Source organism: Microbacterium longlingense (assembly GCF_058349825.2).
Genome location: NZ_JBYRJA020000006.1, coordinates 168,334 through 224,447, shown reverse-complemented (window position 1 = coordinate 224,447; position 56,114 = coordinate 168,334). Strand labels below are relative to the sequence as shown.

Genomic DNA, 56,114 nt, shown 5'->3' with positions numbered 1-56,114 from the left:
GTACGCCGATCGCGAGCGGGCGGACACCCGACGCCGCGCAGCGCGCATCGAGGAGGAGAGCGAGCGTGCGGTGTATGTGGCCGGTGCCCTCGCCGCCGCGGTCGAACTCCCCGCATCCTCGGCCGTCGCCGTGAGCGGCGAGGCCGCGGGGAGCTTCGCCGAGGCGATCGTGCGCCGCTACGCCGATGCGCGCGTGCAGATCGTCGCTGCCCCCGGCGACCCCGACGCGCCGCGCGGTGCGGATGCCGACCGTGCGCCGTTGGCCGACCCGATCGATGCGCTGCTGCTGTCGGAGGGCATCCGCTCCCTGCCGGACACCGCTGCCGTTGCCGCTCTCCGCTGGGCGGCCGACAGCGTCGCGGACGGTGGGCAGGTGCTCCTGTTCACCCGACCGCTCGTCCCGGAGCTCGCCCATGACCACGACTACGAGAACGATCTGATCGAGCTCGCGCTGCACGGCGGTGCGCTGCGCACCGACGACGAGCATCGCGCGCTCTTCGCGGCCGCCGGGCTCCCCGACCCTGAGCGCACCACGATCGGCTGGGGCTTCTCGCTCTACACCGCGGCACGACCGGGGCGGTGACGCACCCATCACGGCGTGCCGCCTAGGCTCGAGGCATGACGCCTGCTGCCCTGCCCTTTGGATCCTGGCCGTCGCCGTTGCACGCGGCCGATCTCACCACGGCGGTGCCGCGCGTCGACGACGCGCGCTTCGTGGGCGACGAGGTGTGGTGGAGCGAGTCTGTTCCCGCCGAGGGCGGTCGGATGACCGTGCGCCGGACCACGCTCGCCGATGCCGCCTCAGACGCCGAGGTGCTGCCGAACCCGTGGAGTGCGCGCTCGCGTGTGCACGAGTACGGCGGCGGGTCGTGGGCCGCCTCCGACGACGGCGTGCTGTTCTTCGTGGAGGCATCCGATCAGCGCGTCTATGCACTGCGCGCCGGTGGTGCGCCGACGCCGCTCACCCCGGACACCGGGGGGCGTGTGCGCCACGGAGGGCTGCGCCTGCAGCAGGGGCGCCTGTTTGCCGTGACGGAGGAGGATGAGGACGGCACCACCTGGCACGGCCTCGTCGAGATCCCCGCCCCCGGCGACGGTGATGCGCACGTGATCGTGCGCGGGCGCGACTTCATCGCCCACCCTGCACTCTCCCCCGACGGCACCCGTATCGCCTGGGTGCAGTGGGACGAACGACGCATGCCGTGGGACGACGCCGGGCTGGTGGTCGCGGACCTCGACGGAGGCACGCCGGTCGACGTGCCAGGGCGCGCGGCGTTGCAGCCCGAGTGGATCGGAGCGGACGAGCTCCTGTTCGCCGAGGACTCCTCGGGGCGCTGGAATCTCTCCCGCGTGCGCATCGGCGGGACACCGGTGCGCGTCTCTCCCGCCGATGCCGACACCGGCGGGAGCCTCTGGGTGCTCGATCAGCGGTGGTACCGCCCGCTCGATGATGGACGGATCGTCGCCCTGCGCACCAACGGGTCCGACGCGATCGTGGTGATCGACGCCGACGGCGCAGAGCGCACGATCGAGGCGCCCATGAACGCACGGTTGAGCATCCCGGACTCCCGCGGCTCCCGTGTGCTGCTCACCGGGGGCGGAACCACCGTGACCGATGGCCTGTGGTGCATCGATGTGGACGGCGCGACCACGCGGATCCGTGGGGGCGAGCCGGCCGACCCGGCGTGGATGCCCGGGGCGCGGCCGGTGACATTCGACGGACCGCACGGTCCCGTGCACGCCTTCGACTACGCTCCCGCCCACCCGGACATCACCGGTCCGGCCGGGGAGCTGCCGCCCTACGTCGTGCTCGTGCATGGCGGACCCACCTCGCACACCGGCGGGCAGGCGTCGACCGCGATCGCCTATCTCACCAGCCGTGGCATCGGCGTGCTCGATGTGAACTACGGCGGCTCGACCGGGTACGGACGCGCCTACCGGGAGCGGTTGGACGGCCAGTGGGGCGTCGTCGACGTCGATGACGTGATCGCCGCAGCGCAGGGCCTCGCCGATGCCGGGGTGGCCGACGCCGAACGGATCGCGATCCGCGGCGGCTCTGCCGGCGGCTGGACCGTGCTGTGTTCCCTGGTGCGCGGCGGGGTGTTCCGCGCCGGAATCAGCCGCTTCGGTGTGAGCGACCTCCGCGCGCTTGCGAGCGACACCCACGCTTTCGAGAAGTACTACCTCGACGGCCTCGTCGGCCCGCTCCCCGAGGCCGAGGACGTGTACGTCCAGCGCTCACCCCTCACCCACACCGACCGTATCGACGTGCCGGTGCTCATTCTGCAGGGCGCGGACGACGCGGTGGTGCCGCCCGCGCAGTCCGAGGTGATCCGGGATGCACTGGCCGCCCGCGGCGTTCCCCATCGTTACCTGCTGTTCCCCGGTGAGGGCCACGGCTTCCGCCGCGCCGAGACGATCATCGCGGCCGCCGAGGCGGAGCTGGTGTTCCTCGGTGAGGCCTTCGGCTTCGATCCCGCGCTCTGACCGGGGCGGCCGGGAGGGAAGGCTCGGCACCCGTGGTCGACAGGGCTCCCGGTCACTCCCCCATGCGGTTGCGGGTGCGCATGGCCCGCTCGGCCTCGCGCTTGTCCTGACGCTCGCGGAGGGTCTGCCGCTTGTCGAACTCTCGCTTGCCCTTGGCGAGGGCGATCTCGACCTTCGCCCGGCCGTCGGAGAAGTACAGCCGCAGCGGCACCAGGGTGTACCCGCCGGCCGACACCGCGTGCGACAGCTTGAGGATCTCCTCCTTGTGGAGCAGCAGCTTGCGCACGCGCTTGGCGGAGTGGTTCGTCCAGTGACCCTGCGAGTACTCGGGGATGTGCACGGCGTCGAGGAACACCTCGCCGTCCTTGACGAACGCGTATCCGTCGGTCAGGTTGGCCCGCCCCTGGCGCAGCGACTTCACCTCGGTGCCGGTGAGCACCATCCCCGCCTCGTACGACTTCTCGACGTTGTAGTCGTGACGCGCGCGTCGGTTGGTCGCAATGACCTTCTCTCCGCGTTCCCTGGGCATGATGCTTCTCCTGATCCGTCACCACCCCGTGCGGGCGGCAGCCGATCAGTCTATCGCGTCAGGTGCGCAGCCAGCGACGGATCGCGAATCCGGCCGACAGCGCTGCCAGCACGACGCCCAGACCGATGATCACCGGGATCACGAAGAGCAGCGCGTCCTGCGTGGTGACCCAGGTGGTGACGAACGCCACACGGCTGCTCAGATACTCTTGCACGCCGAAATGCACCCCCGCGAGCACGGCACCGCTGGCCAGCGCGGACCCGATGACCGCGGCGAACACGCCCTCCAGCACGAACGGGAGCTGGATGAAACGGTTCGACGCACCGACGAGGCGCATGATGCCGATCTCCTTGCGCCGGGCATAGGCGGAGAGCCGGATCGTGGTGGCCACCAGGAGAACCGCCGCGATCAGCATCAGCACCGCGATGCCGACGGCGATGTATGTCGCCACCGTCAGTGCGGAGAAGAGCGGATCGAGATACTCCATCTGGTCCTTGACCTCTTCGACGCCCCGCACCCCCTGGAACGCCTCGGCGATCACGTCGGAACGGGTCTGGTCGCTCAGGTTGACCCAGAAGACCTCGCTCATCTGCTCAGGGGTGATGAGGCCCACGTAGTCGTCGCCCACCAGATCGAGCGTGTTCTGATACGCCTCCTCGCGGGTCTCGAACCGCAGGTCGGCGATCAGAGGCGACAGCGTCGGACCCTCCAGCTCCGCCCGGACGGCGTCCAGCTGCTCCTGACTCGCCGCGCCGTCGACGCAGGTCTCGACCGTGGAGATGTCCGAGCACATGTAGATCGCGATCTGCGCGCGGTCCTCCCAGAACTGCCGCATCTCCCCGATCTGCATCTGCATGAGCATTGCCGCACCCACGAAGGTCAACGAGACGAACGTGACCAGCACGACGGAGATCACCATCGAGATGTTGCGCCGCAGGCCGGTGAACGCCTCGGACAGAACAAGTCCCAGCCTCATGCGGTCGGCCCCACTCCGTCGTCGTCGCCGTCCAGGCCGAGGCGGTCGGCCACGCCGAGCTCGGCGACATCCACCTCGGGGAGAACGATCGGGTTCTTGCGCAGCTCGGTATCTGTCGCTCCTGCCGCGAAGGCAGCGGGTATCTCTTCCGGAGCCGGAACAGGAGCGGATGCCACGGCTTCGGCCTCCTGCTGCGCCAGCTCGACCTCCGAGCGTGCGGCCGTCGCAGCGGCGCCGCGGGTCTCCTCCGGCGCGACGCGCAGCATCGCCGAGGTGTCGCCGTAGCCGCCGCCGAGCTCGTCTCGCACCAGACGTCCGTCGCGCAGCTCGATCACACGCCGCTGCATGCGATTGACGAAGAATGCCTCGTGGGTGGCCATGACCACCGTGGTGCCCCCCGCGTTGATCCGTGCGAGGAGCTGCATGATGTCGGCCGACGTGGTGGGGTCGAGGTTTCCGGTCGGCTCGTCGGCGAGCAGCACCTGCGGCCGGTTGACCAGCGCCCTGGCGATCGCCACACGCTGCTGCTCGCCGCCGGAGAGCTCGCTGGGCAGGCGCTTCTCTTTGCCGTCCAGGCCCACCAGCGCCAGCACCTCCGGCACCGCCTGGTGGATGTAGCCGCGAGACGACCCGATCACCTGGAGGGCGAACGCGACGTTCTGGAAGACGGTCTTCGACGGCAGCAGCCGGAAGTCCTGGAAGACAGCGCCGATCTTGCGCCGGAAGTAGGGCACCTTGCGGTTCGACATCTTCCGCAGGTCGCGGCCGAGCACGTGGATCTGCCCGGCGGAGGGAACCTCCTGACGGAGGATCAGATGCAGGCACGACGACTTGCCCGAGCCCGAGGCGCCGACCAGGAAGACGAACTCGCCCGGCTGCACCTCGAAGTCGATGTCGTCCAGCGCAGGACGCGCGGCCCCGCGATAGCGCTTGGTGACGTTCTCGAACCGAATCATGGCCCGTCCAGCCTAAGCGGTCCGGTCCGTTCCGGCCTGAGCGCCACCCGGGTCTGGCTGCTATATCTGGCCCGGGTCTGGCTGCTATATCTGGAGGGTCGCGTGAAAGGACCCTCATGACCACGATGCCGCCCGAGTCAGACCCGCCCGCGGCATCCGCCGGCGATCCGGATGCCGCGTTCCCTCCCCCGCCGCCGCCGTTCGTCGCGCCGGAGGGCGGGGTCCCCGCGCAGGCAGCCGGGGCAGCCGGCTTCCCCGCCCCCGTCTCGCCGCCCGGAGCTGCGGACACCGTCGACCTCGATGCCCCGCCGGCCTACCCCCTCCCCGGGCTGAACGCCCCCGCTCTCTCGCCGCCGCCGGCGGAGCCGGCGTACACCGCGCCGACCATCCCCCTGCCGTCCGGCTTCGGCGACGACCAGCCGACCGTGCCCGTCATCCCCGGTCTCGGCGGCGGAGCAGCGCCGACTCCGCCGCCGTCGTTCCCCGTGCCGGGCTATGCCTCGCCGGGCTACCCGGCTCCCGGAGCCAGCGCACCGGCGTACCCGGCGCCGGGATACGCCGGGCCCGCCTCTGGCGCGCCGGTGTATGGCGCGCCGCCGTACGCGGCCGGCGCCGGATACCCCGGCCCATCGGCCCCGGTCGCCCCCGGCTACGCGCCCCCTCCGGTGACGCCGAGAGCGCCGCGCGGCATCAACATCGCCGGAATCGCCGGACTCGGCCTCGCCGTCATCGGCACGCTCGTCGCGATCTTCGCGCCGGGCATCGCCCTCGTTGTCCTCGGCGTGGCCGCGATCGTGTCGATCGTCGGCTTCTTCCTCCGCGGCACGGCGAAGTGGCCGTCGGTCGTGGGCCTGGTGGTCGCCTTCCTCGGCGGCATCCTGGCGGTCATCGTGCTCGGGATCACCTGGTTCGTCGGCGCGGTCTCCGAGTCACGGTCGCCCGCGCCGACCATCACATCCGTGCCCACGTCCGTGCCCGCCACGCCGGAGGCCGTTCCCTCCGAGACTCCGACCGACTACCACGGCGCCACCCCGACGCCGTCGGACCAGGGCACCGGAGCAGGAAGTCGCACATCGCCCTACCCGATCGGCACGACGGTCGAGAGCGAGGAATACCGCATCACCGTCGACAGCATCAACCTCGACGCCACCGACGATGTGGTCGCCGCGAGCATGTTCAACGAGCAGCCGCCTGCGGGGTACGTGTACGCGCTGATCCAGCTCACGATCGAGTACATCGGCGATGACCAGGGCCTGCCGATGTTCGTCACCATGGAGTACGTCTCCGCGGACGGCACCATCACCTCCAGCTACGACGCGATCGCCCCTGCTCCCATGATCCTGGAGATCCCGCTCCTCGGCCCCGGCGAGAAGGGCGTCGGCAACACGGTTGTCAGCGTGCCGGTGGACGATGACGGCGTCTTCCGGCTCACACCGGGCCTTTTCGAGGACCCCGTCTACGTCGTCCGCCCGTAGCGGCGAGGGCCGGGCTCCGCCACGCCGGCACCGGCGTGGCGGAGCCCGGCGGGCGAGGCACGAGGGGTGCCTCCTGTGTTGCGGACCCGCGCTCGGCGTCCCGGATGCTCAGCGCGCGGCGACAGCCTCGGCGAGCTGTTCGACGGCCCGCCGGAGGATCGGCCGCGGCGTGGCGAGGATGATGCGCGTGTGCCCCTGCCCTGCGGCACCGCACTGCGTGCCCTCGGTGAGGGCCACGCCCCCGCGTTCCCGCAGAAACCGCGCAGGCTCGTCACCGAGGTCATAGGCCCGCCAGTCCAGCCAGCCGATGTACGTGCCCTCCGGCGCCGTATACCCCACCCGGGGAAGATGCTCGTCGAGCAGCTCACGCAGGTAGTGGCGGCTGTCATCGAGATAGCCGATGACCTCATCGAGCCACGCGCGGCCCTCGCCGTAGGCCGCCGTGGTGGCCAGCACCCCGAGCGGGCTCGTGCCCTGTGCGGCCCGGTAGCCGATGCGCTCCCAGAGCACGGCGTCCGCATCGTTGGTGAGTACGATCTGAGCGCACTTCAGCGCCGGGAAGTTCCAGGCCTTCGACGCGGAGACGGCGGTGACGCTATGCGCGGCCGCCGCATCAGAGACCGACGCGTACGGGATGTGACGGCGCCCGGGGTAGACCAGCGGCGCATGGATCTCATCGGAGAACACGCGCGCTCCGCGGCGCTCGACGACCTCGCTCAGGGCGATCAGCTCATCACGATCGAACACGCGCCCGACCGGGTTGTACGGGTTGCAGAGGATGAAAAGACCGCCCCGCGGAGCGAGAGCAGCATCGATCGCGTCGAGATCAAGCACGAATCGCGTGCCATCGTGCGCGAGCGGAACCTCGACGATCTCCCGGCCATGCGCGGCAGGGAGCGTGAGGAACGGCATGTATGCCGGGGTCGGCACGATCAGCGGCGCCTCAGGGTCGGCGTAGAACGCCATCGTCGTGACCATGGCGCTGAGCACATCGGCCACCGGGTGGATGCGGGATGGACGGACGTCCCAGTCGTATGCGTCTCGCAACCAGTCGGCGGTGGCTCGCGAGAGTGCGGCGGAGGCCTGCGGCGCGCCGTAGCCGAACTGCGAGAGGTCCACCTCCCGCTGCAGCGCAGCGGTCACCTCCGGTGCGACACCGAAGTCCATCTCCGCCACGAAAGCGCCGATCTTGTCCGGAAACAGCGACCACTTCAAACCGCCGCGGGCGCGCAGGACCTCCTCGGTGATCGCGTCGAAGTCCTCTGGCACAGGATCAGTCCTCGTCCTTGCGCTTACGCCAGCGGATCCCCGCCGAGATGAAGCCGTCGAGGTCGCCGTCGAACACGGCGGCCGGGTTGCCGGACTCGTGGCCGGTGCGGAGGTCTTTCACGAGTTGCTGCCCGTACAGGAAGTACGAACGCATCTGGTCGCCCCAGCTCGCGGTGATGGTGCCCGCGAGCTCCTTCTTCTTCGCCGCCTCCTCTTCCTTCTGGAGCAGCAACAGGCGCGTCTGCAGCACGCGCATGGCGGCGGCGCGGTTCTGGATCTGCGACTTCTCGTTCTGCATCGACACCACGATGCCCGTCGGAAGGTGCGTCAGACGGACCGCAGAGTCGGTGGTGTTGACCGACTGCCCGCCGGGGCCGGACGAGCGGAACACGTCGACGCGGATGTCGTTCTCGGGGATGTCGACCTCGGTGGCCTCCTCCATGAGGGGGATCACCTCGACCGCGGCGAACGAGGTCTGCCGCTTGTCGGCCGAGCCGAACGGGCTGATGCGAGCGAGACGATGCGTGCCGGCCTCGACGGAGAGCGTGCCGAACGCGTACGGGGCGTCGATCTCGAACGTGGTCGACTTGATGCCTGCACCCTCGGCGTAGGAGGTGTCCATGACCTTGACCGGATATTTGTGCTGCTCCGCCCAGCGCAGATACATGCGCATGAGCATCTCGGCGAAGTCGGTCGCGTCGTCGCCTCCGGCGCCCGAGCGGATCGTGACGATCGCGGAGCGCTCGTCGTACTCACCGTCCAGAAGCGTCTGCACCTCCAGCTGGCCGATCGCATCGCTGAGGCTCTTCAGCTCGGTGCGCGCCTCGGCGGCGGAGTCTTCGTCCTCCATCTCGTTGGCGAGCTCGACGAGCACCTCGAGGTCGTCGAGTCGCCGGCCGATGCCCTCGACGCGGGCGAGCTCGGACTGGCGGTGGCTGAGCGCGCTCGTCACCTTCTGGGCGTTCTCGGTGTCGTCCCACAGATCGGGGGCGCCGGCCTCCTCGCTCAGGCGGGCGATGGCGGCGCGGAGGCCCTCGACATCGACCACCTCGCGGATGTCGGCGTAGGTCGAGCGGAGGGCCTGGATGTCGGCGGAGAGATCGAGTTCAAGCATGGCTCCCTCAGACTACCGCCGGCGCGGCTCTCGCCGAGCGGATACCGACATCCGGAGAAGCGAACACGACCGGTCTACGGTGGAGGGATGACGTCATCCGCCCGATCCGTACTCCTCCAGTTCGGGCCGATGGTGTATCTGCCCACCGTCATCTTCGCCCTCGGAGAGGGGGCCGTGCTGCCGATCGTCCCGGTGATCGCGACGAAGATGGGTGCCGACGTCGCCGGCGCCGCCCTCGTCTCTGCCGCGCTCGTGGTCGGGCAGCTGTGCGGCAACATCCCCGCCGGCTGGCTCGTGTCGCGCATCGGTGAGCGGTTCACGATGGTGATCGGCGGTGCGATCGCCCTCGCCGGCGCATTCGCCGCGATCTGGGCGCCGAGCGTGCCGGTGCTGACCGCGGCGATGTTCGTGATCGGTCTCGCAGCCGCCGCATTCTCACTCGCACGGCATGCGTTCATGACCTCGCGCGCGCCCATCGCCTACCGTGCACGCGCTCTGGCGCTGCTGGGCGGGAGCTGGCGCCTCGGCATGTTTCTCGGCCCGTTCGTGGCGGCCGGGCTCCTGGCGATATTCCGCGACGAGCATGCCGCCATCTGGCTGTTCGCGGTCATGCTGATGCTCGCCATGCTGCTGGTTCTCTTCGGGCCGGACCCGGAGCAGAGCACACCCCCGGCGCGCGGCTCCGCGGCGGCGCTGATCGTCGAGGACACCGGGGAGGCCGTGACAGGATCGATCCCTGCGCAGGAGCGCGTCGGGGTGTTCCGCACCATGTACCGCAACCGGCATGTGCTCTCGCGGCTGGGACTCGCGGCGGCCTCGATGTCGTCTGTGCGCTCGGCTCGGCAGGTCATTCTCCCCCTGTGGGGCGTGTCGATCGGCCTCGACCCGCACACGATCGCCCTGGTGGTCGGCATCTCCGGGTCGATCGACTTCGCACTCTTCTACGCGAGCGGCCAGGTGATGGACCGCTTCGGACGACTCTGGGCGGCGCTTCCCTCGATGCTGATGATGGGCGGCGGGCTCATTCTGCTCGCCGCCACGCACGACGGCGCGAGCGCCGTGCTCTGGTACGGCATGTGCGCCGCGGTGCTCGGGGTCGGCAACGGACTCTCGAGCGGCATTCTGATGACCCTGGGAGCGGACGCTGCGTCCCGGAGCGACCCCGCCGCCTTCCTCGGCTCGTGGCGCACCCTCACCGATGCCGGCGGCGCCGCGGCACCGCTGGTGATCTCCGCGGTCACCGCTGCGGTCTCGCTTCCCGCGGCCGCAGCGGTCATGGGCGCGGTCGGGGTCCTCGGGGCCGCCGGGTTCCTGCGGTGGATCCCGGCGTTCGTCCCGACGCCGCCCGGACGCGATGAGGCATGAGGACGCCGCGATGAGCCACCGGGCCACGAACGGCGCGACGAACCTCGACGAGCTGCGCGCCCTCCGCCGTGTGCGTGACCGGATCGACCGCGAGATCGCCCTGCCCCTGACGGTCGAGGAGCTCGCCCGCGGCGCGCATATGTCTGCCGGGCATCTCACCCGCCGGTTCGGAGCCGCCTACGGGGAGCCTCCCCACCGCTACCTCATGACCCGGCGGGTCGAGCGCGCGATGACGCTGTTGCGAGGCGGCCGGATGAGCGTGACCCAGGTCTGCTACGCCGTGGGGTTCGGGTCGCCGGGAACGTTCAGCACACGTTTCACCGAGCTCGTCGGCGAGTCGCCCAGCAGCTACCGGCGTCGAGCCGCCGGCGCGACGGACGGGGTGCCGGGCTGCCTCACCCGCTACGCGACCAAACCGATCAGGAATCGAGAAGTTCCGCCGGGCGCGCGCTCCTAACCTGGGGCCATGACGATCTCCGTTCACTCCACGTTCCTGCCGCACACCGACCCGGAAGCCTCGCTGGCCTTCTATCGAGACGTGCTCGGTTTCGAGGTGCGTCTCGACGTCGGCTACGAGGCGATGCGCTGGATCACGATCGGCGCTCCCGGCCAGGACTCGTCCGTCGTGCTGTATCCCCCGACCGCTGACCCGAACATCTCGGCGGCCGAGGGCGAGGTCATCACGGCGATGATCGCCAAGGGCACGTTCGCCAGCATCCTGCTCGCCACGCCCGACCTCGACGCGGCATTTGCCCGCGTGGTGGCCAGCGGCGCGGACATCGTGCAGGATCCGACCGACCAGGACTGGGGCGTGCGCGACTGCGCGTTCCGCGATCCGGCCGGCAACCTCATCCGCCTGCAGCTGCGCGCCTGACGGCCCGCCCACGCCCCAGAACCGCACCCCGCATAGAAGCAGCACAGAACCCGGGACGGTTCACCTGTTCAGGCGCAGAAAGAACCCGCCCACCAAGAAGGTTGGAGAGCGGGTCTTTCCTGGGTACGTGCGACCGCATGGAGCGGATCAGGCTTGGGCTGCTGAGTGTTCCTCGTTGCGGGAGTCCTTCAAAGGAGCTTCAATCAGAAGCCACAGCACTAGCCCTATGACCGGAAGAAAGATCTGAACAGCGCTCCACACGATCTTGCGCGAGGCAGTTACCGGCCTCCTATCAAGGAGTGTCCATGCGACGCCGCCTATCACTACGACGATGACAACCACTGTTGCCGCGGTTGCAAACAGGCCCCACCCAAACGGAAGGGTGATCTCCGAAGTCTCGCTAAGAGGATGTAGACCAAGCACGGTCGCCACCTACGTTAAGTTGCATCCAAACCTCCCACGACGCGACGGGAGAGCTTACCGTGGACCCCCAACGAGAGAATGCCGCGCTCGAGCCTTCCTGATAGCTCGACTCAATCTCGCTGGGACGGTCGCAGGTAGTCGGAAATACGCACTGCTGCCAGCCGCCGTAAGTCCTGCGGATCGCATCCTTGGTGCTACCAGAGTTGAGTGTGTAGTCGGCCAGGAAGGCGATTTGCACGGTTCCCCACCACCCGGAGATGGTGCATCCGTTTGCGTAGCTAGTGTTGGGGTTGCCATCGTAGGTGCATCCCTGGATGGAGCGCAATCCGATGCCGTCAGCCTGCTCAACAGGCGTCTCCACAGCAGTGACCGCAGGCGAACCATCCGCGTACCACTTGACGGTTACGCTGTCGCCGTCGTTGGCGTAAGCGGTGTCTCCGACCTGAAGGAAGGACTCAGTAGAAACTGGTGTGGAGCCCGGCTTCATCGAGTCAAGGGGCACACCACTTTCCAAGGTGTCAACGAGTTGCTGCGCGACACTTGGCGCGACGCCCAACGACTCGAAGCTGGCTCGCACTTCCTGCAAGCTATCCTCTTGTTCTGAGGCCATGGCCGGTGCTGAGTGTACAACCGAAAGCACGGCGATACCCGCAGCCAGCGCCAGCATTCGCGATGACTTCTTCATCTTGGTAGTCCCTAGTCGATCTCGCAAGATTCGCATTGTCGCTCCTGTCGATTCCAAAGAATGGATGTGAGAGTCCTTGTGGCCCTCATGGTTATCCGGACATCTGTTTCAGTCTAGACGAGGCATTTCTTGCCGTCTGTAGGGTCTTTGGGGGACAGACTTTGGCACCCGTCGTGGCTGGACGTTCGTCTGTCCACCATGTGGAGGACGGATTCTTTGGACGTCTCCAGGCCAAGGTCCCTCAAAAGGTGTTAATCCATACTTGTGCGGCAGGAGCATCGCGATCTCTTTGCGGCCGGCGCTCTCGATGAGGTTGCGTTTGGCGTCGTCCCGGGCGTCGGCGGCCTGCGCGTGCAGCACCCCCGCGAGGGGAGCCCCGCGTTCCAGCGCCGCGACGAGCTGGTCGACCGTCCGCGTGAGCGGAGGGATCGCGAGCCGGTTCGACATCTCGGCGAGGGCGTCGGCGAGCGGCAGCCCTGTTCCGGCCGCGAGAACCACCGCACGCAACTCCGCGGTGAGCTCGCCCGACCCCACGGCGGCCACCCGGCGCAGACTGTCCCGCAGCCCCTCGCCCGCAGACAGACACAGCGCGAGGAACTCCAGCACCGTCGGCAGCTCGTCGACGATGCGGGACACCCGAGCGCGCGCCCGAGCGGAGAGCACCATGTCTGCCCCGGCAGCTGCACCAACGCCCGCGAGAAGCGGCAGCAGCACGGCCGGCGCGGACAGGCGCCCGCCGAGCACCAGCGCGATCACCGCCAGCGCGCCGATGCCCACGCCGGCGATCCCCCACCCGAGTTGGCGACCGCGGTAGCTCACCGCGTCGTACCCGACTCCGGCCTGGGCCAGGCGGCGCTCGACACCGTCGACGCCACCCATCTGCTGCGCGAAACCGGCGCGCCAACGCAGCCACCGGGCGCGACCGCTGACCGCCAGCACGCCCACGCGAGGGGCCGTCCCTGCCGGAAGCGCTGCGTCGGCGATCACGTCCCGGAGGTAGGGGGCGATGCGCACGTGCAGCGCTGGGGCGCGGAGCCGCGGCGCGAGAGAGAGCAGCAGCAGGGCTCCAGCACCCCCGGCACCACCGAGGAGCACCGCCAGAGCGGCGACGGTCGGCGCGCTCATCCGAACCACCGCTGTGGCTCGGGAAGCCGACCGACCCGGATCATGAGTCGGAACGCGGTCACCGACACCACAGCACCCGCGAGGATCAGCAGGGTGCCCTCCCCCGTCGCATAGGCCTGGGCGCCCTCGGCACGCATCGCCAGCAGGCCGAGGATCGCCCACGGTGCGCACACTCCCAGCACCGCCGCCGAGCGCGTCCACGATTGTCGAGCCTCGACTTCTCCTCGGACCGCGGCTTCCGCGCGGACGGAGGCCGAGAGCGCCCGCAACACCGCGACGAGCTCGGTCCCACCGACCTCGCGCGCCATCCGCAGCGTCTCCGTGATGCGATCGGCGACGGGGTCTGCCAGGGCGTCTTTGAGCCGGGTCGCCGCCGCGTCGAACCGGCCGGTCGCGGTGAGGTCTCGAGCGAAGGCGGCGAACGCCGGGCGCAGCACCGGCGGCGCCGACGACGCGAGGCCCGCCACCGCATCGGGAAGGGACATCCCCACGCGGATGCCGGCCACGAGCAGATCGCACACATCGGGCCACATTGCGCGTCGGGCCCGCAGGAGTCGGCGTCGCCGCGAGCGCAGGGCCACGAACGGCGCCGCAGCACCGGCGACACCGGCGACGAGGACGAGAGGCGCGAGCCCCGTCAACAGCCACACGGCGGCCGCGATGACCGGGCCGCTTCCGATCATCAGCGCCAGGAGGATCCGCGGCGCCGCCCCGCCCAGGCCGGCCTCCTCGCCCAGACGTTGTACAGCGTTGCGGCGTGCGCCCTCCGCGACGGCGGCGCGCGGTGGCCACAACCACGGCGAGACGCACAGCAGGACTCCGGCGGCCAGGGCTGCTCCGAGCAGGATCGTCATATCGCGTCCCGCCGGACGTCGGCGCGGTCGTCGCTGTCCACGCCAGCGGCGCTGTGCCGCCCCGCGCGTCGGGACGCGACCGGCGCCGCCCGCGACGCACCACCGCCGATCGTGGTCAGAGCCACGGGCTCGCCGACCCGATACAGGGTGCGCGCTTCGATCACGCCCGAACGCACGATCCCGGTCGGCGCGATCACCTCAGAAACCCGGCGGCTGCCGTCCGGGCCGCGTTCGCAGTGCACCACCAGCCCCACCGACCGGGCGATCGCGGGCGCGATGAAGTCGCGGTCGATGTTGCGCCCGGCAAGAAGCGGCAGCAGGCACAGCTTCTCGAGGGCGTCGGCAGCGGAGTTGGCGTGGACCGTGCAGGCGCCGGGCACGCCGGTGTTCAGTGCCAGCACGAGATCGAGCGCCTCCGCATCGCGCACCTCGCCGACGACGATCCGATCAGGCCGCATGCGCAGCGCTTCGCGCACCAGGCGCCGGAGGGTGATCGCGCCGGTGCCCTCCAGGCTCGGCTGCCGGCACTGCAGTGCCACGAGATCGGGGGCATCGACCGCGAGCTCGAAGGTCTCCTCGACGGTGACGATGCGGTGCCCCTGCGCACACGCCGTCAGCAGCGCCCCGAGCAGCGTGGTTTTTCCGGCGTGGGTGGCCCCGGCGACGATGACGCTGCGCCCTGCCCGCATGGCGTCCGTGAGGATGCCGGCTGTTCCCGCCGGCATCGCACCGCCGGCGACAAGAGCGTCGAGGGTCCGGTAGTGCGCGAGGAACTTCCGGATGTTCACCGCCCACGACCCACGGACCACATCGGCGATCGCGACATGCAACCGGGAACCGTCTGGCAGCGCGGCATCGACGAAGGGCTCCGAGATGTCCACCCGACGCCCCGATGCGTGCAGCATCCGTTCGACGAGCTCACGCACATCTGCAGCGGTGAGCCCCACATCCACGCACTCCGTGACACCACCCCGAGAGAAGAAGACCCGTTCCGGCCGGTTCAGCCAGATCTCCTCGATGTCCGGATCATCGAGGAGAGGCTGCAGCGCACCGAAACCGTTGACAGACGCGAGCACCTCGCGGACGCACCGCGCCTCGTCGTCGATCGTGCTCTCGGCCCGCGCGAGCGCGAGATCGTTGTGGCGACGCACCTCGGCCACCGCGACCCGGTGCGCGTCCTCCGGGTCGAGCGACGGATCGATCCCCTCGGCGCGCAGACGGCGTCGCACACGGTCGACGACAAGAACAGATGGGTGGGTCACGCGAGGAATCCTCGCAATGTTCCCGCGACCGGGTCAGAAGTTATCCCCAGAAGTGTTCCGCCGCATGCAAACACGCACGCCGACCACCGCACTCGCGGTACTCAGCCCGACCGGCGCCCGCCGGGCACGGACCCCGGTGTGCACGGGGATCAGACCGGTGCAGACGCTCGACCGGAGTCGCGCAGCCCCGCGCGCAAAGCCAGAACATTGGACGCTCCGAACAGAACCCTGACGATGAGCAGGCAGAGCCAGATCCCAATGGCCGTCGGCACGGTGAACCTACCCACGATGAGCAAGAGCGGGGCCAGCACGAGGTAGGTCGCGATCAGGCCGGCGAGGCCGGAAAGCGCACCGAACGATACCTTGAGGAAGGCGAACAGAGATCCGGCAACCGGCTCGACGATCAGCTGGGCCGCAACGAGGAGAGTCAACAGCGCACCCGAAATCGGCCGAAAGCCGAGCAGCGACGCCAGCACGAGAATCAATGCCAACGGCACGGCCACGAGAGCGGTTGCGAGCATCGAGGCTCGTGCGAAATCGAGGGCCGCACTCCTCTCGCGAAGGCTCATCCTGCCTGCGGTTATCCCGATCATTTTGAGCGGGATGATCGCCGTGCGACAGAACGCGACCGCCGTCGCGATCTGCGCTCCCACATCGATGGAAATACTGGCTGCAACAAGCTGCGCCACGACGAACAGGATCATGAACACCGCACCATCCAGAGAGTTGAGCGCCCGGTCCCATATCTCCTTCCGAGAAAAGAGCGGCGCCTGGATGACGGCAACTTTCAGCTGCGATCTGACCAGGCGCCTCCTGCGCTCAGCGAGCATGGTCCAGGCCATCACTGCTCCCACGCCCGACTGAAGCGCGATCGCCAGAAGGTCGCTGTCGATCGTCAGCACCACCGCCAGGCCGACCAACAACGCGACGGCAGTCCTGCTCAGCGTGATCGTGAGATTGTCTTTCTCGCGGTCAAGATGTTGGAACGCTGCGGACAGGACGCTGGTGTGGGGCCCGATCAGGAGGCTCGGGATCAGCAGGAGGAACGCGATGATCACCCCGGTGCGCGCCCCTGATGCCGCGGGGAGCACGATCCACAGCACGACCGCCGTGATCAGGCTCAATGACAGCGAAACGAACGACACAGCGGATGCGATCCTGAGATTCCAGGAGAGCACAGAAATAATCTTCTGAGCATCATCCCGCGCGAAGGAAAGATCGCGGAGAGTGGCCACGCCGACGCCGACATTGATCAGCATGCCGAGGCCCGCGATCGTGGCAGACATCCCTATGACGACGACGAAATCGTCGCGGCCGAGGCTCAGGGCGACCGATACCACAACGAAGGAAGCGGCCAGCGGGATCAGCTGGACGAGCATCATGGGCATCGCGTGCCGGATGACGAACCAGGCCCGGTTCATGCTCCGCCTTTCGCGCTCAGCACCTCATGCACGATCCTGATGTTTCGCTCCGAGGCGTCGACGCGCACCCACGGACCGAAAGTCTTCTTTCCCTCCAGTTCGGACAGCAGGCGATCCGGGACAGCGTCAGAATTGACTATTGCAGAACAACCCTACATCGATCAGAAAAGCAATTCCGATGAACCGAACGGATTGTCACGTGACGTTCCCGCCTCTCACGTGCGTGACGCCGGACCACAGATGCTTCTCATGTCATCGGCGCACGAAGATTTCCGGCGGCGATGCCGACAATGTCGAGACACGGCCGGTATTCTCGCGATGTATCCCAGCGAGCAGCCAGCCAACGGCACGGCGGGTATTCCGGGCAGTCCGACCGACCGCGACGTTCCTAACTCAGGCAATCTTCGCCCAGAAGCCGGCAAACCGCCGGTTTCGGTCGGCTCGCGCCCCTCCTGCCTGAGTTCGGTGCCGGGCCCACCTCAGCCAGGGCGGGCCACCGTATCGGTCTCCGGTTCAGCGGTGCGGCGCTCTGACGACCTGGCCGCGCCCCGGAGTCGTTCCGAACTCGGCGGCGAACGCGGCGATGAACGCGCCAGGACTTGCGTAGCCGACGAGCCACGCGACGTCCTTGACGGGTCTCGCGGACTCGAGCAGCGGGAGCGCGAGCGAAAGCCGCGCGCGTGTCGTCCAGGCCCGGTACGTCAGCCCCGTCTCCGCGAGGAAACGGCGCCGGATCGTTCGCGCGCTGGTGCTCGAGGTCCGGGCGATCTCGTCGAGCAGGGGCGGCGAGGTCGGAGCATCGAGGAAGCGCTCGGCGACCGCGCGGGCGATCGGGTCGGTCGGCATCGGAAGTGACATCGGCAGGAGGGTGCGCGCGGGAACCGCGTCGAGGAGCACGGCGCGGGCACGCAGCCCGGCATCCTCCGGCAGGTTCGACGCCAGGTGGCGAATGAGACCGCGCAGCAGTTCGTCGACGGCGATCCGAACAGGGGCACCAGAAAGCTCGACGGGCCCTGCTTCCTCGCGCACGTAGACGCAGAAGAGCTCGCCCGGCGCCGTGCAGGCGATGTCGTGCGGGGTGTCCGAGGGAATCCAGATGCCCTGCGATGAGGGCAGCATGAAGAACGCGTCCGCGGCGAAGACGGCCATGTCGGCGCCGACGAACCAGGTGAGTTGGTGGAGCCCGCGCTCCACATGTACGCCGAAACTGCCGGCACGGTCGACCCGGTAGCGGACGACGCGAATGCCGTCGGGGCTGCCCACCGCGTACCGGTGCGACTCGTACACGAAATCGACGTGTTCGACGAGCGGGGGAAAGACCCACGTGGCGTCAGTGAGCATGAGTGTCCGTTCGAAGCTATTGCGGCCTCTCAACAGAATATCCGGTAGTTAGGCAAGGCTAATCTGGCTGAGTCTTGCCCCCCGGATGGAAGTAGTCCCCATGCAGCATGCAGCCCGCCCCGCATTCCCCGGCCGCCGCGGCCGTGCCGGCATCGCGGTCCTCGCCGTCGCCGCGGTCCTCCTCGTCGGATGCGCTGCGGGGGGCGGCGACTCCGAGGCGGAGGCGGGCGGGAACGAGCCGGCGGCGACGACCTATCCGCTCACGCTCGACACGGAGTTCGGCACGACCGTGCTCGATGCCGCCCCGGAGCGCGTGGTGGCTCTCGGCGACATCGACGACGCGCTCGCGCTCGGTGTCATCCCGGTCGGATCCTTCCGTCCGGCCGGCGACGCCACCGACCTCTACGCGTACGAGGAGACCGCGCTCGCGCAGGCCCAGCAGGCGGGTGCGACCACCGAGATCGAGCAGCTCTTCGACCCGTACGCCGAGCCCGACTACGAGGCGATCGCCAAGCTGGAGCCCGACGTCATCCTCGCAGCCGGCTACTGGGACCTCGCGAGCACGTACGACAAGCTTTCGGCCATCGCCCCGGTTGTCGCGCTGCCAGAAGACACCCCGTCGACGTGGGAGAGCCGCCACCGTCTCGTCGCGCAGGCCTTCGACCGCGCCGAGCAGGGTGAGGAGAACATCTCCGCCGTGCATGACGCCTTCGCGGCGGCCCGGGCGGCCAACCCGCAGTTCGCCGACCTCACCCTGAACTATGCGGTGGTCTACCCCACCCAGGTCACCTATATGTCGGTACCCGGCACCGAGGCGTCATGGTTCTTCACGCAGCTGGGCTTCCAGCCCGCGGCGTCCAGCTCGGCGTTCGGGGCCGAGTACCCGGCGGACGTCGTCAGCGAGGAGCAGACGCCGCTGCTCGACGCTGACGTGGTCGTCATCGGCTACCACTCGCTCCTCGAGAAGGGGCAGCGTGAGGCTTTCGAGAAGTCCGCGCTGTTCACCGCTCTTTCGGCCGTGCAGAACCAGATGTACATCGCGCTTCCGGATGGCCACGACTCGTCGATCCCTCAGCCAGGCATCCTCAGTTCGATCGACGACCTCGAGGCGGTGCTCCCGCTCCTCGAGTCGACCACGCGGTGATCTGAGTGCACCGCTTCGGCGCCCGGGGCGCAGACGGAACGATCGAGGTGACGTTCTCCGCCCGCGAGGAGGACCCATCGACGGACGTGCTCCTCGACATCGACTTCCTGCTGCACCCGGCGTGGCCCGACATCGATCACCTCGTGCTGAAGCCCCGTGCGAGCACAGGCGAACGCGAGGTGACGGTCCGGCTCCCCGCCGACGTCGAGCTCACCTACCGGTACCTCCGCCGTCGGCGGTCCGCTGGCGGCCCGCAGGACCTCGATGCCCTCAGGGCGCTCGTCGCATCGGGCGTCGCCGACCCTGATCATCCGGTGTTCCTCCATGACGCGTTCGGGTCTGGCACCACCGCGACCCTCCTGATCGGGCCGGACGCCGCACCGGGGCATGCCGCCTGGGCCCCGGACCGCCCGTCGCTCCTCGTCTCGCGCCGGGACCTCGTCCTCGACGACCGCACGGCAACGCTTCTCGCACCCGAGGCAGAGCCCACCCGTCTCGTACTGATGCTCGACGGCGATGTGTGGCTGAACAGCCTGGGGATCGCAGCCGCGGCGGGCCGTTGGAATCACGGCCGTCCGGCACCGGCCGCCTTCGTGATCATCCCGACACCCGAACGCGAGACGCTCGCCGACCGCGCTGCCATGACCGATCTCGTCGTCGGCCGGGTGCTGCCTGCGGCATCGGCAGCACTCGGCACACGGTTCCCCGCCGCCTCCGTCGCCGTGGCCGGTCAGAGTTACGGCGGCCTCGCCGCCGCCGGGCTGGTCACCGATCGCCCCGACGCCATCCGCACCGCCGTGATCAGCTCGGGTTCCTTCTGGTTCACGCCCGGCCACGATGCCCGTGACGACCCCGGCCCTGGCCTGCTGACCCGCGAGCTTGCGGGACGCTCCCTGCCAGACACCCGTTTCCTGTTGCATGTGGGCCGCGAGGAGGGCTCCATGATCCACCAGAGCCGCATGTTCGCCGACGCCGCGCTCACGGCGGGCGCAGACGCACGATGCGAGACGTGGCCCGGCGGCCACGACTACGCCTGGTATCGCCATGCTGTCCTCGATGCCCTGGACCGCTGGTGATATCGCCCGCACCTGCCGCGACCGGAGCACGCGCGCCGCTCGCTCTCGTCCTGATCGTCGGCGCCCTGGCCCTTGCTGCCACCGCCCTGCTGAGCCTGGCCGTCGGCGACGCATCCCTCACACCCGACGAGGTGTGGCGGGCGTTGGCCACCCCGGACGGCTCGGCGACAAGCATCGTCGTCAACGACATCCGCGTACCGCGGACACTGCTCGCCATCGCAGCGGGCTCCGCGCTCGGCGTCGCCGGAGCCCTCACCCAGTCGCTCACCCGCAATCCGATCGCCGATCCCGGCATCCTGGGCGTCACCGCCGGCGCTGGCCTGTGCGTCGTCCTCGCCGGGGTGGTCCTCGGACTCACCTCTCCGCTCACGACGATCTGGTTCGCGCTCGCCGGAGCACTCGTCGCGACGGCCTGCGTCTACCTGATCGCCTCTGGCCCATCCTCGGCCGCCGACCCCTCGCGGCTGCTGCTCGCAGGCGTGGCGTTGAGCGCCTTGTTCGGGGGGATCATGACGACCATGATGCAGCTGAGCCCCGACGTGTTCGCCCAGATGAGCGCGTGGGGCGCCGGCTCGCTGTCGCGCCGCGGGTGGGAGCCGCTGGTGGTCGCCGCGCCGTTCTGGGCCGTCGGGATGGTGCTCGCCCTGCTCATCACCCCGGCGCTCAACCAGCTGAGCCTGGGCGACCGGCTCTCGGAAGCCACCGGGGCACCCGTCGCGCGCACCCGCATGGTCACGATCCTGACGATCTCCCTGCTCGCGGGCGCAGCGACGGCAATGGTCGGTCCGCTCTCCTTCGTCGGGCTCATGGTGCCGCATGTCGCCCGGCGCTTCGCCGGCCCTGATCAGACCAGGCTCGTCGTGTTCTCCCTGCTCATCGGGCCCTCTCTCCTGCTCGTCGCAGACGTCGTCGGGCGTGTGGCGCTCCCGGCCGGCGAGCTCCCCGTCGGGATCGTGACGGGCATCATCGGCGCTCCCGTGCTCGTGGTGCTGCTCGGACGGATGCGCGGGCCGCGCTCATGACCCGATCACGCATCGCCGTGGCCCTGCTCCTCGTCGTCATCGCCGCCGTGTCCGTGCTCGCGCTGGGAACCGGCAGCGCCGGACTCGGACTCGCCGAGACCGTCGACGCACTGCTCGGCCGGGGAGCTCTCGTGGACGTGATGATCGTGCAGCAATGGCGGCTGCCTCGCGCGGCGGCCGCCATCGTCTTCGGTGCCGCCCTCGCGGTGGCCGGGTCGCTCATGCAGAACGCGACCCGCAACCCGCTCGGCAGCCCAGACGTCATCGGCTTCGACACCGGCGCGTTCACCGGCGTCCTCATCGCCAGCATCCTGCTCGGCCGTGGCTTCGCCGGGATGACCGCCGGCGCGCTCATCGGAGGCATCGCCGCGGCTGCGGTCGTCTTCACCGTCGCCCGGCTCGGCGGCTCCGGCGCTTTCCGCATCATCATCGTCGGCATCGCGATGAGCGCGTTCCTGACATCCCTGAACACCTGGATCATTCTGGCTGCCGATGTCAAGGTCGCCATGAGCGCGTCGAGCTGGGCTCTCGGCTCGCTCAACGACGTGAGCTGGGAGCGGTTCGCACCCGCCGCGATCGTGATCGCATGCTGCGCTCTGCCCGCCGGCCTGCTTGTCCGCCCGCTGCGCATGCTCGCGCTCGGCGACCCGCTCGCACGCGGCCTCGGCGTCGACCCGGGGCGCGTGCGGCTGTCGACGACGGTGCTGGCCGTGCTGCTGGCGGCGACCGTCGTCGCGGTCACCGGGCCGATCGCCTTCGTCGCCCTCGCAGCCCCCCATCTCGCGGCGTTCATGACGGGCCGGCGCGGCTACGCACCGCTCCCGACGGCGCTGACCGGCGCGGCGTTGCTGTCGCTGGCCGACCTCGTCGCGCTGCGGCTCATCCCGAAAACTCCCCTGCCGGTGGGCGCGATCACGGTGAGCGTCGGCGGCGCGTACCTCATCGGACTCATCGCGCTCAGCACACGACGACGGAAGGCGATCGCATGATCGAAGCCCGCGGCCTCAGCGTCTCCTACAGCGACAGCACCGTGTTGGACGGACTGGATCTCCGTCTTCAGCCCGGCGGCTTCACCGTCATCATCGGACCGAACGGGTGCGGCAAGTCGACGCTGCTCGGGGCGCTCTCCCGGGCGGTTCCTGCGTCGGCGGGGTCGGTCGTCCTCGACGGCAGAGAACTGGCGTCGTACCGCGCCAAGGAACTCGCGCGTCACCTGGGACTGCTGCCGCAGGCACCGACGACACCGGACGGCATCACCGTCGCGGAACTCGTGGCACGCGGGCGCTACCCGCACCGGACGCTCGTGAGCGGGTGGACGGAGCAGGACGCAGCAGCGGTGGCGGCGGCCATGAACCGCACCGGGATCACCGAGCTCGCGCACCGTTTCGTCGACGAGCTCTCCGGCGGCCAGCGCCAGCGCGTGTGGATCGCACTCGTTCTCGCACAGGAGACACCGCTCGTCCTCCTCGACGAACCAACGGCGGCACTCGACCTGGCGCATCAGATCGAGGTGCTCCGGCTGTGCCGACGCCTCAACGAGGAGGGCAGCACGATCGTCGCCGTGCTCCATGACCTGAACCAGGCGTTCCGCTACGCCAGCGACCTCGTCGTCATGAAGGACGGAGAGATCGTCGCGCGGGGTACGCCAGCGGACGTCGTCACATCCGAGCTCATCCGCGACGTCTTCGACGTCGATGCCGTCATCGAAACGGATTCGCAGGCAGGATCGCCCGTCGTGACACCACGATGGGCGTGATCGTCCCCGACCACCCGGCAACGGCCGCGACGACGTGCGGGCGGAAGGGGGAAGCGGTGCGGCCGTGCTGTTCGCCGGCGCCGTCGGAGGGGCCTCGGCGCGAGCCAGCCGCGCGCCCGGTGCCCCTCCGACGCCACCGGTTTCCCGAATCGTGGCCGGTTTCTTGACGCGTCCACGCCAGGCGCGTTACCTTGTTACTTCGCGTCACACACCCGGAGAGGAGGCCCCATGATGATGATGCTTGTGTACTCGACAGGAACGAACGTTCCGACGTATACGCGCGCTGCCGTCGGGGCCGTCTTCGGAGGCTGCGACGCCGGGCTGCACGCCTCCGCGTAGCACCACCGCTCTGTCACGAGCGGTCCGCCCCTCTCTGGGACCCCGCTGCGTTCCCCGGGCCACGCGCACGCTGCGCGTCACGCCGACCTGTCCGCCCACGGTGCTCTCACGCCGTCACGCGCACACCCCTCCCCGCCGCACATCGCGGCCTCCCGCACTCGGATCGAAAGCGATCTTCCATGCCCACGCCTGCCGTGCCTGTGCGCACGCCCGCTGTTCCCCCGTCCCTCCCCGACCCGACACTCGCTGATCTGCCGGACGCCGTCCGCGATCTCGCGGGCCGGGCACCGCGCACGACGCTGCCCGACCGCATCGCGCTCTGGGCCGCCGTGCGACTGCTGCGGTGGAGCACACGCCCCCGCCCGCAGCGCCCCGACCCGGCCGCCTGGCACGCCGCCCGCCTCGCACGCGAAGAGCGCGAGCGGCGCTGGTCGGCTCAGCGGGCCCAGATCCCGCGATTCTGAGAACCCCTCTGCCGCACACGACCCTCTGCCGCACACGAATGGACATCACATGAACACCTCCCCTTCACCGTCGGTCGAGTTCCGCGCCCTGGCGGCGCCGAACTCGATCGACGGGCCAGACGCCGAAGAGTTCGTCGCGCTGGTTCACGTTCGCAACGCCGTCTATCGCGAGATCCTCGGAACCGATGACGATGCGATGTCGCCTGCGGAGATGCTGCCGCAGTACCGCCCGGATCCGCATGAGATCCGACTGCTCTGGGCCATCCTGATCGGGGACCGCACGGTCGGGCACATGGGCGTCGACATCCCGCTGGAAGCCGGATCGATCACCGCGTTCTGGGACATCGGGATACTCGACGAGTTCGCCGGCCGCGGGATCGGATCGGCCGCCCACGCCCTCGTGGAACGGGTGGCCCGCGAGTACGGACGCACCGTCCTGCAGCTCTGGGCCGACCACCCGGATGCGCCGGGCGATCAGCTCACGCCGCCCACCGGGTACGGCAGGATTCCCCGTGACAGGGCCGCGCGCTTCCTCCAACGCCACGGTTACACCCTGGAACAGGTCCAGCGACGCAGCGTGCTCGATCTCGCGGCCTCGGCGGATCACGTCTCCCGCCTTTACGCCGACGCGGAGCGGATGTCTGACGGCTATCGGGTGGCCCACTGGATGATGCCGACACCCGCGGAGCACGCCGACGCCTATGCATGGGCCAAGTCGCGCATGTCGACCGATGCCCCGTCGGCCGGACTCGAAGTGGACGAGGAGACCTGGGATCCCGATCGCCTCGCCCAGGCAGAACGGCAGCTGCTCGACGGCGGTCGCTCCGGCCTGGTGACGGCCGCGATCGAGGAGGAAACAGGCGAGGTCGTCGCGTTCAACGAGCTCATCATCGGCACAGATCCCTCCGCGCCGAGCCGCCAGCATGACACCCTCGTGCTGCGGGAGCATCGCGGGCACCGCCTGGGCATGCTCGTCAAGTGCGCCGGCCTCCAGCACTGGCGCGGGATCGCGCCGCGATCTCCCCATGTGGTCACCTACAACGCCGAGGAGAACCGGCCGATGCTCGACATCAACGAGGCGATCGGTTTCGTTCCGCAATGCGCCTCGGCCGCGTGGAAGAAGGTCCTGCCGGCCGACGGCGGGAGCGTGAACACGGAAGACCCCGGGGCGTGATGTTCCCGTCGCTACGGCAGCCGGGGGCGGCGGCCGCCTGACCGCCGCCCCCGGCTGCCGTGCGCCCGCGACGTCCGGGACGCGGGATACTCTCGTCTCGGCCGCCCTCTCCCGAACGGACATCACGATGCAGATCGGCTTCGCACTCTCCCCCACCTGGCTGCGCGGCGACGCATGGCGGCGCGCGGACAGCGGTGTCGAGGAGATGTTCTCTCTCCGGCCGTATGCCGAAATCGCGCGCGATGCCGATGACGCCGGGATCGACTTCCTGTTCGCGCCGGATGCGGGACACCTCGATCCCACCGGCATCGGCCATGCTCCGGGCTTCGCCACCCTCGACTCGCACACCCTTGTCTCCGCGCTCGCAGCGCTGACCACGCGCATCCGCCTCGTGCCGACCGTGCAGACGTCGTTCGCGTCGCCCTACACGACCGCGCGGCAGGTGCAGTCCCTGCATCGGATCAGCGGCGGAAGAGCGGGCTGGAACGCGGTGACCGCATTAGGCGGCTACGACAACCACGGCGGCGGGATCCCGCCGGACTCGGCGGCCCGGTACCGGCGCGCCGCGGAGTTCGTGGAGGTCGTTCAGAGCCTGTGGAACAGCTTCCCGGCTGAAGCCGTCATCGCCGACCGGGCGACCGGGCGCTTCGCTGATCCCGACCTCGTTCGCGCGATCGACTTCGCGGGCGAGCACTTCCGGGTGCGCGGCCCGATGGCACCACCTGCCCATCCCGGACCGCGGCCAGCGCTGTTCCAGGCCGGCGGCTCTCCGGCCGGTGTCGCGTTCGCCGGCGCCACCGCAGACGCCGTGTTCGGCGCCGCGCCCGACATCGACGATGCCCGCGCCCAGCGCTCGGCGCTGCGCGACGCGGCCGTCGCTGCCGGACGACCGGCGGATGACATCAGCTTCCTCCCTGGGTTCGGTTTCGTCCTCGCGGCGACCGCGGATCGGGCCCGCGAGATCGCCGGCGCACCCCGATCCGGCGGCGCAGCGCACTGGAGCGTCGTCGGCACGCCGGACGACGCGATCGAGGCTGTCCGGCGCTGGCGCGACGCGGAGGCGATCGACGGCGTCATTGCGCTGGCGGGCGGCTCCCGGGAGTCGATCCGGCTGTTCTTCGAGCACGTGGCGCCGGCACTGCGCACCTGACTGTCGCCCGGGATGCCGCGGCGCTGCCCAGACTCCGAGCCGCAGCGGCATGGTCCGCGCCCTCCCCGTAGACTGATCCCACACGCGGGAGTGGTGAAACCGGTAGACACGCAGGATTTAGGTTCCTGTGCCTTCGGGCGTGTGGGTTCGAGTCCCACCTTCCGCACCGCCGAGGATGCGCGTGCACTGCCGCACATCGGCCCCGATGCCCCCGGTTAGCCGCTGCCCCGAGCCGGTGTCAGCCCGCGAACGCCGTCAGCGGAACGCCCGCATAGGGTGTTCGCGCGGCGAAGACGCTCCCCGCTTCGTCCTCCGCCTCAGCACCGCGTCCCTGACGGGACGTGGTGATGTAGAGCGTCCGCAAGCCCGGGCCTCCGAAGGCGCACGCGGTGACCTGGCGCACCGGGACATGCACCACGGTGTGCAGCACGCCGTCCTGCCCGTAGCCGCGCACCGCACCGCCACCCCAGAGCGCCACCCACACAGAGCCGTCTGCCGACACAGCAAGACCGTCGGGAAGACCATCCTCCGGCCGGATCCGGACGAAGGTCTTCCGCTCGCCGGGCCGGCCGGCGCCGTACGCCATCACGTCCACGCGGTTCGTCAGCGAATCGACGTAGTAGCAACGCGCGCCGTCCGGCGAGAAGCCGATGCCGTTGGACACCGAGACACCGGGGATCAGGACGCGCGGCTCCAGGTCGGACCCGATCCGGTACACCGCAGCGGCACCGGATCGGGCGTCATAGGCCATGCCGCCCGCGAGCAGGCGCCCCTGCGGGTCCACCGTCCCGTCGTTCATCCGGAGGCCCTGATCGGTCCAGAACTCCCGCCTGACCGTCGGTATCGCGTCCATCTGCTCGGCGAGCGCGATGCCGCGTTCGACCGCGACGACGTATCCGCCCCCCGCCCGCGGGCGGACGAAGGCGGCGATCCGTTCACCCAGGTCCAGGCGCTCCACGCGATCACTCCGGAGAGTGAGCAACGCCCCGGCCTCCAGATCGACGTACCGCAGACCACCCCAGCCCGGCCACCATGCCGGGCCCTCCGCATGATGGGCGAGCGGCTCTGTCACCTGCTCCGCGACGAGCAGCATCGGACGGGACGACACCTGTTGCTTCCCCTCTCACCGTGACCGGGGCACCGTGGCACGGGCCGGCCGTTCAGGGCAGCAGCGCCCGCTCCACCCGCTGACGCTGGCTGCCCAGGCCATCGATCTCGATGACGACCTCGTCGCCCTCCGCCAGATACGGGAACCGTCCGGACAGCGCCACACCCTGCGGCGTACCGGTGTTGATCACATCTCCCGGCTCCAGCACCATGACGTGACTGAGCTCCTGAACGATCTGCAGCACCGGGAATATCATGTCCGCCGTCGTGGAGTCCTGCCGCGGCGATCCGTTCACGAACGATCGGAGCCGCAACGCTTGCGGGTCGACGTCATCTGCGGGCACCAGAACCGGGCCGAGCGGGTTGAACGTCTCGGAGCACTTGCCCTTCGACCACTGGCCGCCGGATGTCTCGAGCTGGTAGGCACGCTCGGAGACGTCATTCGACACCGTGTACCCGGCGATGACCTCCCGCGCGGCTTCCCGGGAAGGAAGATAGCGCGCGACGCTGCCGATGACCACCGCGAGCTCGACCTCCCAGTCGACCTTCAGCGCGCCGGGAGGCAGCCGGACGACATCGTTCGGTCCGACGATCGTGTTCGGATGCTTGAAGAACACCACCGGATGCTCCGGTGGCTCCGCCCCGGACTCCGCCGCATGCGCGGCGTAGTTCTGCCCGATGCAGACGACAGCGGCCGGGCGGGCGATCGGGGCGCCGATGCGCAGGCCGGTCACGTCGGCCGTGGGCAATGCACCGGACTCGAGCGCCCGGCGCACCCGGGCGATGCCGTCGGCGGCGAGGAAGCTGCCATCGATCTCGGAGGTGAGCGGGCTCAGGTCTCGCACCACTCCCGTGTCGTCGCGGACGAAGGGTCGTTCCCGACCGCGGTCTCCGAGGCGCATGAGTTCCACAATGGCTCCTTGTTTTCTGGTTCAGTGCCCGCGGGCGGGCATCGGATTGACGATCGCGGCGACGTCCTCGCCGGCCAGGAACCGGATCACGTTGTCGGCGGCGTGCACGGGGAGGTCTTCCAGCGCCTCGGGCGAGTACCACGCCGCGTGGGGGCTGAGGAGCACATGGGGCGCGCTTCGCAAGCCCGCTTCGGGGGCGAGCGGCTCGGTCTGGTACACGTCCAGCGCTGCAGCACCCAGCTGGCCGCTGTGCAGTGCCTCGACGAGGGCGGACTCGTCGATCAGCGGGCCCCGGCAGGTGTTCACGATCGTGGCGCCGCGCTTCATGGCGCCGATGGCGCTCGCGTCGATCAGGTGATGGGTCTCCTCGGTGAGCGGCACGTGCAAGGTCAGGATGTCTGCGGCGGCGATCGCCTCCTGGATCGAGACGAGCGCGCTGTCGGCAGCGGCGACGACGGCGGCATCAGCATAGGGGTCGGCGACGAGCACGTGGAAGCCCAGGGCGCTGCAGCGTCGAGCGACGAGCGATCCGATCCGGCCGAACCCGAGCACCGACACGGTGGTACGGGATGGACGCACGGCCATCGGCCGGGCGGCGACGGCAGACCACTCCCCGCGCCGCACGGCGGCATCGTATGCGGGCAGTCCGCGCGCCTGGGCCATGATCATGGCGATGGTGTGGCTGGCGACCTCTTCGATGCAGTAGCTGGGCGTGTTCGCCACAGCGATCCCGCGCGCCGTGGCGGCGGCCACGTCGATCATGTCGTAGCCGATTCCCAGCCTGCTGATCATCCGCAGCCGCGGCATGCGGTCCATGAGCTCGCCATCGATGCGCTGCCATTGCACGATGAGGCCCGTAGCCTCGGCACCGAGCGCTGCGAGCTCATCCCGGGAGGCGCCCGCTGCGGCTCTCTGCACGCTCAAGCCGGCGGCACGGAGGGTCGTCTCGGCGGCGTCGCCGGGAAGGTCGCAGTCGGTGATGAGGATATGTGGATCGGCCATGACACAGGATGCTATAGCATCTAGCAGATCTTTGCCAGCCATTCCCCTGGCGGGATTCTTGCTATAGCGTCTGGGGTATGACTCTCCGCCGCACCCTCATCACCGGCGCCAGCTCCGGCATCGGAACAGCCGCCGCCCTCGAGCTCGCCGGCCACGGCGCCGCCGTCTGGCTCACCTATGCCGGGCAGGCCGCAGCAGCAGCCCAGGTCGCCGAGGACTGCCTGGCCGCCGGAGCGCCCGAGGCGTATGTCTCGCGTCTCGACCTGCGCGACCCCTCCTCCATCTCAGCCCTGGTCGAGGAGATCACGGGCACCTGGGGCTCGCTGCATGTGCTCGTCAACAACGGCGGCGTCTGCCCGTACACCGGATACGACGACATCGACATCGACGAGTGGGACTTCGTCCTGGAGACCAATGCCCGGGGAACGTTCCTGCTCACACGCGCCGCCCTGCCCCTGCTGCGGGCAGCAGAAGGCGACCGCTCCGTCGTGAACATCTCCTCGATCGCCGGTCAGGTCGGGGCCCTGCAGACCGGGATGCACTATGCTGCCAGCAAGGGGGCACTGCTCGCCATCACCCGCAGCTTCGCCCGCCACCTCGCAGCGGAGGGCATCAGGGTCAACGCCGTCACCCCGGGCCCGGTGTCCAGTGCCATCACAGACCATCTCTCGGCCGACGGGCGCGCGACGCTCGAGCAAGGCATCCCGCTCGGGCAGTTCGGGCAGCCGGCCGACGTCGCGTGGATCATCGGGTCACTGGCATCCGAGCGCGCCCGCTTCATCACCGGCGCGACGTACGACGTGAACGGAGGGGTCCGCATTGACTGAGAACATCCGCACCGCGTGGGACACCGTGCGGGCACAGCTCGTCGCGTTCAACGCCCACGACCTCGATGCCTTCCTGGCGACCTACGCCGCCGATGCCGTGATCACCGGTGTCGCGCCGGAGCCGCTCGTCGGCAGCGCGGCGATCCGCGCATTCTACGAGCCCCGCCTGCAGAACCCCGCCCTGTCCTGCGTGATCGAAGCCAGCATGCTCCTCGGCACCCGCTGGGTGGTCGCCCAGGAGCAGGTGATCAACGCCGGCGTCGCGACCGAGACGATCGCGACGTTCGACGTCGTGGACGGCCTGATCACGCGCGCCTCGATGCTCAAGGCCTGATCAGGTGCCGTCGATTCGCGCGCCTCCGGCGACCCGACGGCATCAGGACCGCGCGATCGTGCCGAAAGAGGCCGTCCACGCCCCGTCCACGGCGATCGACTGGCCGCTGAGATACGGAGCCTCGTCCGACAGGAGGAACGCCGTGACGGCGGCGATCTCCTCCGGCCGGGCGATCCGTCCCATCGGCGGGCCGTCGGCAAGCTCCCGTTCCGCACGGGCGGGGTCCGGAGCCGCCGCGATCTGCGCCTCAAGGTGCGGCGTGCGCACGCCGCCGGGCGCGACCGTGTTGGCGCGGATCCCCTGCGCCCCGTAGCTGACCGCGACGCTGCGGGTCAGCGCGTCGATACCCCCCTTGGTGAACTCGTAGACGCCGTGATCACGGTGGCTGGCGCGACCGTGGATCGACCCGATGTTCACGATGGACCCGGCGACCCCGTGCGCGAGGAACGAGGACACGGCGACGGAGCAGCCCCAGATGTATCCGAAGCCGTTGATCTCGACCACCTCCCTGGCTTGTCCCTCGTCGAGCTCGTGCAGCGGAGTCTGGACGGTGATGCCGGCATTGTTGACCCAGCCGCGCAGGGGCGCGTGGCGTTCTGCGGCGAGGGCGGCCCGGTGATGCGCCGCCCGATCCGATGCGTCACCGAGGACGACCTCTGCGACGATCCCCGCCTCGGCGGTTCCGGAACCCGGAGAACGTTCCAGCCCGATCGTGTGCCATCCGTCTGCGGTCAGGCGTGCGGCGACCGCGCGTCCGATGCCCTTCGCCGTTCCGGTCACGACCACGCTGCGTGCTGGCATGTCAGGTCCTTTCGAAGTCGAAAACGGTCGCGTCAAGCGCGAATCCGAGCCCGGGGTCGTCGCTCGGCCTGATCAGCCCGTCGAAGACCGGCCCTCCGCCGATGAACGATGGTGCCGGGTCATAGCGATTGCGTCCCCGCGCGAACGTCTCCACGCCGATGCCGAGGTGCGCTGTCACCTCGGGATAGACGTGGCCGGAGACCGGGACACCTCGCTCTGCGGCCCAGGCAATGACCTCCCGCGCAGGGGTGACGCCGCCGACCGCGACCACATCAAGACGCAGGACGTCTGCGCCGCCCACCTCGACGATCGCTTTGAGGACGTCGGGGTCTGTGACCTCGTCTCCGACGGAGACCGGCAGCCCGGTCTTCCGCCTGATCCGGGCGAGACCGTCGACGTCCTCTGGCAGAAGCGGATCCTCCAGCCATCCCAGGCGTACGTCGCCCCACTGGGCGATCTCGTCGATCGCGGCATCGGCGTCCCGCCACCCGAAGCCGGCGTCGACCACGAGGGAGGTCGAATCGGGCAGCTCGGCGGTGATGAGCGCGATCAGCTCCCGCATGTACGCCGGGTCCGGCGCCCGGGAGATCTTGACGTTGGTCCAGCCGTCGGCCTGTGCCAACACCTCGTCAGCCACCTCTCGCGGAGCGCGCCCCGGTGTGGGGTAGGCCGCGACGAGCATCGACTCCCGTGGTGCGTCGCCGGCACCGAGCAGGCGCCAGAGCGGAACACCGGCTCGTCGCGCGGCGATGTCCCACAGGGCGATGTCGACGAGTCCGATGGCACGGCGCACCAGGCCGACCCGTCCCACGATCGCGCTGCCGCGCAGCATCCGGTCCCAGGCCGAGACCGGATCGTCGGTATCCGCGCCCACGACGTGAGGAGCCACGAGACGCTCGACGATCTCGGCCATCGGCGCCTCCCGCGAGAGGCAGTAGCTCACACCCGCTGCTCCGTCGGCCGCGGTGACCCGCACGGCGGCGTACTCGCGCCGGGTGACCGTCATGGCGCCCAGGTGGAGAGGTTCCGGCAGCGCGAGCACGGCCGTGGCCGTGTCGGTGCGGGCGACCCTGCTCATGCCGGTCACGCGGGCCTCTTCGCCAGCGGAACGCCGTAGTCGACGGTGAAGCCGCCGTCGACGTAGAGCGTCTGGCCGTTCATATAGCGCGCGTCGTCCGACACCAGGAAGCCGACCGCCGCGGCGATCTCGCTGGCATCCGCCAGGCGCCGAGCGGGGATGCGGGCCAGGATCGTCTCGGGATCGAGCGTTCCCTGCTCCACTCCCTGACGGAACACCCCGGTGTCGACATAGCCGGGCGCGACGGCATTGACGCGCACCCCGCGGGACGCCCACTCGGCACCGGCGGTGGCGGTGAGTCCGATGACAGCCGCCTTGGTCGTGGCGTAGGGGGCACGTCCGGCGGAGCCGCGTGCAGAGATCGATGAGATGTTGACGATGCTGCCGCCCCCGCTGGTCAGCATGCGCTTGCCGGCGGCCTGCAGGCAGCTGAAGACGCCGTGCAGGTTGACGTCGACCACCGCCGCCCATTCCGCCCAGCTGAGGTCTTCCAGTCCACGGTGACGCTGGATTCCTGCGTTGTTCACGAGAGCCCGCAGCGGCCCGAACTCCGCCTCGATCTCACCGAACACCCGGTCGACATCATCGTGCTCGGTGACATCGAGCTCACGCCAGAGAATGCCCGCCGGGTCGTCCTCGATGGTGCGGCCCGGCACCCGATCGACCGCGACGACCCGATAACCGTCGGCGGCGAGACGCCGCCCGATCTCCCATCCGATTCCGGCGCATCCTCCGGTGACGATGGCAAGGGGGGCCTGAACGGTCATGGGGTCTCCTGGAGAGTGTCGGTCACGGTGCTCATGGGGGGTGTGCTCATGCCGGGTGCCTGCGGGGTCGTCCCGGCGGCCAGCAGCTCCGCCACGACAGCCGTGGCGTGCGCCTCGAGCGCTTCGAGGGCGCCGGGCGCGAGCGGCGTCTGCCAGGCCTGATAGGCCCCGCGCTCATAGGCCTCCCTGGTGGGGAGGTAGACGAAGCCCGGCCCGTTGGTGAGGTTCATCACCACGATCGGAACGCCGGGGAAACGTGCCCGGAGGGTGGTCTGCAGCCGGGAGTAGGCCTCCCCCGGATGCCCGAGGATCACGGCGTCGCCCAGTCGCCACGCCCAGACCGGGTGCATCACCGTCGGACCGGTGATGTAGCCCTCGCGCAGGTTGCGGGCACGGCTCAGACGCTCCGCACGCGAGCGCGGGTCGATGTCGCGCCACTCCTCGGCGAGCTCGTCCAGGGTGGGGAGATCACGCAGGCGCAGTTCGACCGCGCGGACGGTGCCCGCAGCCCCGGAGCCGCCCTCCGCGGGCGAGCCCGCCCAGATCGCCAGCGGGGCGCCGGACTCGACACAGCGTTCGAGCGTAAGCTCTTCGCCCGGCAGCGGAAGCGTGTCCAGGGCGGCGAGCACCGCGTGCCCGAGAGAACGACCGTGACGGTCGGCCACCGCCGTGTCTCCGGTGTACTGCTCGCGCGGGGCGAGCTCACCCGAGGCGCCCTGCACGAACAGGCAGGGCGCCTCGGTGGCATCCTCCACGATCTGACGCAGGGCTCCGACATAGTCCGGCGAGACCGCGCGCGACTGCCACGCCAGCGTGGTGGGATGACACGCATAGTTCACCAGGACGGCCAGCACGGCACCGGCGACGCTGATCCGCCCGATCGTGACGGTGTCATCGGCGTCCCCCGCGGGGTTGAACCCGACCAGCGCCCTGCCGTCGAGATCGAGCTCACGATCGGCGGCGAGCGTGCACCGGCCGGTGGTCCATTCGATGAGTCCTGGCAGCGCCCCGGACAACGCCTCGCGCCCCGCGGCGATGCCGGCCGCGGCCACCTCCGCGAGATAACCAGGAATCAGCTCGCCCCCCGGGAGGTGCGCGTCCGCGGCGCACAGCACCGCTCCCGCGTGCGTATGCGACAGCGAGAGCATGAGCTGATCGGCCTCCAGGCCGAGCGCATCGAGAACAGCGCCCCGTACGCCCTGCTCGTCTGCGACACGGCGCCACCATGTCCCGTCCACGGCGAGCAGCAGGCGCGGGCGCTCATCGTCGGCGACGATGGCGAGCGCCGTCAGCTCGAACGGGCGGTGCGCTCCTTCGGAGCGCTCCCAGTCGGCGGGGCCCCAGTTCTTCGCGCGAATGCCGACCGGCGGAGTGATATCGCGGCGGGCGACCCCCACCCGCGCGCGGGTGCGGGGCACCGGGATCCGGTCGCCGATATGCGTGGCAGGGGTGCTCATGCTCGCTTCCTCTCGTGCTCTGCTCTCATCATGGGTGCCGGTGCCGGGTTCTCACACCGCACCGGGCGGACCGGGTCTCCAGCCGACCCGCTCCTCCAGCACCCCGGCGATCTCGAGAAGCACGTTCTCCGCATGGTGCCGGCCGATGAGCGAGACGCCGACCGGCAGACCGTCATGCCCGGCGATGGGAACGCTCAGCACGGGGTGCCCGGTGACGTTGAACAGCGCCGCGTACTGCGACATCCCCCAGCCGCGGCGCACCTTCTGCTCGTCATCGACGCCCTCGGCGGCGATGAGCGGCAGGTGGGTGGCCGTGGGCACCACCAGGACGTCGACGGCACCGAGCGCGTCGTCCACGACGGCACGCAGCGCCGGGGCCCATGCGTGCGCCGCCGCCGAGATGCCACCCCCGGCGAGATCATGAAAATACGCGCCGGCGATGAGCACCGCCTGTGCGCTCGGCGGCAGCTCGTCGGCGCGCTCACGCATGAACGCGGACATTCTTCCGGCGAAGCCCGGAGCCGCCCCGCCCGTCCACTGGTAGGGCGATGGCGCGCCCTGCAGCGCGGCGGAGACGGATTCCGCCAGGGCGGCGAACATGATGCCGTCCGAGAGGACGATCTCGTCCAGTGCGATCTCACGCACCTCGGCGCCGAGTGCCCCGAGGTCGTCGACGGCTGCCCGCGCCGCCTGGAGCGTCTCGCGGGTTCCCACCGTGTCTGCGGGAAGCGGCGTCTCGAATGCCGCTGTGACCACCCCCATCGCGATGCCGGAGAGGTCGGTGCGCGCGCCCCGTTCGAGGAACGAGCCCCGGTTCAGGAGCGTGGCCTCTCCCGAGACCTCCCGCTGCGCCACGGACCATGAGGCGGTGCCTTCCAGGGCGCGAGCGAGATGATCGACCGTGCGGGCCATGATCCCGATGTGGTCGAGACCGTAGTCTGCCGTCGGCACTCCCTCGTAGGGGATCAGGCCGTGCGTCGGCTTGAGGCCGAGGACCCCGGCCCATGCCGCAGGGAGGCGGCACGATCCCCCGGTGTCGGTGCCGAACGACGCATCGACCCCGTCGTACCAGAGCGCAGCGGCGCCGCCGGACGACGATCCGGAGACGGTGCGCGCCCGGTCGAAAGGGTTGTGCACCCGGCCATAGCCCGACATCTCTCCGCTCGCGGACAGCGCGAAGGACTCCATGTTGGTGGTCGCCACGATGCGCCCGCCGGCGGCGAGGATCCGGCGGGTGACCAGCGCGTCCTCCGCAGGGACGTATCCGTCGAAGCCGCGACAGCCCATGCTCATCGGCACGCCGGCGATCGGGATGTTGTCTTTGAGTGCGATCCTCATGCCGGTCAGAGGGCCGACCGCCGCCGTCTCCTCGGAGATCTCGACCACGCGGACGATCGCGTTGAGCGGGTCTTCTCCCGGAGAGGGACGATGGCCGGGCGAGCGCGGCTCTCCCACGGTCTCCCGATCTGACGCGAGGCGATCCAGCGCGGCGGCGACAGAGCGGCACACCTCGTCCACGACGGGGAAGAGCGAACCGTGCTCCGGAGACGGCCGCAGTCCGACGCGGGCTCGGAGCTCCTCGTAGACCTCAGGACGAAGCGCGGGGATCCCGGCGCCGGCGCGGGTCATCGTTCGGCCCCCGCCACCTCTCCGATGATGGCGGCGATGTCGTGCACCGGGGCGTAGTCGAGATCGGCGCGCGCCTTGGAGATGTCGGTCGAGACGTCGAATCGAGGGCCGGGAATGCGGAGGTCCACGAAGGGCACCCCGAGGGCTGCGGCGAGGCCGGGCACCACCGCGTCGTAGGAGAATGCCGCGGGGCCGGACAGGTTGTAGATCTCGCCGACCGCGTTCGGCGACCTCAACAGCCGCTCGAGGCCGTGCACCAGATCGCGGACATCGCAGAATTGGAAGCGGTACGGACTCCCCTGCTCATCACGCGCAAGGACCAGGGTCCCGTCGAGGTCGGGGACAGCGGCGTCGAGCAGGTCGACCGCGTCCTGCCTGCCCAGTCCGTCGAACAGGGCGCGGAGTCCGGAGGCGAAGAACAGCCGCCCCGACCACCCTCCGGCCGTGCGGATCTCCTCGGCAGCGGCGGTGAGGGAGAACCGCGCCGTGGTGACGGGGAGCCCGGCAGCGCGCGCATAGTAGGAGCCCAGCACCTCGTCGACCTGTTTCGTGAGGCCGTAGAAGCTGTACGGGTTCGCCGGCATCTCCTCGCTGGTGGTGGTGCCGACGTTCAGGGCCGGATAGACCTCATCGCTGCTGACCAGCACGATCCGGGTCAGGGAGTCCCGGCGTTCGAGAGCGCGCTCGAGAAGGAGGTAGGTGCCGCGGACGTTCGCCTCGAACAGCCGGTCATTGGCCCCCGGCCCCCAGTCCATCAGGGCGGCGAGGTGCACGATCGCGGTGGCGTCCCGCATTCCCTGTGCCAGCGCATCGGCATCGGTGAGGGAGCCGGTGACCGTCCTCACCTCGGCCGGAAGCAGGTGCGCTGCCGGATCGCCCGGGATGATCAGGGCGGTGACCTCACCCCCGCCGGCGAGCATCTGCGCGACAAGACGGCGCCCCACGCGACCGGATGCCCCGGTGACGAAGAAGTGCTGGCCCGCATAACGGTTGTCCATGTTTGTGCTCTCAATCACCGACACGAGCGGCCGGGTTTCCTTCGACGATCAGGTTCATGAGGTCCTGGACCGACAGCTTCGTGTGACGGATGTCGGCGACCTTACGCCCGTGGCGCATGACGACCACGTCGTCAGCGAGCTCGGAGACGTGGGGCAACGCGTGGCTGATCAGACCGATCGCGATCCCGCGATCCCGGATCGCCTTGATCAGGTCGAGCACGGCGTTCGTCTCCCGAAGGCCGAGGGCGGCTGTCGGCTCGTCGAGGATGACGACGTCCTTCGCCCAGAACGCGGCTCGCGCGATGGCGACGCACTGACGCTGCCCGCCCGACATCGCCCCGACCGAGACGCCGGTGACGGCGGGGAGGTTGATGTTGAGAGATCCGACTTCCTCACGGGCGCTGCGGACCATGCGTCGCTTGTCGAGCACGGCGCGGCCCAGAGGACCGGGGCGCCGCAGCTCCCTGCCGAGGAAGACGTTGGCGGTGACGTCGAGGTTCGGCGCCAGCGCGAGCTCCTGGAAGACCACCTCGACGCCCTGCATCCGCGCGTCCAAGGGATCGCTGAAGTGCACCCGGCTGCCGCCGAGGATCAGCTCTCCCTCGTCGGGACGGACCGCCCCGGTGAGCATCTTGACCAGGGTGGACTTGCCGGCACCGTTGTCTCCGACGATGGCCGTGATCTCGCCACGGCGCATGGTCAGATCGACGTCGACGCAGGCCTCGATGTGTCCGTACCGCTTGGTCAGTCCCCTGCCTTCGTAGGCGATGGCGGTGTCGTTCATCGCTGCAGCTCCTTACGGGTGTTGATGTGGTCGAAGACCACGGCGACCAGGAGGATCCCGCCCAGGAAGATGAACTGCGCGGCGATGCCGAGGTTCAGCAGCTGAATGCCGTTGCTGATGACACCGATCATGAGCACGCCGAGCAGCGTGCCCGTCACGGTGCCGCGGCCGCCCATCAGCGCGGTTCCGCCCAGGATCACGCCGGCGAGGATCGACAGCTCCATGCCGACCAGGGCGTTCGCGTCTCCGACCGTGGTGTAACCGGCGACGACGACCCCGGCGAGCGCGGCGGTGAGGGCGCTCAGCACATAGAGCTGGAACCCGCGCCGCTGCACCGGGACGCCCGCCAGGCGGGCCATGCGCCCTCCGGGCGTTCCGCCGATGGCGTACCAGTGGCGGCCCCACACCGTGGAATTGAGCACCCAGCCGACGACCGCGAAGACGAGGACCATGAGGATCAGCGAGATCGGGATCCCCCACAGCTTGCCCTGGCCGATCCAGCGCAGGGCGGGGTCGGTGACCGGGTAGACCACACCGCCGGTGATGAGGTAAGCCAGGCCGCGAACCAGGAACTGCGCTCCGACCGTGACGACGAAGGGGTTGATGCCGACGTAGCTGATCAGGTAACCGTTGAACGCCCCGACGAGGGAGCCGGAGACGAGCGCCGCGATGACCGCGACATACCAGGGCAGGCCGGCCTCCAGGAGGACCGCGACGACGGTTCCCGAGAAGGCCATCACGGCGGCGATGGACAGGTCAAGGCCCCCGGCGATCAGCACGGCGGTCGTGATCGCCGCGACGATGCCGGTGAACGAGACGGCCGCGCCGATGTTGAGCAGGTTCTGGGTCTTGAAGAAGTACGGGGAGATCATCGCCATGATCACGACGATGACCACCAGCCCACCGGCCAGGCCGATGTACTGCTTCGAGCTCGGCGGAATGCTCAACCCTGGGCGAGCGGTGCGTTTCTTATCGAACATGACTCTCCGTGTCAGCGGGGAAGTGCTTCGGGCAGCATCTTGATGGGCGCATAGACTTCGGCCGGCACCGGCTTGCCGCTGGCGATGTCCGCAGCGAGGGGCACCCAGTAGTCGCCCCACACGTCGGCCCCGAGGTCGACGGTGCCGACCAGCGCGGTGTCGCCCTGCTCGATCGCATCGAGCACAGCGACGCCGCCGTTGACGCCTGTGACCGCCGCGTTCTGGTGACGCTCGGCGAGACGCAGCGCATTCGCATCGGCGAGGGCCCAGAGGTCTGCGACGGTGCAGACGAGGATGTTCCCGGCGTCCGGGTTGGCGCTCAGCAGATCGGAGAAGTTGTTCTGGAGCTCGAGCGACGTGGTGGTCTTGGTGTCGTGCTCCACGGTCGCGATTCCGGGGAATGCCTCGGCGACGGTGTCGGCGCAGACGGATGCCCGTTTGGCGACCTCCGGCCCGGCCGGCGAGTAGTACGTGGTCATCAGGGTGGTGTCCTGCGCGGTCCACCCCTTCGACTGGGCGTATTCGATCAGGCGCTCTCCCTGGAGCTGCCCCATGCCCTCGTTGCTCGGGCCGAACAGCACGGTCCCCTCTGCGGCCGTCACGACCTGTACGACGGGAAGGCAGGCGTCGGCGAACTGGGAATTGACGCTCTCCAGCAGATCGTCGAGCTGGTTGTCGCTGACGACCACGGCGGGCTCGCGGGCGATGATCGACCGCGCAGCGCTGACCGGCTCGGACGTGCTGGGGAACTTGTAGTCGGCGATCGCCAGCTCGACCCCCGCATCTGCGGCGGTCTTCTCCATGCTCTTGTTCATGGTGATGTTGACCTCGTTGGTCATGTCCTGCGCGCCGAAACCGACCGTGAAGGAGCCGACCGGACGACGCAGCTCTGCGAGCCAGGTGTCGGGGTGGTCGTCTGCGGCGACGAATGCGCACGCCGATGTGTCCCAGACGAGCCAGTCCGCGGAGTGCCCGGCATCGGGCGCTGTGCGGATGGGCGTTTCCTCGAACTCCACCTGTTCGGCCTCGGGTGCACCCGCTGCGCTGCAGCCTGTCAGCACAACGGCCGCGGAACCCAGGATTGCGACGAAGGTTCTCTTATCCACGAGCATGTCCCCTCTTCATTGAGAATGGTGGCAGCAACTGCCTTCCACCGACGCTATAGCATGTAGCAATGCTTTGGCAAGGGGCACGCACCGGTGCCGTGGCACCTTCGGCTCCCCTCCGATCCGGGGGCGCCTGCCGCGGAGGGACGCCGCGCGCGCCGCGACATCGCGCACGATCGCAGCCCTCCTGGAACCATAGGCTGGCCGGCGTGCGGCCGGGGCCGCGCGGACGCGCCGCCGGCGCGCGGCGGTGCCGGACGACCGCGCTCCGGCGGTCCGCCTCGGCCTTATGCCATAGCATCGAGCGAAGAATGACACGGTGCGCACACCCGCACCGTGGAGGGGAGGTCGATGATGCGGACCGTCGCAGATCAGAACATCGCGGAACAGGTCGCCGATGAGCTACGGACCGCGATCCATTCCGGTGAGCTCGCACCGGGCGACCGCCTGGTCGAACGCCGGCTGGCGGAGCGGCTGGGGGTCAGCCATATCCCCGTCCGCGAGGCCCTGACCCGGCTCGCCGAAGAGCGACTGGTCGTCCGGGAACCCCGGCGCGGTGCTCGTGTCGCAGCCCTGACGGCCACCGACCTGGAAGAGATCGCCAGCCTCAGGATCGTTCTGGAGCAGTTCATGGCGCTGCGCGTCCAGGAGCGCTGGACGACCGCGTCGGCGGAACGCCTGCAGGAGATCATCGACGCGATGGAGGCGGCAGAGCCGGGAGACATGGCCGAGGTGCTGCGTCAGGACCGCGCGTTCCATGAAGCGCTGGCCGAGCTCAGCGACCACCGCTTCCTCACCGAGCTCAGCGCGCAGCTGCGCGGTCGGATCACCGGCTTCATCAGCGCGGCCAACGCCGCACTGCCGGAGGCCGAACAGGCGGAGCACGTGCGCAGTCACCGCCAGATCATGGAGGCGATCGCCAGCGGCGACCCGCAGGCGGCGCGCGATGTGATCGCTGAGCACGTCCGCCGGGCCTTCGAGCGCATCCGGCCGCTCACGACACCCGAGGACTGACGGCGCCGCGACCTCCGCGCGTCGCCATCATCCGACGGAAGAGGGCCCCGGCGATGCCGGGGCCCTCTTCTGGATCAGCTCGGTCAGCTGAACTGGTTCATGGTGTTGTCCTTGCCGGACGCCTTCAGCGCAGCATCTCCGGCGAAGTACTCCTTGTGGTTGTCACCGATGTCGGATCCGGCCATGTTCTGGTGCTTCACCGTGGCGATGCCCTCGCGGATCTCGCGTCGCTGCACGCCCTGGACGTAGGCGAGCATGCCCTGATCGGCGAAGTAGCCCTTGGCCAGGTCATCCGTGGAGAGCGCCGCGGTGTGGTAGGTCGGCAGGGTGATCAGGTGGTGGAAGATGCCGGCGCGGGCGGAACCATCGCGCTGGAACGTCCGGATCTTCTCGTCGGCCAGCTGGGCGAGCTCGGTGTCGTCGTACTCCACGCTCATCAGGTTCGCACGGTCGTACGCCGAGACGTCCGCACCCTGCTCCTGGAGGAGGTCGTACGCCTGCTGGCGGAAGTTCAGCGTCCAGTTGAACGACGGGCTGTTGTTGTAGACCAGCTTCGCGTTCGGGATCTCCTCGCGGATGCGGTCGACCATGCCGGCGATCTGCTCGACGTGCGGCTTCTCGGTCTCGATCCACAGCAGGTCGGCACCGTTGCGGAGCGAGGTGATGCAGTCCAGCACGCAGCGGTCCTCGCCGGTGCCGGCACGGAACTGGTACAGGTTGCTGGGCAGACGCTTGGGCCGCAGCAGCTGACCGTCGCGCTTGATGACGACATCGCCGTTGCCGAGGTCGCCGTCGGCGACCTCCTCGACATCGAGGAAGGAGTTGTACTGGTCGCCGAGGTCGCCGGGAGTGCTCGTGACGGCGAGCTTCTGGGTGAGCCCGGCGCCGAGGGAGTCGGTGCGCGCCACGATGATGCCGTTGTCGATGCCGAGCTCCAGGAAGGCGTAGCGGACGGCGTTGATCTTGGCGATGAAGTCCTCGTGCGGGACCGTGACCTTGCCGTCCTGGTGCCCGCACTGCTTCTCGTCCGAGACCTGGTTCTCGATCTGGATGGCGCACGCGCCGGCCTCGATCATCTTCTTGGCCAGCAGGTAGGTCGCCTCGGGGTTTCCGAAGCCCGCGTCGATGTCGGCGATGATCGGCACGACGTGGGTCTCGAAGTTGTCGATCTGCGACTGGATGAGCTCCTCGGAGACGGTGTCACCGGCGGCACGCGCATCATCGAGCCTGGTGAAGAGGAGGTCGAGCTCACGGGCGTCGGCCTGGCGGAGGAAGGTGTAGAGCTCCTCGATGAGCGCGGGGACCGCGGTCTTCTCGTGCATCGACTGGTCGGGCAGCGGCCCGAACTCCGAGCGGAGGGCGGCGACCATCCAGCCCGAGAGGTAGAGGTAGCGCTTGTTGGTCGTCTTCAGGTGCTTCTTGATCGAGATCAGCTTCTGCTGGCCGATGAATCCGTGCCACACCCCGAGCGACTGGGTGTAGACCGACGAGTCCGCGTCGTACTCCGCCATGTCGCGGCGCATGATGTCCGCGGTGTACTGCGCGATCTCGAGACCGGTCTTGAAGCGGTTCTGCGCGCGCATCCGGGCGACGTACTCGGGGTTGATGGCGTCCCAGCTGGCGCCGTTCTCGTCTTTGAGCGCCTGGGTGGCGGTGATGTCGTCCTGGTAGGCAGTCATGGTGTTTCCTTCTCGTCGCGATGGGCCTGCACCCGCTGTTGCGTTGCTTCGACTCTGCACCAAGAAGAAAGCATCTTCCGACCAAATCAGAGGTGAAGAACCATCGATTTTCACTCTTCAGAAATTAGTCACACCGCGCTTCCGCGCACAGACCGCTCGCGGCGCAGAACGATCCGTCGGCCGCGGCACCTCCGGGGCCGACGATGGCGAGTGATCCTGCGTCTCATCACAGGTGCGACGCGGTTTCACCGGGCCGCGCCGTCGGAAATCGGCCCTCGAACCGTCACCCCCGCCGCACGTAGACTGATCACGGACGTGCTCGTGCTGCGCGAGGGCCAGGAAAGTTTCAGCGTTCCTCCGATGCCGAGACCGACGGTGGCCGCCTCTCGCGGCGCAGAGCTTCTGTGGCCCGAACCACGCGGGAGGACCACGCACTCGCATCTGCTATCGAGGGGAACCCCCGTGCTCGACACCGCCGTCTCGCTGCCGACCGCGCTGATCCCGTGGCTCGATCCCGAGACGATCATCGGGGCAGCCGGGCCCTGGGCTCTGCTCGTGGTGTGCTTCATCATCTTCGCCGAGACCGGGCTCCTGGTGGGCTTCCTCCTGCCCGGCGACACGCTGCTGGTGATCTCGGGGCTCCTCTCCCACCCCCAGCCCTACGCACCGCACGGCGTATTCGGCCTCAGCGTGTGGTGGGTCGCTCTCCTGATCGGTCTTGCCGCGTTCGTCGGCGGCGAGGTCGGCTACCTGATCGGGCACAAGGGCGGACCAGCGCTCTTCGAACGGAAAGACTCCGGCCTGTTCAGCACGAAGAACGTCGAACGGACCAACGCGTTCTTCGAGCGCTTCGGCGGTCTGACCATCATCCTGGCGCGGTTCGTCCCCATCGTGCGCACCTTCGCCCCCGTGGCCGCGGGCATCGGGCACATGAACAAGGGTGCCTACACGCTGTACAACTTCATCGGCGCCGTGCTGTGGGGCTTCGGACTGACCGTGTTCGGGTATCTCATCGGCTATATTCCGCCTGTGGCATGGTTCGTCCGCGAGTACATCGACCTCATCCTGCTCGGCGCCGTCGGCGGCACCGCGCTCGTCACGCTCTGGCACTACCTCCGTGAGCGCGCGAAGTCTCGCCGCGAGGCGCCCGCCCCCACCGATCCCGCCACCGGGGCCTGACGCCCGCGCTCTCCCCGCGCCAGACGACGCTCAGACATGCACGTCGTCGCACTCCGGGCGCCCGGCGGGCTCGATCTGGAATGTCGAGTGCACCACGTCGAAGTGCTCGGAGAGGCACGACTGCAGACGTTCGAGCAGCTCCGCCGATCCCCCCGCATCCCAGACGACCTGCGCTGCGGTGACATGCGCACTGAACAGCGGCGTGCCCCGCGTGAGCTGCCAGATGTGGACGTCGTGGACCGACGCGACACCGTCGATGCCCTCGAGATGCTCCCGGATGTCCTCGACGGCCGTCCCCTTCGGCGCCGACTCGGCGAGCACCGAGAACACCTCCCGCAGCAGGACGAACGCCCGCGGGACGATCATCACCGCGATGGCGAGCGAGGCCAGGGCATCCGCAGGCATCCAGCCGGTGGTGACGATCACGATCGCCGCCACGATCACCATCACCGAGCCGATGAGGTCACCCATCACCTCGAGATAGGCGCCCCGGACGTTGATGCTCTTGCGCTGCGCGGCGCTGAGCAGCCACATCGAGATCGCATTGGCGAGCATGCCGACGATCGCCACCGTGAGCATGAGGGGACCCGCGACCTCGACCTCCTCCGGGCGGAAGAGACGACCGATGCCCTCCATCGCGATCATCACCGACAGCACGATGAGGATGAGCGCGTTGATGAGGGCGCCGAACACCTCGGCACGCTGATAGCCGAACGTCCGCCGCGCATCCGCCGGCCGTGCCGCGACCGTGCTGGCGACCAGCGCGATCACCAGCGCGAGCGCATCGGTGAGCATGTGCGCCGCATCCGCCAGGAGCGCGAGAGACCCGCTCAGGATAGCTCCGACTAGCTGGACGAGCATCACGGTGCTGGTCAGCGCGAGCGAGATGCCGAGCAGCCTCCGGCTGTCACCGTGTCGGATGTCGTGGGCATGGGCGTGGTCGTGCATGCCTCCAGGCTAGGCCGGAAACGTCACGCCGAGCAGAAAAACCCCTAGTCGGGAACAATAACGATTCTCAGCCTCGCTGTCGCATCGCGTTCGCCGTGCCGTCCGTCTCGTCAGAGGCCGGCGAGCAGCGGCACCAGCGCGGCGAACGCGCGGGCACGGTGCGACTGCGCCTGCTTCTCCGCATCGGCCAGCTCGCCCGCGGTGCGCTCGGACTCGGGGTCCTGGCCGTCCGGGACGAAGATCGGGTCGTAGCCGAAGCCGCCGTTCCCGCGCGGGGCGTGCGCCAGCCGGCCCGGCCACACCCCCTCCACGACGCGCTCGACGCCGTCCGGGGCGACCAGCGCGATCGTCGAGAGGAAGTGCGCCCCGCGGTGCGGATCCGCGATGTCCCGCAGCTGGTCGAGGAGGAGCGCGAGATTGGCCGCGGCGTCCTTGCGCTGCCCGGCCCAGTAGGCGGAGAAGATGCCAGGCGCGCCGCCCAGCACATCGACGCAGATGCCCGAGTCGTCGGCGAGCGCCGGAAGCCCGGTGTGGGCGGCCGCGGCCCTGGCCTTGATGAGCGCGTTCTCGGCGAACGTCACCCCATCCTCCACCGGCTCGGGGCCGTCGTACGGAAGGACCTCGAGATCGGCCACCGACGCTGCGAGGATCTGCTGGAACTCCGCGACCTTGTGCGCATTGTGCGTCGCAAGGACGACGCGCATCAGCCGCGCTCCGCGGCGAGCGCTGCCGCCTGCTGGTCCCGCAGGTCCGCGCAGCCGCTCTCGCCGAGGGCGAGGAGCGCGTCCAGCTCACGCTTGTCGAACGGCGCGCCCTCAGCGGTGCCCTGAACTTCGACGAAGAGACCGCGACCGGTCATCACGATGTTCATATCGGTCTCGGCGCGGACGTCCTCGACGTATGCCAGATCGAGCATGGGCTCACCGTCGATGATCCCCACCGACACCGCGGAGACCGAATCGTGCAGGACCTTCGCGCTCGCGGGGATGAGCTTCTTCCCGCGTCCCCATTCGATCGCGTCGGCGAGCGCCACATACGCCCCGGTGATCGCCGCCGTGCGGGTTCCGCCGTCCGCCTGCAGCACGTCGCAGTCGATCACGATCGTGTTCTCGCCGAGCGCCTTGGTGTCGACGACAGCGCGCAGGGCGCGGCCGATCAGGCGGGAGATCTCATGCGTGCGACCGCCGATCCTGCCCTTCACGCTCTCCCGGTCGCCACGGGTGTTGGTCGCGCGCGGCAGCATCGCGTACTCGGCGGTCACCCAGCCACGCCCCTTGCCGGTCAGCCAGCGCGGCACGCCGGAGGTGAACGACGCCGTGCACAGCACGCGCGTGCCGCCGAAGGAGATCAGCGCGGACCCCTCGGCGTGCGCGCTCCAGCCGCGCTCGATCGTGACGGGGCGGAGCTGGTCTGGCGTTCGGTCGTCGGCACGGACAGTGGCGGGTGTGGTCTCGGACATGGCTTCCTCAGCTCTGGCCGGCGCCGTCGAGCGCCGGATCGTTCATATCGGGCAGGGTGATGACGCCGGTCTGCACGAGCTGGACCTCGCGCACCTCCCGGCCCATCAGGCGGTTGGCAAGACGGGTGAACTCCTCGGCGGAGTCTCCGGTGGCCTCGTAGACGTAGGTGGCGACAGCGTCCGGCGGGGCCAGCAGGTCGCCACGCACGAGCTGCCGGTAGACGTCGCCGGCGGTCGCCTGGTCGCTCGATACCAGGCTGACCCCCTCCCCCATGACGTAGCCGATCGCGCCGCGCAGGAACGGGTAGTGCGTGCACCCCAGCACGAGGGTGTCGACGCCGGCATCCCGAAGGGGGGCGAGATAGTCCTCCGCCACCGCGAGCACCTCCGGGCTCTCGGTCACACCGGCCTCGACGAACTCGACGAACCGCGGGCACGCCGCCGTGAACACCTCCAGTTGCTCGTTCACCTCGAGCATGTCCTGGTAGGCGCGCGATCCGATCGTGCCGACGGTGCCGATCACGCCGACCCGATTGTTGCGGGTGGCGGACACCGCCCGGCGCACGGCCGGACCGATGACCTCGACCACCGGCACGTCGTAGCGTTCGCGCGCATCGCGCAGCAGCGCGGCGGACGCGGTGTTGCAGGCGATCACGAGCATCTTGACCCCCTGATCGACGAGGGCATCGAGGACCTCGAGGCCGAACCGGCGGACCTCGGCGATGGGACGAGGACCATACGGGGAGTGCGCGGTGTCGCCGATGTACACGAGGGATTCGCGAGGCAGCTGATCACGGATGGCTCTGGCCACGGTGAGGCCGCCGACGCCGGAGTCGAAGATCCCGATCGACGCGTCATTCATGATGTCCCAGCCTAGTCCGCCCTCGCGCCCCGCGCCGGGAGGCGCCGTCGCGTCCTGGCGCGTCGGCCCCTCCTCCCAACTCAGGCACAACCGCGCCCCGTACCCCGTGGCGGCGGCCTCCTGGCCGCCGCCACGGTTTGCGCCTGAGTTGGGCAGGGCGGCGAACGGCCACCGCTTGCACCGGCGGGATCTAGGCTGGGCGCATGAGCGTCTCGACAGCCCTCAAGACCGACCAGTACGAGCTGACCATGCTCGAAGCCGCCCTGCGTGACGGCACCGCGAACCGCCCCTGCGTCTTCGAGCTGTTCGCGCGACGCCTCCCCGGCGGGCGGCGGTTCGGAGTGGTGGCCGGCACCGGGCGGTTGCTGTCGCTCGTGCGGGACTTCCGCTTCGGCGACGACGAGCTGCGCTTCCTGCACGACAACCGCATCGTCGGCGCCGAGACACGGGACTTCCTGAAGGACTATCGTTTCCGCGGCAGCATGCGCGGCTACCACGAGGGCGAGCTGTACTTCCCCGGTTCCCCGGTGCTGACGGTCGAGGGCACGTTCGCCGATGCCGTCGTGCTGGAGACCCTGGCCCTGAGCGTTCTCAACCATGACTCCGCCGTCGCGACCGCCGCCAGCCGCATGAGCATCGCTGCCGGGGAACGCCCGCTGGCCGAGATGGGCTCGCGACGCGCCGAGGAAGACGCAGCGATCGCCGCGGCCCGCGCCGCGTACATCGCCGGCTTCACGGCCACGAGCAATCTCGAAGCCGGCCGGCGCTGGGGCATCCCGACCATGGGTACCGCAGCGCACGCGTGGACGCTCCTGCACGACTCGGAGGAGGAGGCCTTCCGCTCGCAGATCGAGGCGCTCGGCACCGGCACCACCCTCCTGGTCGACACCTACGACATCCCCACCGGCGTCGACACCGCGATCCGGGTGGCCGGTCCGGAGCTGGGCGGCGTGCGCATCGACTCCGGCGACCTGCCGATCGTGGCCGCTCAGGTGCGCGAACAGCTCGACGGGCTCGGGGCGAACAACACCCGCATCACCGTCACCAGCGACCTCGACGAATACGCGATCGCATCGCTCGCGGCGTCTCCCGTCGACGCATACGGGGTGGGAACGTCGGTGGTCACCGGTTCCGGTCAGCCGACGGCGGGCATGGTCTACAAGCTCGTCGCCCGCCAGGCGCCGGATGGCTCCTGGGTGAGTGTGGCGAAGGCGTCGACCTCGAAAGCGTCCCAGGGCGGGCGCAAGGTCGCGTTCCGCACGCGCGCGAACGGCGTCGCTGTCGCCGAGCGGATCATCGTCTCCGACGGATTCGAGCCGGTCGCCACGGTCGCCGATCAGCCGGATGCCCGGGCGTTGCAGATCCCGCTCATCGAGCACGGCGACATCGACACCGCTTACGAAGGTGCGCCCGGAACGGCCTCCGCACGCGCACACCACCTGCTCGTGCGTGAGGAGATGCCGGTGCGGGCACTGGCCCTGAGCAAATCCGACCCCGCGATTCCAACCGTCTACGTCGACGCGGGCAGCTGACCGGACCGTACCGGGAGGGCACGAAGCGTTGTGGAGAGCGGCCTACTTCACGAGCGACTCGTAGATCTCCTTGCAGGTCGGGCACACCGGGAACTTCTCGGGGTCACGGCCCGGAGTCCACTTCTTGCCGCACAGCGCACGAACCGGCTTACCGGTGATCGCCGACTCGAGGATCTTCTCCTTCTTCACGTAGTGCGAGAACCGCTCGTGGTCGCCGGGTTCCTGCAACTCCTCCTCGAGCAGCTGCTCGAGCTCGCGGTCGAGGGTCGCGATTCCGCCCTGATCGGGTGCGTCCAACGGAGTGCTCATAGCGCAGAGTCTAACGGCCCGCCGCGGGCGTCGGACCCGCATCACGTGCTGCTGACGAACTCCATCAACGGAGCACGGCGGCGCTGGTAGACCATGCCCCCGATCACGACGCCGGCGATGAGCACGACGATGCCGGTACCGAGCCCCACCCACAGCGACACGGTCGGGGGAACGGCGAGCCCGTACACCGAACGCGCGCCGAGCAGGATGGCCGGCAGGCTCAGAACGATCGCCCCCAGGAGCGTCCCGGCCTGGCCGACGGCGCCGCGCGCCGTCGATCGCTGCGGCTGCTGGAACGGGCTGTCACCGGGGCGGGACACCGCGTACGGGGCAGCTGCCGACGAGATGCTCGACAGGCCGAGTCCGCACAGGAACAGGCTGGCCGTGATCCCGACCATCGCGGGAAGCAGCCGCCACGTGTCGATGATCGACAGTGACAGCGAGAGCGCGACGGCCAGCACCGGGACCGCGACGAGCGTGACGGGGACGAGACGTCCGGCCCGATCGGCGATGCCGCTGGTGCCGCTTGCCGCGTGCAGCCAGAACGCGCTCGAGTCGTAGGCGACGTCGTTGTGCGGCAGCCAGCCGAAGAACAGCGCCATGACGGGCACCGGCAGCAGAGCCGCGACCCCGATGGGCACGCCGGCCACGACGAGGGGCACGGCCGTGAGCACGCCGGCCACGGGCACCACGATCATGTTCACGAGGTAGCGCCGGTCGCGCAGCCAGTACACCAGGCTGCGGGCGGCGATCGCTCCGAACGCGTTGGGCGGCATGATGCCGAACCACCCCAGGCCCTGCCGCTCGCGGATCGTGTCCACCCGCTCCGTGGTGGTGAGCGCGCGCCGCACCAGCCAGGACCACAGCACGAGCAGGGCGGCGACGGTGGCGAGCGCGACGAGCGCCACACCCCAGACACGTCCGGCGTCGCCGGCCATCGCCGCGAAGGGCAGGGCGGACGAAGCCCCCAGCGGAGTGAGCTCCAGCACGGCGGCGGCTGTGAGGACCGATTCCGGCAAGTCTCCGTCCGCGCTGCGCGAGGCGATGAAGACGCCGATCGGCACGGCGATCACGATCACGGCGAGCGCGAACAGCGAGGTCAGCTCCCGCGACCGCCGCGCCGGCAGGAAGATCGCGCCGAACTCCATCCCGATCCGCGCGGCGAGAACCGCGGTGACGAGGGTCATCAGAGCGGAGAGGATGGCGACGGCGAGCGGGGCGCCCAAGGACACCACGGTGGTGACCCCGACCACGAGGACCGCGGCGAGCGCGAGAGTGGGGACGCTGATGAGGCCCGCGAGGGCGAGGATCCACGGCATGCGGCGCTCATCCATGCCGAGGACGGCGAACCGCCGGGGTGCGACGGGGTCGACGGCGCCGGCGACGGGCGGCGCGAGAAGATACCCGAGGAGCACGGCCGCTCCCCCGAGCACGATGACGACCTCCGCGTCTGCGACGTTGCCGTGCGCCAGGGAGCGCTCGCCCACGGCGGTGATGATCGTGAGCGCCAGGACGACGACGAACCCGGTCGCCGCGCGCAGCGCGATACCACGGTCGGCACGCAGCGGGGCCACCATCATGGTCGCCCTCAGTCGGAGAACGAGTGCAGCCACTCCAGCCCCTCCACCTCGCTGCTCGAGCCCGAGAGCTGCACGAACCGTTCTTCCAGGGTCTGCCCCGCGCGCACCGCATCGATGGGTCCGGAGGCGAGCACCTCACCGCCGACGACGATCGCCACCTGCTCGCAGACCCGTTCAACCAGGTCCATGCCGTGACTGGAGAGCACCACCGTGCCACCGTGCGACACATAGGTGCGCAGGATGTCGAGGATCGCAGCGGACGAAGCGGGGTCGACCGATTCGAAGGGCTCGTCGAGCACGAGGAGGCGGGGTGAGTGGATCATCGCTCCGGCGAGCATGATCTTCTTGGTCATGCCGGCCGAGTAGTCCGAGACGGGTCTGCTGAGCGCGCTGGTGAGATCGAAGGCGCGCGCGAGGTCGGTCGCCCGCGCCTCCACGACGTCGGCCGGAAGCGTGCGGAGCAATCCGTAATAGTGCAGCAGCTGCCGTCCGGTGAGGCGGTCGAAGGTGTGCAGCCGATCGGGCAGGACCCCGATCACGCGCTTGGCATCACGCGCACGATCGCCGTGGGTGAGACCGCACACCTGCACTGTCCCGGCATCAGCACGCAGCAGGCCGGCGACGATCGAGAGGAGCGTCGTCTTGCCGGCACCGTTCGGTCCGACGATGCCGTAGAAGATGCCGGCCGGCACCGTGAGATTGATGTCGGAGAGCGCCGCGACGTCGCCGAAAGACTTCGACAGACCGGTGATCTCCACGGCGGTGTCCGCGGCCGCGGCGCCGGCGGACGCGGCGCTCTTCTCGTCGGTGACGACCGGCGGGGCGGCGAGGGAATCCGAGGCGTCCGGCGCGGCAGACGTCTCTCCGTCGCGCGTCGGCTCCTCGTTCCCGTTGGCCTCATCCAGCCCTTCGGTCGTCTCGGCGGGGACCGGTGGCGCAGCGGCTGCGCCACCGGTCGCTGCCTCTGCTCTCCCGGCGGTTTCTGCACGCTCAGTGCTCTCGGAAGCGCTCTCGGAAGCCTCGGTGTCTTCTGCATCCGCGGCGCCCTCGGCCACCTCGGGAACGTCGGCAACGGGGGCGTCTGCGTCTGCGGGCGGCAGCGCGGCGATCTTCTCCTCCGCGGCTGCTGGGGTCACCTCCGCGGTCTCCCGCGGTTCGGAAGCACCCCGCAGCGCGAGGTCGGCGTCCTCGGGATCGGCTGCACCGCTTTGCGTCGTCTCCGGCGCCGCGTCGGGCACGCGGTCTGCTTCGGCCTGCGAACGGGGCTCGGGCTCGGGCTCGGGCTCGGGCTCGGGCTCGGGCTCGGGCTCGGGGGCAGCGTCCGCGGCGACCAGCTCGCCCGTCGCATCAGCAGCCGAGATCTCGGGAACCGAGTCCTCGGTCACGGCCTCCGTGGCGCCGGACGTCTCGGCGTTCGCGGCCGGCAGCGTCTCCTCAGCGCCCGCGGTGACGTTGTCCTCTTCCGCAGCAGCGGTACGCGCGTCGACCGCCGCCTGCGCCTTGGCGGCGCGCACGGCCGCGACCTTCGACGTCGCGGGACGCGGGCGGGGCGACGCCGGTGTCTTCGCCGCCGTCCCCGTGCGGCGGGCGGCCGGGCTCTTCGCCCCCTCGGTGCCGGTCTGGGCAGCAGCCGTGCCGGACTTCGCTGCGCCCGCGCCGGTCTTCGCCGCCGCCGTGCCGGTCTTGGCAGCGGCCGTCCCGGACTTGGCTGCCGCCGTCCCGTTCTTGGCCGCCGCCGTGCCCGTCTTGGCAGCGGCCGTCCCGTTCTTGGCAGCGGCCGTTCCCGTCTTGGCTGCCGCCGTGCCGGACTTGGCAGCGGCTGCTCCGGTCTTGGCGGCAGGCTTCGCAGCCGTGCCGGCTTTCGCGGCGGGTTTCGCGGCCGTCCCGGTCTTCGCCGCCGCCGCGGCACCGCTCTTGGCGGCCGCGGTTCGCGCCGTCGAGGCTGTGGTCGCAGACCCTTTCGCGGTGGTCGTGCGCGCCGCGGCACTCTTGGCGGTGCTGCTCTTGGCCGCACCGGTCTTGGCCGCGGCCGCGCCGCTGGCGGTCGCCTTCTTCGCCGTCGTGCTCCGCGCCGTCGTGCTCCGCGCCGTCGTCGACCGCGGTGTCGTCGTGCGCGGTTTGGCCGGCGCCTTGCGCGGGGCGGGCTGTGCGGCCTCGACGTTCTGGGCGTCGGGGCTCACCTCTTCGGGCTGTTCGGAGGAGGTCGCGGCGGTCACCCCTCAACGCTATCAACAGGGTCGCCAGGCATCCGGCCGAGAGATCTCCCTGGTGACGGGCGTCGCGGACCTCCCTGAACGGAACCCGTGTATCCGATCACGTAACGATAACGGGGCATTCCTCGCCAGGAGCCGTCCAGGTCGTTCTCGCTAGCATGGGGTCGGCACGAGGGTGTGTCTTCTCGATGAACCATCGATGAACTCACGTCAGGAGCAACTTCTGTGACTTTGCAGACCGTCATCCTCGCCGCGGGCATGGGCTCGCGGCTGGGCCGTTCGCTGCCCAAGCCGCTCACCCGCCTCAACGACGGGCGCAGCATCATGCAGCAGCAGCACGACAACATCCGTGCGGCGTTCGGCGACGATGCACGCATCACCTCGGTCGTCGGCTACCGTGCGGAGACGGTCATCGAGGCCTTCCCGCACGTCAACTACGTGCACAACGAGCGTTACGACCAGACCAACACCTCGAAGAGCCTGCTCCGCGCGCTCGCTGCCACCGGCCGCGACGGCGTGCTCTGGATGAACGGCGACGTCGTCTTCGACCCCCGCGTTCTCGGTCGCGCCGTGTCGTTCATCGAACGCGGTCAGTCCTTCGTCACCGTCGACACCGCCAAGGTGAGCGACGAGGAGGTCAAGTACACCATCAGCGCAGAAGGCTACATCGAGCAGCTCTCGAAGATCGTCGTCGGGGGCATCGGCGAGGCCGTCGGCATCAACTACATCTCCCGTGCTCACAAGCGCGCTTTCATGCACCACCTGCAGCGCGTCGACGACCAGGACTACTTCGAGCGCGGTCTCGAGCTCGCCATCGAGCACGACGGCATTCTGGTCGAGCCGATGGACATCTCCGACCTCTACGCCGTCGAGGTCGACTTCGCCGAGGACCTCGAGCGCGCGAATCTCTTCGTCTGACCCCGGCGTTCGCGACGCCGAGGCATCGCGAACCTTCGCACCGTTCTCCACAATCCGGGTGTGAGTGCGGCTTTCCACGGGCGGCCGAGGCAGCGCCTCGACATCCACCGCGCACGTCGGAGGCGCGTCCTATGGTGTCGGCATGCCGAACGCGACCGTGGTCGACCTGCGACCCCTCCCCTACACCGTCCCCTGGCGGGTGCATCGCGTCGACTCTGCCCATCCGGTCCTGCGCAACCAGGGTGCGGAGCGGCTCGACTTCGTGCGCGTGTTCCTCTCGACAGAAGACACCGTCACCACGGTGCTGCACGGACGGGTCGATCCCGGCGAGCAGCGCGAGATCTGTCTGTGCGCGGCCGACCTCGACACCGTCGTGGTCACGGTCGCGTGGTTCCGGCCCAGCGACGGCCTGGAGTACGTCTGGCGGTTCGTCGCCTAGCAGCACAGCGGGAGGGAGCAGCCTCAGGAACACTCAGACCGCGGAGCGGCGGTTCCATTCGTCCCAGCGATCCATGAGCTTCTCGATCGCGGCGTGGAAGCGTGCTGTCGCCGCCCCCGGGGCGGTATCACCGAAATAGTGCGCGACCCAGGTGCCCAGCCGCTGCGCCGCGTCCGGGTCATCGCGCACCCGCTCGACGGCGGTGACCGGATCGTCGGAGGCCGCGAGCCACTCGCATGCCGACAGGTAGCCGTTCTCGTCGACCTCGGCGCGCTCGTCAACGGGCCGCGTGATCAGCAGCGGCTTACCGGCGGCCAGCCGGTCGTAGACCATCGCCGAGATGTCGACGACGGCCACGTCCGCCGCCGCCAGCTGCCAGCCGAGTTCCGGGCGATCATCGTAGACGTGGTGCGCGGTGGGATCCGCGTCGTTCGCGGCGGCGATCGCCGCGATGATGCGCCGGTCGGCGGCACCATACTCCGCGTCGACGACACCGCTGCGCGGGTGGGGGCGATAGATCACGCGGTGGCGCCCGGTGGCCAGCAGCGCAGACACCAGGTTCTCCCCGTGCGTGCGGATCGAGCCGTAGTGCGCCGACGGGCGATCGCCTTCCCAGGTGGGCGCGTACAGCACGGTGACACGGTGGTCCGGCGAAAACGGCAGGGCGCCCGCGTAGTGGTCGGCCTGCGGCCGCCCGATCTCGATCGTCCGGTGCTCGACGTCGTAGTCCCACAGCGCCCGCGACAGCCGCTCACGGGCGGCACGCCCGGCCACGAGAGCGTAGTCGTAGGCCTTGTACTGGTTGGTCGTCATGTACATCTTGTCGGACTCGCCGTGGTTGATGAACACATGCCATTGCCGTCCGTACCGGAACATCTGGAAGTTGCGCGTGTTCTGGTTCACGTAGAGCACGATACGAATGTCGTGCTTCCCGACGTACCTCTCCAGGTCCCGCACCTTCGGCACATAAGCCACGCGCAGCGCGTCGTCGTCGAGCAGCGCTTCAGCCCCCGTCACCGCCCGGGAGAGCACCACGACCGGCCACCGTTCTGAGAGCTCACGCAGCGGCGCGTACCACTGGCGGATCTGATACATGTTCACCGCGCCGTCGGCGAAATAGACCGCGATCCGCGGGTCGGCGACGCCCGCGAGAACCCGCTGTTCGGCGATTCCCTGACGCACCCGCCGGTGCGCGCGACGAGAGTCGACAACGCGCTGGAGCAGTCGGAACGCCTTGCGCACGTCCGATATGGCACCCATCCTCTCAGCCTAGCGACGCCGTCTCCGGCCGTTCCGACGTTCCCGGCGCCCGGCAGCGGATCGAGACCGAATCGAAGCAGAGCGGATGCCGTGGATCCCCCGAGTGGATGCGCCAGGGGAGCGTGAGAGGATCGAGCCGTGTCCGACGCAGACGATCATGCTGGCCCCGGGGTCTCCTTCGTCATGCCCGTCTTGAACGAGCGGGACTATCTCGCCCGGGCCGTCCAGTCCGTTCTGGCGCAAGACGTTCCTGGTCCGCTCGAACTCGTCCTGGCCCTCGGGCCCTCGTCCGACGGCACCACCGAGCTCGCGACGCGGATCGCGGCGGACGACCCACGGGTGCGGATCGTGCACAACCCGGCCGTGCACATCCCGACCGGGCTGAACGCTGCGATCGCCCGCAGCCGGTACGCCACGATCATCCGCGTGGACGCCCACTCCGAGCTCGCGCCCGGTTACGCGCGCCGTGCTCTGGAGACCCTGGAGCGCACCGGAGCGGCGAACGTCGGAGGCGTCATGCACGCCGAGGGCCGCACCCCCTTCCAGCGGGCGGCGGCGTGGGCGTACAACTCCCCCGTCGGGCTCGGCGGGGGCGCCTATCACGGCGGAGGCGCGGAAGGCCCAGCGGAGTCGGCCTATCTCGGCTGCCTGCGCCGGCAC

The 56,114-nt window shown here is 69.6% G+C and carries 55 protein-coding genes and 1 tRNA gene (2 of these 56 only partly in view); 23 read left to right on the top strand and 33 right to left on the bottom strand.

The window, feature by feature from the left end; all coding sequences use genetic code 11:
- Positions 1–583 carry the final stretch of a siderophore-interacting protein gene (locus AC3RXY_RS10780; RefSeq protein ID WP_491510916.1) on the top strand. 1,238 nt of this gene lie to the left of the window's left edge, so the window shows 583 of its 1,821 coding nt (coding positions 1,239–1,821); the start codon falls outside the window, past its left edge; its stop codon occupies positions 581–583.
- Between the two features lie 35 nt (positions 584–618).
- On the top strand, positions 619–2,487 hold the full coding sequence (locus AC3RXY_RS10775) for a prolyl oligopeptidase family serine peptidase (protein ID WP_491510915.1): 1,869 nt from the start codon (positions 619–621) through the stop codon (positions 2,485–2,487).
- 52 nt (positions 2,488–2,539) lie between these two features.
- Here the strand turns inward: AC3RXY_RS10775 and smpB are convergent, their stop codons facing one another.
- From smpB to ftsE, 3 genes are read right to left on the bottom strand one after another with little or no spacing between them, the layout of a single operon-like run.
- The gene (smpB, locus tag AC3RXY_RS10770; protein ID WP_491510914.1) at positions 2,540–3,016 is read right to left on the bottom strand and encodes an SsrA-binding protein SmpB; all 477 of its coding nucleotides are present in this window, start codon (positions 3,014–3,016) and stop codon (positions 2,540–2,542) included.
- A 58-nt stretch (positions 3,017–3,074) separates the two neighbouring features.
- Positions 3,075–3,992: a permease-like cell division protein FtsX gene (gene ftsX / locus AC3RXY_RS10765; protein WP_491510913.1), complete on the bottom strand. Its 918-nt coding sequence runs from the start codon at positions 3,990–3,992 to the stop codon at positions 3,075–3,077.
- A complete protein-coding gene (gene ftsE / locus AC3RXY_RS10760; protein ID WP_491510912.1) occupies positions 3,989–4,948 on the bottom strand; it encodes a cell division ATP-binding protein FtsE in 960 nt (319 codons plus the stop codon). The genes ftsX and ftsE overlap by 4 nt, the downstream gene beginning before the upstream one ends.
- Before the next feature lie 116 nt (positions 4,949–5,064).
- Here ftsE and AC3RXY_RS10755 point away from each other — a divergent pair, with 116 nt between their 5' ends.
- Complete coding sequence (locus AC3RXY_RS10755; protein WP_491510911.1) at positions 5,065–6,423, top strand: hypothetical protein; 1,359 nt, start codon at positions 5,065–5,067, stop codon at positions 6,421–6,423.
- A gap of 108 nt (positions 6,424–6,531) precedes the next feature.
- Here the strand turns inward: AC3RXY_RS10755 and AC3RXY_RS10750 are convergent, their stop codons facing one another.
- Together AC3RXY_RS10750 and prfB are read right to left on the bottom strand one after the other, a co-directional pair.
- The gene (locus AC3RXY_RS10750; RefSeq protein ID WP_491510910.1) at positions 6,532–7,692 is read right to left on the bottom strand and encodes a MalY/PatB family protein; all 1,161 of its coding nucleotides are present in this window, start codon (positions 7,690–7,692) and stop codon (positions 6,532–6,534) included.
- Between the two features lie 4 nt (positions 7,693–7,696).
- Complete coding sequence (prfB, locus tag AC3RXY_RS10745; RefSeq protein ID WP_491510909.1) at positions 7,697–8,806, bottom strand: peptide chain release factor 2; 1,110 nt, start codon at positions 8,804–8,806, stop codon at positions 7,697–7,699.
- 87 nt (positions 8,807–8,893) lie between these two features.
- On the opposite strand from prfB, the gene AC3RXY_RS10740 reads away from it, so the two are divergent.
- From AC3RXY_RS10740 to AC3RXY_RS10730, 3 genes are read left to right on the top strand one after another with little or no spacing between them, the layout of a single operon-like run.
- Positions 8,894–10,171, top strand: a complete 1,278-nt coding sequence (locus tag AC3RXY_RS10740; RefSeq protein WP_491510908.1) for an MFS transporter — start codon at positions 8,894–8,896, stop codon at positions 10,169–10,171.
- A gap of 10 nt (positions 10,172–10,181) precedes the next feature.
- Positions 10,182–10,628: a helix-turn-helix domain-containing protein gene (locus AC3RXY_RS10735; protein ID WP_491510907.1), complete on the top strand. Its 447-nt coding sequence runs from the start codon at positions 10,182–10,184 to the stop codon at positions 10,626–10,628.
- A 9-nt stretch (positions 10,629–10,637) separates the two neighbouring features.
- The gene (locus AC3RXY_RS10730; RefSeq protein ID WP_491510906.1) at positions 10,638–11,045 is read left to right on the top strand and encodes a VOC family protein; all 408 of its coding nucleotides are present in this window, start codon (positions 10,638–10,640) and stop codon (positions 11,043–11,045) included.
- A 147-nt stretch (positions 11,046–11,192) separates the two neighbouring features.
- On the opposite strand, the gene AC3RXY_RS10725 is transcribed toward AC3RXY_RS10730, so the two are convergent.
- The 7 genes from AC3RXY_RS10725 to AC3RXY_RS10695 form a co-directional block, all read right to left on the bottom strand.
- Complete coding sequence (locus AC3RXY_RS10725) at positions 11,193–11,387, bottom strand: PLD nuclease N-terminal domain-containing protein (protein ID WP_491510976.1); 195 nt, start codon at positions 11,385–11,387, stop codon at positions 11,193–11,195.
- A 58-nt stretch (positions 11,388–11,445) separates the two neighbouring features.
- Complete coding sequence (locus AC3RXY_RS10720) at positions 11,446–12,153, bottom strand: hypothetical protein (protein WP_491510905.1); 708 nt, start codon at positions 12,151–12,153, stop codon at positions 11,446–11,448.
- A gap of 108 nt (positions 12,154–12,261) precedes the next feature.
- Entirely contained in the window at positions 12,262–13,278 is a 1,017-nt protein-coding gene (locus AC3RXY_RS10715) for a type II secretion system F family protein (RefSeq protein WP_491510904.1), read from the bottom strand.
- Positions 13,275–14,132: a type II secretion system F family protein gene (locus AC3RXY_RS10710; RefSeq protein WP_491510903.1), complete on the bottom strand. Its 858-nt coding sequence runs from the start codon at positions 14,130–14,132 to the stop codon at positions 13,275–13,277. Before AC3RXY_RS10710 ends, AC3RXY_RS10715 begins: the two co-directional genes overlap by 4 nt.
- Complete coding sequence (locus AC3RXY_RS10705; protein WP_491510902.1) at positions 14,129–15,394, bottom strand: TadA family conjugal transfer-associated ATPase; 1,266 nt, start codon at positions 15,392–15,394, stop codon at positions 14,129–14,131. The genes AC3RXY_RS10710 and AC3RXY_RS10705 overlap by 4 nt, the downstream gene beginning before the upstream one ends.
- A 149-nt stretch (positions 15,395–15,543) precedes the next feature.
- Positions 15,544–16,815, bottom strand: coding sequence for a hypothetical protein (locus tag AC3RXY_RS10700; RefSeq protein ID WP_491510901.1), 1,272 nt, complete (start codon positions 16,813–16,815; stop codon positions 15,544–15,546).
- 513 nt (positions 16,816–17,328) lie between these two features.
- Complete coding sequence (locus AC3RXY_RS10695) at positions 17,329–18,156, bottom strand: helix-turn-helix transcriptional regulator (protein ID WP_491510900.1); 828 nt, start codon at positions 18,154–18,156, stop codon at positions 17,329–17,331.
- A 100-nt stretch (positions 18,157–18,256) separates the two neighbouring features.
- Here AC3RXY_RS10695 and AC3RXY_RS10690 point away from each other — a divergent pair, with 100 nt between their 5' ends.
- The 9 genes from AC3RXY_RS10690 to AC3RXY_RS10650 all read left to right on the top strand — a co-directional run bounded on the left by AC3RXY_RS10690 (position 18,257) and on the right by AC3RXY_RS10650 (position 26,447).
- Positions 18,257–19,300, top strand: a complete 1,044-nt coding sequence (locus AC3RXY_RS10690) for an ABC transporter substrate-binding protein (RefSeq protein ID WP_491510899.1) — start codon at positions 18,257–18,259, stop codon at positions 19,298–19,300.
- A gap of 5 nt (positions 19,301–19,305) precedes the next feature.
- Positions 19,306–20,376: an alpha/beta hydrolase-fold protein gene (locus AC3RXY_RS10685; RefSeq protein ID WP_491510898.1), complete on the top strand. Its 1,071-nt coding sequence runs from the start codon at positions 19,306–19,308 to the stop codon at positions 20,374–20,376.
- Complete coding sequence (locus AC3RXY_RS10680) at positions 20,373–21,398, top strand: FecCD family ABC transporter permease (RefSeq protein ID WP_491510897.1); 1,026 nt, start codon at positions 20,373–20,375, stop codon at positions 21,396–21,398. Before AC3RXY_RS10685 ends, AC3RXY_RS10680 begins: the two co-directional genes overlap by 4 nt.
- Positions 21,395–22,387 carry a FecCD family ABC transporter permease gene (locus AC3RXY_RS10675; protein ID WP_491510896.1) on the top strand — a complete coding sequence of 331 codons (993 nt, stop codon included), beginning with the start codon at positions 21,395–21,397 and terminating at the stop codon, positions 22,385–22,387. The genes AC3RXY_RS10680 and AC3RXY_RS10675 overlap by 4 nt, the downstream gene beginning before the upstream one ends.
- Positions 22,384–23,154 (top strand): ABC transporter ATP-binding protein, encoded by a 771-nt coding sequence (locus AC3RXY_RS10670; RefSeq protein ID WP_491510895.1) that lies wholly within the window; start codon positions 22,384–22,386, stop codon positions 23,152–23,154. Before AC3RXY_RS10675 ends, AC3RXY_RS10670 begins: the two co-directional genes overlap by 4 nt.
- 518 nt (positions 23,155–23,672) lie before the next feature.
- Positions 23,673–23,957 (top strand): hypothetical protein, encoded by a 285-nt coding sequence (locus tag AC3RXY_RS10665; protein ID WP_491510894.1) that lies wholly within the window; start codon positions 23,673–23,675, stop codon positions 23,955–23,957.
- A gap of 49 nt (positions 23,958–24,006) precedes the next feature.
- Positions 24,007–25,131, top strand: a complete 1,125-nt coding sequence (locus AC3RXY_RS10660; RefSeq protein WP_491510893.1) for a GNAT family N-acetyltransferase — start codon at positions 24,007–24,009, stop codon at positions 25,129–25,131.
- 127 nt (positions 25,132–25,258) lie between these two features.
- Positions 25,259–26,281, top strand: coding sequence for an LLM class flavin-dependent oxidoreductase (locus AC3RXY_RS10655; protein WP_491510892.1), 1,023 nt, complete (start codon positions 25,259–25,261; stop codon positions 26,279–26,281).
- An 84-nt stretch (positions 26,282–26,365) separates the two neighbouring features.
- Positions 26,366–26,447 (top strand) — tRNA-Leu (locus AC3RXY_RS10650).
- Between the two features lie 72 nt (positions 26,448–26,519).
- Here AC3RXY_RS10650 and AC3RXY_RS10645 read toward each other — a convergent pair.
- The 3 genes from AC3RXY_RS10645 to AC3RXY_RS10635 are packed head-to-tail and all read right to left on the bottom strand — an operon-like array spanning position 26,520 to position 29,301.
- Positions 26,520–27,389, bottom strand: a complete 870-nt coding sequence (locus AC3RXY_RS10645; RefSeq protein WP_491510891.1) for an SMP-30/gluconolactonase/LRE family protein — start codon at positions 27,387–27,389, stop codon at positions 26,520–26,522.
- Positions 27,390–27,441: 52 nt separating this feature from the next.
- Positions 27,442–28,299: a fumarylacetoacetate hydrolase family protein gene (locus AC3RXY_RS10640; RefSeq protein WP_491510890.1), complete on the bottom strand. Its 858-nt coding sequence runs from the start codon at positions 28,297–28,299 to the stop codon at positions 27,442–27,444.
- Between the two features lie 21 nt (positions 28,300–28,320).
- Positions 28,321–29,301, bottom strand: coding sequence for a C-terminal binding protein (locus AC3RXY_RS10635; protein WP_491510889.1), 981 nt, complete (start codon positions 29,299–29,301; stop codon positions 28,321–28,323).
- A 77-nt stretch (positions 29,302–29,378) separates the two neighbouring features.
- On the opposite strand from AC3RXY_RS10635, the gene AC3RXY_RS10630 reads away from it, so the two are divergent.
- Both AC3RXY_RS10630 and AC3RXY_RS10625 read left to right on the top strand, forming a co-directional pair.
- Positions 29,379–30,128: an SDR family NAD(P)-dependent oxidoreductase gene (locus AC3RXY_RS10630; RefSeq protein ID WP_491510888.1), complete on the top strand. Its 750-nt coding sequence runs from the start codon at positions 29,379–29,381 to the stop codon at positions 30,126–30,128.
- Complete coding sequence (locus AC3RXY_RS10625; protein WP_491510887.1) at positions 30,121–30,462, top strand: nuclear transport factor 2 family protein; 342 nt, start codon at positions 30,121–30,123, stop codon at positions 30,460–30,462. The genes AC3RXY_RS10630 and AC3RXY_RS10625 overlap by 8 nt, the downstream gene beginning before the upstream one ends.
- A gap of 42 nt (positions 30,463–30,504) precedes the next feature.
- On the opposite strand, the gene AC3RXY_RS10620 is transcribed toward AC3RXY_RS10625, so the two are convergent.
- From AC3RXY_RS10620 to AC3RXY_RS10580, 9 genes are read right to left on the bottom strand one after another with little or no spacing between them, the layout of a single operon-like run.
- Positions 30,505–31,263, bottom strand: a complete 759-nt coding sequence (locus tag AC3RXY_RS10620) for an SDR family NAD(P)-dependent oxidoreductase (RefSeq protein ID WP_491510886.1) — start codon at positions 31,261–31,263, stop codon at positions 30,505–30,507.
- A gap of 1 nt (position 31,264) precedes the next feature.
- The gene (locus AC3RXY_RS10615; RefSeq protein WP_491510975.1) at positions 31,265–32,341 is read right to left on the bottom strand and encodes a mandelate racemase/muconate lactonizing enzyme family protein; all 1,077 of its coding nucleotides are present in this window, start codon (positions 32,339–32,341) and stop codon (positions 31,265–31,267) included.
- A gap of 5 nt (positions 32,342–32,346) precedes the next feature.
- Positions 32,347–33,108, bottom strand: coding sequence for an SDR family NAD(P)-dependent oxidoreductase (locus tag AC3RXY_RS10610; protein WP_491510885.1), 762 nt, complete (start codon positions 33,106–33,108; stop codon positions 32,347–32,349).
- A complete protein-coding gene (locus AC3RXY_RS10605) occupies positions 33,105–34,565 on the bottom strand; it encodes a hypothetical protein (protein ID WP_491510884.1) in 1,461 nt (486 codons plus the stop codon). Before AC3RXY_RS10605 ends, AC3RXY_RS10610 begins: the two co-directional genes overlap by 4 nt.
- A gap of 51 nt (positions 34,566–34,616) precedes the next feature.
- On the bottom strand, positions 34,617–36,194 hold the full coding sequence (locus tag AC3RXY_RS10600; protein ID WP_491510883.1) for an amidase family protein: 1,578 nt from the start codon (positions 36,192–36,194) through the stop codon (positions 34,617–34,619).
- Positions 36,191–37,192, bottom strand: coding sequence for an NAD-dependent epimerase/dehydratase family protein (locus AC3RXY_RS10595; protein ID WP_491510882.1), 1,002 nt, complete (start codon positions 37,190–37,192; stop codon positions 36,191–36,193). The genes AC3RXY_RS10600 and AC3RXY_RS10595 overlap by 4 nt, the downstream gene beginning before the upstream one ends.
- Positions 37,193–37,202: 10 nt before the next feature.
- On the bottom strand, positions 37,203–37,976 hold the full coding sequence (locus tag AC3RXY_RS10590) for an ATP-binding cassette domain-containing protein (RefSeq protein ID WP_491510881.1): 774 nt from the start codon (positions 37,974–37,976) through the stop codon (positions 37,203–37,205).
- Positions 37,973–38,956: an ABC transporter permease gene (locus AC3RXY_RS10585; protein WP_491510880.1), complete on the bottom strand. Its 984-nt coding sequence runs from the start codon at positions 38,954–38,956 to the stop codon at positions 37,973–37,975. The genes AC3RXY_RS10590 and AC3RXY_RS10585 overlap by 4 nt, the downstream gene beginning before the upstream one ends.
- Positions 38,957–38,967: 11 nt before the next feature.
- On the bottom strand, positions 38,968–40,062 hold the full coding sequence (locus AC3RXY_RS10580; RefSeq protein WP_491510879.1) for a substrate-binding domain-containing protein: 1,095 nt from the start codon (positions 40,060–40,062) through the stop codon (positions 38,968–38,970).
- 351 nt (positions 40,063–40,413) lie between these two features.
- Here AC3RXY_RS10580 and AC3RXY_RS10575 point away from each other — a divergent pair, with 351 nt between their 5' ends.
- Complete coding sequence (locus AC3RXY_RS10575; RefSeq protein ID WP_491510878.1) at positions 40,414–41,076, top strand: GntR family transcriptional regulator; 663 nt, start codon at positions 40,414–40,416, stop codon at positions 41,074–41,076.
- 83 nt (positions 41,077–41,159) lie between these two features.
- On the opposite strand, the gene AC3RXY_RS10570 is transcribed toward AC3RXY_RS10575, so the two are convergent.
- Positions 41,160–42,755, bottom strand: a complete 1,596-nt coding sequence (locus AC3RXY_RS10570) for an isocitrate lyase (protein WP_491510877.1) — start codon at positions 42,753–42,755, stop codon at positions 41,160–41,162.
- Positions 42,756–43,217: 462 nt separating this feature from the next.
- Between AC3RXY_RS10570 and AC3RXY_RS10565 the strand changes: the two genes are divergently transcribed.
- The gene (locus AC3RXY_RS10565) at positions 43,218–43,934 is read left to right on the top strand and encodes a DedA family protein (protein WP_491510876.1); all 717 of its coding nucleotides are present in this window, start codon (positions 43,218–43,220) and stop codon (positions 43,932–43,934) included.
- 30 nt (positions 43,935–43,964) lie between these two features.
- Here AC3RXY_RS10565 and AC3RXY_RS10560 read toward each other — a convergent pair whose 3' ends face one another.
- The 4 genes from AC3RXY_RS10560 to murI all read right to left on the bottom strand — a co-directional run bounded on the left by AC3RXY_RS10560 (position 43,965) and on the right by murI (position 47,203).
- On the bottom strand, positions 43,965–44,882 hold the full coding sequence (locus AC3RXY_RS10560) for a cation diffusion facilitator family transporter (protein ID WP_491510875.1): 918 nt from the start codon (positions 44,880–44,882) through the stop codon (positions 43,965–43,967).
- A 110-nt stretch (positions 44,883–44,992) separates the two neighbouring features.
- Positions 44,993–45,586, bottom strand: coding sequence for an RdgB/HAM1 family non-canonical purine NTP pyrophosphatase (rdgB, locus tag AC3RXY_RS10555; RefSeq protein ID WP_491510874.1), 594 nt, complete (start codon positions 45,584–45,586; stop codon positions 44,993–44,995).
- A complete protein-coding gene (gene rph / locus AC3RXY_RS10550; protein WP_491510873.1) occupies positions 45,586–46,341 on the bottom strand; it encodes a ribonuclease PH in 756 nt (251 codons plus the stop codon). Before rph ends, rdgB begins: the two co-directional genes overlap by 1 nt.
- A gap of 7 nt (positions 46,342–46,348) precedes the next feature.
- A complete protein-coding gene (murI, locus tag AC3RXY_RS10545; RefSeq protein ID WP_491510872.1) occupies positions 46,349–47,203 on the bottom strand; it encodes a glutamate racemase in 855 nt (284 codons plus the stop codon).
- A 203-nt stretch (positions 47,204–47,406) separates the two neighbouring features.
- Between murI and AC3RXY_RS10540 the strand changes: the two genes are divergently transcribed.
- The gene (locus AC3RXY_RS10540; protein WP_491510871.1) at positions 47,407–48,735 is read left to right on the top strand and encodes a nicotinate phosphoribosyltransferase; all 1,329 of its coding nucleotides are present in this window, start codon (positions 47,407–47,409) and stop codon (positions 48,733–48,735) included.
- Between the two features lie 42 nt (positions 48,736–48,777).
- Here the strand turns inward: AC3RXY_RS10540 and AC3RXY_RS10535 are convergent, their stop codons facing one another.
- From AC3RXY_RS10535 to AC3RXY_RS10525, 3 genes are read right to left on the bottom strand one after another with little or no spacing between them, the layout of a single operon-like run.
- Positions 48,778–49,044 (bottom strand): DUF3039 domain-containing protein, encoded by a 267-nt coding sequence (locus AC3RXY_RS10535; protein WP_491510870.1) that lies wholly within the window; start codon positions 49,042–49,044, stop codon positions 48,778–48,780.
- Between the two features lie 41 nt (positions 49,045–49,085).
- Positions 49,086–50,657 (bottom strand): hypothetical protein, encoded by a 1,572-nt coding sequence (locus AC3RXY_RS10530; protein WP_491510869.1) that lies wholly within the window; start codon positions 50,655–50,657, stop codon positions 49,086–49,088.
- The gene (locus AC3RXY_RS10525; RefSeq protein WP_491510868.1) at positions 50,633–52,840 is read right to left on the bottom strand and encodes an ABC transporter ATP-binding protein; all 2,208 of its coding nucleotides are present in this window, start codon (positions 52,838–52,840) and stop codon (positions 50,633–50,635) included. Before AC3RXY_RS10525 ends, AC3RXY_RS10530 begins: the two co-directional genes overlap by 25 nt.
- 222 nt (positions 52,841–53,062) lie before the next feature.
- Here AC3RXY_RS10525 and AC3RXY_RS10520 point away from each other — a divergent pair, with 222 nt between their 5' ends.
- Together AC3RXY_RS10520 and AC3RXY_RS10515 are read left to right on the top strand one after the other, a co-directional pair.
- A complete protein-coding gene (locus tag AC3RXY_RS10520; RefSeq protein ID WP_491510867.1) occupies positions 53,063–53,755 on the top strand; it encodes a phosphocholine cytidylyltransferase family protein in 693 nt (230 codons plus the stop codon).
- Between the two features lie 142 nt (positions 53,756–53,897).
- Entirely contained in the window at positions 53,898–54,194 is a 297-nt protein-coding gene (locus tag AC3RXY_RS10515; protein ID WP_491510866.1) for a hypothetical protein, read from the top strand.
- A 33-nt stretch (positions 54,195–54,227) separates the two neighbouring features.
- Here AC3RXY_RS10515 and AC3RXY_RS10510 read toward each other — a convergent pair whose 3' ends face one another.
- A complete protein-coding gene (locus tag AC3RXY_RS10510; protein ID WP_491510865.1) occupies positions 54,228–55,454 on the bottom strand; it encodes a CDP-glycerol glycerophosphotransferase family protein in 1,227 nt (408 codons plus the stop codon).
- Between the two features lie 183 nt (positions 55,455–55,637).
- Here AC3RXY_RS10510 and AC3RXY_RS10505 point away from each other — a divergent pair, with 183 nt between their 5' ends.
- Positions 55,638–56,114: the start of a glycosyltransferase family 2 protein gene (locus AC3RXY_RS10505; protein ID WP_491510974.1), read on the top strand. The gene runs 552 nt beyond the window's last position; only the first 477 of its 1,029 coding nucleotides appear in the window; it begins with the start codon at positions 55,638–55,640; the stop codon falls past the right edge of the window.

Coding starts and splice junctions, on each gene's coding strand:
- AC3RXY_RS10695 (WP_491510900.1), bottom strand. CDS start 18,156: ATGCTCACTGACGCCACGTGGGTCTTTCCCCCGCTCGTCGAACACGTC.
- AC3RXY_RS10675 (WP_491510896.1), top strand. CDS start 21,395: ATGACCCGATCACGCATCGCCGTGGCCCTGCTCCTCGTCGTCATCGCC.
- AC3RXY_RS10620 (WP_491510886.1), bottom strand. CDS start 31,263: ATGCCAGCACGCAGCGTGGTCGTGACCGGAACGGCGAAGGGCATCGGA.
- prfB (WP_491510909.1), bottom strand. CDS start 8,806: ATGCTTGAACTCGATCTCTCCGCCGACATCCAGGCCCTCCGCTCGACC.
- AC3RXY_RS10615 (WP_491510975.1), bottom strand. CDS start 32,341: ATGAGCAGGGTCGCCCGCACCGACACGGCCACGGCCGTGCTCGCGCTG.
- AC3RXY_RS10590 (WP_491510881.1), bottom strand. CDS start 37,976: ATGAACGACACCGCCATCGCCTACGAAGGCAGGGGACTGACCAAGCGG.
- AC3RXY_RS10775 (WP_491510915.1), top strand. CDS start 619: ATGACGCCTGCTGCCCTGCCCTTTGGATCCTGGCCGTCGCCGTTGCAC.
- AC3RXY_RS10755 (WP_491510911.1), top strand. CDS start 5,065: ATGACCACGATGCCGCCCGAGTCAGACCCGCCCGCGGCATCCGCCGGC.
- AC3RXY_RS10670 (WP_491510895.1), top strand. CDS start 22,384: ATGATCGAAGCCCGCGGCCTCAGCGTCTCCTACAGCGACAGCACCGTG.
- AC3RXY_RS10700 (WP_491510901.1), bottom strand. CDS start 16,815: ATGAACCGGGCCTGGTTCGTCATCCGGCACGCGATGCCCATGATGCTC.
- ftsE (WP_491510912.1), bottom strand. CDS start 4,948: ATGATTCGGTTCGAGAACGTCACCAAGCGCTATCGCGGGGCCGCGCGT.
- AC3RXY_RS10575 (WP_491510878.1), top strand. CDS start 40,414: ATGATGCGGACCGTCGCAGATCAGAACATCGCGGAACAGGTCGCCGAT.
- AC3RXY_RS10570 (WP_491510877.1), bottom strand. CDS start 42,755: ATGACTGCCTACCAGGACGACATCACCGCCACCCAGGCGCTCAAAGAC.
- AC3RXY_RS10535 (WP_491510870.1), bottom strand. CDS start 49,044: ATGAGCACTCCGTTGGACGCACCCGATCAGGGCGGAATCGCGACCCTC.
- AC3RXY_RS10595 (WP_491510882.1), bottom strand. CDS start 37,192: ATGGACAACCGTTATGCGGGCCAGCACTTCTTCGTCACCGGGGCATCC.
- AC3RXY_RS10710 (WP_491510903.1), bottom strand. CDS start 14,132: ATGACGATCCTGCTCGGAGCAGCCCTGGCCGCCGGAGTCCTGCTGTGC.
- AC3RXY_RS10735 (WP_491510907.1), top strand. CDS start 10,182: ATGAGCCACCGGGCCACGAACGGCGCGACGAACCTCGACGAGCTGCGC.
- AC3RXY_RS10665 (WP_491510894.1), top strand. CDS start 23,673: ATGCCCACGCCTGCCGTGCCTGTGCGCACGCCCGCTGTTCCCCCGTCC.
- rph (WP_491510873.1), bottom strand. CDS start 46,341: ATGTCCGAGACCACACCCGCCACTGTCCGTGCCGACGACCGAACGCCA.
- AC3RXY_RS10630 (WP_491510888.1), top strand. CDS start 29,379: ATGACTCTCCGCCGCACCCTCATCACCGGCGCCAGCTCCGGCATCGGA.
- AC3RXY_RS10740 (WP_491510908.1), top strand. CDS start 8,894: ATGACGTCATCCGCCCGATCCGTACTCCTCCAGTTCGGGCCGATGGTG.
- AC3RXY_RS10715 (WP_491510904.1), bottom strand. CDS start 13,278: ATGAGCGCGCCGACCGTCGCCGCTCTGGCGGTGCTCCTCGGTGGTGCC.
- smpB (WP_491510914.1), bottom strand. CDS start 3,016: ATGCCCAGGGAACGCGGAGAGAAGGTCATTGCGACCAACCGACGCGCG.
- AC3RXY_RS10510 (WP_491510865.1), bottom strand. CDS start 55,454: ATGGGTGCCATATCGGACGTGCGCAAGGCGTTCCGACTGCTCCAGCGC.
- murI (WP_491510872.1), bottom strand. CDS start 47,203: ATGAATGACGCGTCGATCGGGATCTTCGACTCCGGCGTCGGCGGCCTC.
- AC3RXY_RS10585 (WP_491510880.1), bottom strand. CDS start 38,956: ATGTTCGATAAGAAACGCACCGCTCGCCCAGGGTTGAGCATTCCGCCG.
- AC3RXY_RS10600 (WP_491510883.1), bottom strand. CDS start 36,194: ATGACCCGCGCCGGCGCCGGGATCCCCGCGCTTCGTCCTGAGGTCTAC.
- AC3RXY_RS10720 (WP_491510905.1), bottom strand. CDS start 12,153: ATGAAGAAGTCATCGCGAATGCTGGCGCTGGCTGCGGGTATCGCCGTG.
- AC3RXY_RS10635 (WP_491510889.1), bottom strand. CDS start 29,301: ATGGCCGATCCACATATCCTCATCACCGACTGCGACCTTCCCGGCGAC.
- rdgB (WP_491510874.1), bottom strand. CDS start 45,586: ATGCGCGTCGTCCTTGCGACGCACAATGCGCACAAGGTCGCGGAGTTC.
- AC3RXY_RS10540 (WP_491510871.1), top strand. CDS start 47,407: ATGAGCGTCTCGACAGCCCTCAAGACCGACCAGTACGAGCTGACCATG.
- AC3RXY_RS10660 (WP_491510893.1), top strand. CDS start 24,007: ATGAACACCTCCCCTTCACCGTCGGTCGAGTTCCGCGCCCTGGCGGCG.
- AC3RXY_RS10605 (WP_491510884.1), bottom strand. CDS start 34,565: ATGAGCACCCCTGCCACGCATATCGGCGACCGGATCCCGGTGCCCCGC.
- AC3RXY_RS10690 (WP_491510899.1), top strand. CDS start 18,257: ATGCAGCATGCAGCCCGCCCCGCATTCCCCGGCCGCCGCGGCCGTGCC.
- ftsX (WP_491510913.1), bottom strand. CDS start 3,992: ATGAGGCTGGGACTTGTTCTGTCCGAGGCGTTCACCGGCCTGCGGCGC.
- AC3RXY_RS10560 (WP_491510875.1), bottom strand. CDS start 44,882: ATGCACGACCACGCCCATGCCCACGACATCCGACACGGTGACAGCCGG.
- AC3RXY_RS10515 (WP_491510866.1), top strand. CDS start 53,898: ATGCCGAACGCGACCGTGGTCGACCTGCGACCCCTCCCCTACACCGTC.
- AC3RXY_RS10730 (WP_491510906.1), top strand. CDS start 10,638: ATGACGATCTCCGTTCACTCCACGTTCCTGCCGCACACCGACCCGGAA.
- AC3RXY_RS10610 (WP_491510885.1), bottom strand. CDS start 33,108: ATGACCGTTCAGGCCCCCCTTGCCATCGTCACCGGAGGATGCGCCGGA.
- AC3RXY_RS10655 (WP_491510892.1), top strand. CDS start 25,259: ATGCAGATCGGCTTCGCACTCTCCCCCACCTGGCTGCGCGGCGACGCA.